Genomic DNA, 56,118 nt, shown 5'->3' with positions numbered 1-56,118 from the left:
CCATCCGGCGCGCCCTGACCAGGGCTCCCAGTCCGCTGGAGTCGATGAACTCGACCAGGTTGAGATCGACCACGACGTGCGGGGAGAGCTGAGCGATGGCGTACTCGAACTCCGTGACCAGGTCGGGCACCACGGCCAGGTCGATCTCGCCGGTCAGCGCGACCAGTGCCTGGCCCGAGGCCAGCAGCTCCAAGCGCGTCCCTGCGCCCTCGGGGGTCGTGGTCATCCGTTCCTGCTCCTGTGCTCGCCGGGTGGTGCTCATGCTGCCGCCTGCGTGAAACGCCGACCCCCTAGCCGGTGGACCCGATTCTAGAGGTACGGCGACCGCGGCGGGCACCGGTCCTGACGACGGGGTTTGGCCGTCGGAGAAGTGGGCACCCCTGCGCTAGCAGATCCCGCACGACATGATGATCGACACCGAGAACCGCCGAACCGAGGCCACCCCGACCTACCCTGAGTCCAGCGATGAGCGAAAGCACACGATGACTGCCGCACGGTTTCCCGACACCGCTCCGGGACGGGTCCTGCTCGCCACGGCCCTGCGCTGGCACGTCGACAGCCTCGCGGCCAGCCGCGCACACACGAGGGCGGCCGCGACCGAGCTCGGGCTCGAGCCGCGGACCCAGCGGGCGTGTGCGCTGGCTGCCAGCGAGCTGGTGTCCAACGCCCTCGAGCACGGCAGCCCACCTCTGGAGCTGCGGCTGCTCGAGATCGCGAGCGGTCTCCGGCTCGAGGTCGAGGACGCCTCGCCCAAGCCCCCGACCGAGCTGCACGTGCCCGCCACGGCGGCGAGCGGTCGCGGCCTGTCCATCGTGGGTGCGGTGTCGACGCGGTGGGGGCACTACTCGACCGGCTCCGGCAAGTGCGTCTGGTGCGACATCGTGGCCTCCGACTGACCCGAGGTCTCGCCCGGCACGGTGACGACGAGGAGGGCGATGTCGTCGCCGATGTGCTCCGGGGCGAGGGCCATGAGTGCGTCGGCCGTCGCCTCCGCCCCGCCGTGCGGCGTCGCCAAGGCATCGCGCAGGGCGGTGAGGCCGCGCGCGAGGGGTTGGTCACGGCGCTCGACCAGCCCGTCGGTGAACAGCGCGATGACCGAGCCGGCCGGGAGCGGCAGGACGCTCTGGGAGCGTGCCGGAACGCCGAGCCCGATGGGCGGTGACCCGCCCTCCTCCACGAGCGCGACCTCTCCCGAGGCCTCGGCGAGCGCCAGCGGCAGGTGACCCGCCCGGGCCAGGGTCAGGCAGCAGGTCGCCGTGTCGACGACGGCGTAGAGGACGGTCGCGACCATCCCCGGCCCGGCCTCCGCCTCGATCTCGTCCAGGCGCCGCAGCACCACGGCCGGCGTCGGGTCGACCGCCGCCAGGGCGCGGATGCCGGCCCGCAGCCGCCCCATGGTCGCCGCGGCGCCGAGGCCCTTGCCGACCACGTCGCCCACGACCAGCGCCACCCGTCCGTCGGGCAGCTGCCAGCAGTCCGCCCAGTCGCCCCCCACCTGTGTCCCCACGGTGGCCGGCACGTAGCGGAACGCGATCCCCAGACCGCCCAGATCCGTCGGGACCGCGGGCGTCAGCGCCGCCTGGAGCGTCAGCGCCGCATCCCGGTCTCGCTCGGCCATCTGCGCGCGGACCAAGGCCTGGCCCACCTGCTCGGCCACACCGGTCATCAGCTCCCGGTCGGCCGGGCCCCACGGGCGGTCGCCGGCGGCCACCACGACCAGCGAGCCGACCGGCTCGCCGGACACGTGCAGCGGCAGCCCGGCCGCCGCGCCACCCCCGACCAGTCCCCGCGCCGCGGCCTCCTCGCCGGTCTCGGCCCACCAGGCGGCAGGCTCGTCCGCGATCCGCCGGTGCACGTCTGCCCAGTCGACTGCCCCGGTCGGCGCGCTCACGACCTGGACCGACCCGTCGACGACACCGGCCAGCGAGGCCTGGTCCACGCCCGCCAGGGAGACCAGGGTCGCCTCGGCCTCGCGCACCACGTCGGCGACCCGCCGACAGCGCCCCAGCCGCTGGGCGTTCGCGAGCAGCAGGTCCGTGACCGCGACCATGCCCTGGATCTCGCGGTCCCGGAACCCCAGCTCCACCTCGGAGTAGCGCTCCACCCGGCCCAGCTCGCGCACCACGGTGACGATGCAGCCGATCGCCAGCAGGCCGAACGTCGTCAGCCGCATCGACAGGCTCGACCACCACATCGCGTCGTAGCGCTCCGCCGCCACCGCGTTGAGCACCAGCTCGAGCACGCTGACCAGGAGGGCGACGCCGATCCAGGCCCGCAGCGGGGTCGTGGGGCTGCCCGTCGCCCGGCTCCAGGCCAGCAGCGCCGCCAGGCCGACCACGGCGAGGCCCAGCTCGGCTCCGACCAGCAGGTCGGTGTAGCCCTCACGCGCCGGCGTCAGCAGCTGCGGTAGCGGCACCAGGTTGGTGGCCACCAGCGCGGCCAGGACCACGCCGGCGAGCGACACCGGCCAGGCGGCCCACGACGGCAGCCGTGCCGCGGCGGCCAGGGCGGCGCCGTAGAGCGCGAGATGGAAGAGCAGGTAGAGCGCGGCGTTCCCGTTGGAGCTGGTGCCGAGGGCTCCCCCGCCGGGTGACACCGTGGGCAGCGAGAGCACCTGGAGCACCATGGCCACCAGGCTGACCGCGAGCCCACCCGCGAACCAGCCGAGCATCGGGTCGTGGTCGCGGTGCGCGCGGGCGGCGAGGATGGGCAGCGCGGCGGCGGCGCCGGTCGGCGACCAGGAGAAGAAGACCACCGAGAACGACGGGGACGGCACGTCGGTGGCGAGCAGCCCGAGCAGCACCAGACCGGCCGCCAGCACGGCCACGCCGAGGCCGGCGACCAGGTTGAACGAGGCCGCCGCCAGAGGCTGTCGTTGGCGCACCTCGCGCACGCTCAACAGACCTCGGCTCGCCATAGAGGCAGTGTGGTCAGACCCCGCACCAGGCTCGCCACACCCCTGGGGGTGGGACGTCGGCCCCTGGGGAGGGCTACTCACGCCCGACCGGCGCCGGCACCGGCGGGTCCTCGGCCCGGGCCTCGTTGACCCAGCCCTCGGGATCGAAGAGCCGGCGGTAGATCTGCGCGGCCCAGCGGCGCTGCACCTCCCCGAGCTCGGGTGGCGCGAGCCGACGCAGCCGGCCGGGCGGGCGCCCGTCGCGGGTGTCCGCGCCGGCCCGTCCGGACGCGCGTCGCCGAGCCCGCGCCTTGCCGGGCAGGTGGAGCCGGGGAGAGACCAGGCCCCGGACACCGTGCCGGTCGTCGCGCGCGCCGGCGTACCAGTCGTCGAGCGCGTCGGCACACGCGACCATGGCGTCGAACAGCTCGACCGGGTCCTCCGGCACCTCGTCGGGCCGGCACCCGAGGTGCTCGGACACCAGCGACCGCAGCAGCACCCGGGCGAAGGCGTCCTCCGGGGCCGGGCGGTCGTCGTCACCCCGGTCGTCGACGGCGACGCAGGCGATCTCGCTGTCGTTGGTCCAGGATCGGCGGTTGAGGTTGTCCGAGCCGATGCTGGCCCAGCGGTGGTCGATGATGCAGGTCTTGGAGTGGACGTAGACCGGCATGCCCTGCTCGTTGGTCAGCCCGAACACGGCCACCCGGTCACCGCCGGCCTCGATCATCGGCGCCATCGCCAGGCTGCGGCCGTAGAGCTGCGGGGGCTCCCCCACCGGGCCACCCTCGTCGGGCACCAGGGGGAGGATGACCACCACCCGGAGCTCGGGGTTGGCACGCAGCGCGGAGGCGAAGTGCTCCCCCACCTCCGACGACCAGAGGTACTGGTCCTCCACATAGACCAGGCGGTCGGCCTGGGTGATGGCCTTGAGGTTGCCCATCATCACCGAGCGCTCGCCTTCGGGCGCGAAGTCGTAGCCGTGGGGCAGGATCTCGGGGAAGGTGCGCAGGATCTGCACGGTGTCGTGGCCATCGGTCCGCGGGGGTGGTGGCCACTGCTCACCGAGCGGGCCGGGCACCAGCTGCTCGGACTGCAGCAGGCTGGACAGCAGCCGCCCGGGGTTCAGCGTCAGCGGGGTGCTGTCCTCCCAGCGCTCGCGGAAGGTGGTCTCGACGTCGTGCACGGCGGGCCCCTGGATGGCCACCTGGACGTCGTGCCAGGCCGGTCGGGGACCGTAGGCCGGGGCCATCGGCAGCGGCTGCGGGTCGCCGAGGTGCTGCTCGTCGTCGCGGCGGCTGTAGCACAGGTCGATGCCGCCGAGGAACGCGATGTCTCGCGTCGGGTCGTCGGCGTGCCGCAGGACCACGAACTTCTGGTGGTGGGCACCGAACGTGCGGACGCGCATGTCGCGGAGGCACTCGCCGCCGGCCTCGTCGATCTCCTCGCCCAGGAACCGGTGGCCACGGCTGCTGAAGCCCAACCGCTGCCAGTGTGAGCGCCACAGCAGGCCGCGGACGTCGACCCCGCGCCGGGACGCCGCCGTGAGGGTGGCCGTGAGCGTGGACCCGGGGTCGTCGGTCAGCTGCTCGTCGGGGTCGCCCCGCCAGTCGGCGAAGTAGAGGCGGTCGCCCGGGCCCAGCGCGCCGATGCGCTCGTGGAGCTCCGCGAAGTAGCCTCGCCCGTGGATCAGGGCGCGCAGCCTGTTGCCCTCGCTCCAGGCCTCCCCGTCGGGGTGCCGCTGGTCGATGCGGGTGTGGGGGTTGCCGCGCTCACTCGCGGTGAGGAACCAGTCGGAGACCGCCACGGGTCCGTATCCTGCCACGGGCATGATCACCCGAGAATGGGGAACTCCAGGACCATGCAACCGGCCCAGACCGCGCGCCTGCGCAGGCTCTCCGCGGCGGCCGCCTACGCCGTGGTCGTGGGCCTGGTCGTGACGGTGCTGGCCTACCTGGTGCGGTCGAAGTTCGACCCCTTGGTGCGCTTCGACGAGGCGCGCATCCTGAGCGCGACGTCCTTCACCCGCGACCACCCGCGCTTCCTCGACGCGCTGTTGTTCTGGCAGGCGATCAGCCAGCCGTTGGCGGCCTACCTGGTGGTGGCCGTCCCCGCATGCCTCTGGGTCTGGCTGCGCAAACACCTCACCACCCGCGCCTGGTGGGCGTTCCTGACCATGATGGTCGGCTGGATGCTGGCGCTCGGCCTGAAGGCGCTGGTCCAGCGTGCGCGACCGGTGGTCGACGACCCGGTGTCCCAGTCCGCCGGCTACTCCTTCCCGTCGGGGCACGCCACCAACGCCGCCATCATCGCCACCGCGCTGACGCTGCTGTTCTGGCCGCTCCTGTCCCGCGCGGGGCGCCGGGCCGCCATCGCGGCAAGCGTGCTCTGGGTGACCATCACGTGCCTCGACCGGGTGTTCCTCGGCGTGCACTACCCCACCGACGTGATCGGCGGGGTGCTGCTCGGCTGCGGCCTGGTGCTGGCGTCGTACGCCGGCTACGTGGGGTGGACACCGCGCTCGCCGGAGCCGTCCGGGGACCACCCCGACCCCACCGTCGACCGGAGGGCCGACCCCAGTCCCACCGAGACCCCCCCGAGAGGCACTGACATGGGCTTCCTCACCCGCTATGACGACGACCCGACCGCCCCTCGCGTGCGCGATGCCGCGCGCGACGCGCTGGTGCGCGCCATCCTCCCCGCGGTCGGGCTCTGGCTGGTCATCGTCGCCTTCGGCTGGATGCTCGTCGACGGCCCGCTCCAGGGCCTCGCCAAGGCCGAGGAGAAGGTCAACGACCGGGTCGCGGCCGGCCGCACGCCGACCTGGAACACCCTCACGGAGTACTTCTCGCTGATCGGCAGCACCATGGTGATCATCGCCGTCGCCGTGATCGTGTCCGCGGCCGTCTGGTGGGCGACCAAGCGCTGGTGGATGGCCGTCGTGCCGCTGCTGGCGATCTTCATGCAGTCGATCGTGTTCGGCACCGCCTCGGTGGTGGTCGGCCGCGACCGTCCCACCGTCAAGATGCTGGACAGCTCACCGCCGACGACGAGCTATCCCAGTGGGCACGAGAGCGCCTCGACCGCGCTGTACGTCTCGTTCCTCCTGCTCTCGCTACGCGTCCGCAACCCGGCGCTGCGCTGGACGCTCGTCGGGCTCTGCTCGCTGATGCCGATCCTGGTGTTCTACGGGCGGCTCTACCGCGGCATGCACCATCTGACCGACCTGGCCGCCGGGATCACCAACGGCGTCGTCTGTGCCCTGCTGGCGTGGAACTACCTGCGCCGCGAGCCCCGCTCCGCGTCGCAGACCGACGCCGACGCCGCGGTCCACACCCGCGCGTAGCGGCCGGACAGCCGGCCCGCCGCGCGCGGCGGTTGGCCACTCGTTCGACCAAAGGACACCCCGCCACACACCACCTCAGACCCGGGCGTAGCGGGCCCGGGCGAAGCTGTAGACGCCGAACGCCGCGATGCCGAGCGCGACCAGCAGCAGCAGGACGGTGCCCGCGGGGGCGTCGCGCAGGGTCCGCAGGGCTCCGTCGAGGCCGGTGGCCTTGCCCGACCTGTGCTGGACGGCGGCCACGACGAACAGGAAGCCGACGACGCCGAGTGCGACGCCCTTCGCGATGTAGCCGACCCGGCCGGCGACCGTGGCGAAGCGACCGGGGTGCTCCTTCAGGTCCTCCATGAACTTCTTCGTCCACCCCTTGTAGACGTGGTAGCCACCGATGGCGACGATGCCGGCGCCGACCGCTCCGACCAGGAGCTGCCCGCCGGGCGCGTTCATCAGCGTCGCGGTGAAGTCCTTGGTGGTCTTGCTGGAGCTCGAGTGCCCCCCGGAGGCGAAGGTGAACGCGGTCCAGCCGAGGGCACCGTAGGCCACTGCCTTCGCGGCCGCCTTGACCCGGTCACCGGTCTCGTGGCGCAGGACGGCCTCGGTGATCTCCCAGACGACCAGCAGCGTGAACGCCGCGACGGCGACCCACAGCAGCACCTGTCCGTACGACTCCTTGGCCAGGGTGGCCAGGGCGCCGGACTGGTCGGCGTTCTGGCCGCCACCACTGCCCAGGGCGACCTGCGCGGCGATCCAGGCGATCAGCAGATGGATCAGGCCGTTGGCGGCGTAGCCGAGCCGAGCCCCCCACTCGACGACGGCGGAGTCGTTGGCGCGGTCCGCGGCCCGGCGGACGTCAGGGTTCATGGTCATGAGGATGGGGTACCCCATCCCCGTCGTTCCACCCCTTCGACCGGACCCACGGAGACCCCATGCGCACCGTCGTGATCGTGAACCCCACCAAGGTCGAGGACCTCGACGCGGTGCGCCGCACCCTGGCGGCGAGCGCGGCGGCCTGTGGTCACGAGGAGCCCACCATGGTGGAGACCACCGAGGACGACCCCGGCTTCGGGCAGACCCGCCAGGCGCTGCGGGCCGGAGCCACCCTGGTGTGCCCCCTGGGCGGGGACGGCACGGTGCGCGCGGTCGCCCAGGAGCTCGTGGGCGCCGAGGCCGCGCTCGGGCTGCTGCCCGGGGGCACCGGCAACCTGCTCGCCCGGAACGTGGGCGCCCCGGTGTCGGACCTGGGCGAGGCGTTCGAGGTCGCGCTCACGGGATCGGAGCGCAGGATCGACGTGGGCTGGCTGGTGGTGGACCCCGACGAGGGCCAGCGCGGCCCCGGGGTGCCGGAGCCGGCCGCCAACGTGCACTGCTTCACCGTGATGGCCGGGCTCGGGTTCGACGCGCAGATCATGGACGACGCACCGGAGGGCGTGAAGGACAAGGTCGGGTGGGCGGCGTACGTCGCCAGCGGCGGACGCCATCTGCTCGACGACGGGTTCGACCTCGAGCTGGTTCTCGACGGGGCGACGCACGAGCACGAGGCGGCGCGGACGGTCGTGGTCGGCAACTGCGGCGAGCTGACCGGTGGCATGGTGCTGCTGCCCGACGCGGCGATCGACGACGGCGTGCTCGACGTCGCGGTGCTGACCCCGACCGGCATCACCGACTGGCTCGGCGTCGCGGCCCGGGTGCTGACCCGTCGAGACGGCGACGGCCCCAGCCTCGAGCGACACCGCGCCCGCGAGCTGAGCCTGCGTGTCTCACCCCCGCAGCAGACGGAGGTCGACGGCGACGTGCTGACGAGGGCCGCGGAGCTCCGGCTGGTGGTCCAGCCCGACTGCCTCATCGTGCGGGTCCCTGCGGAGTCCTGACGCCGACCTCAGTCCACCACCACGAGGTCGGGCCGTCGCCCGAGGAACGCGGCGTAGCGACCGGCGGCGTCCTCGAGGAGATCCAGCTCGCCCGGGTGCGGCGTGCGCCATGGCCGCACCTCGAACCGGGCCGTCGCCGCGGTCACCGAGCGCCTCATCTCACCGAGGATCTGGGAACCGACGATCGCCATCCCGACGAAGCGTTCGGGGCCCCGAGCCTGCAGATCTGCCAGGTCCAGGAGGTCGCGAGAGTCCTGGTAGCCGCGGTAGTACTCCTCGAGGATCTGCAGCAGGTGGGCGCGCGGCTGGCCGGCCGGCGGTGGTCCGTCGCCGGCGAGGTGCCAGTAGGTCCGGCCGGCGACCTCGACGGTGGCCAGCGCGCCGCCGGCCGACGCCAGCGCCTGGCGGGCGACGGTGAGCGACTGATGGGACCAGTAGGCCAGGTCGCGGTCGGTCGCCGGCCCGTGTCCGGTGAGGTAGCGCACGGCCAGCTCGGCGAGCGCCTCGTCGCCGGCCAGGTCGCGGCCAGCCACGACCCGGTCGGCGTACGCCGCATAGGTGTGCTCGCCGGCCGCCCGCGGGCCGCTGCACACCAGAGCCTCCACCTCCGCGGCGGCCGCGAGGACCATCAGCCCGAAGCCGGTGAGTCGCTCCCCCTGCTCCGCGAGCCGCTCGCCGAGCTCGGTGCGGGTGAGCGGGCCGCCGGCCACCGCGGCGGCGACCTGGTCGAGCAGCCGGGTGCGTCGTCGGCCCTCGATACCGGCCGTCCGCAGCTGGCGGTCATAGCTCGGCAGCACCCGCGGACGGGTCAGGTCGAGCAGCCAGCCCAGGTCGGCCGGACACACGTAGTGCCAGGTGAGCCGGAGGGCATGGGTGCGCAGGAACTCGCCGGCGTCCAGCGCTCCGAGGACGGCCTCCTCGTCGGCCGCACCGCAGCGGGTGCCGACCGCCCAGGCGACCTGCGAGGGGTTCTCGGCCTGGAAGGCCAGCATCCTGCCGACCACCGCCGTGGCATCGGCCTCCGGGGCCCCCTCGAGCCGCTGGGCGGCCAGCCGCCACCGGGACAGGTCGGCCGGGCTCACGGGCGGGTGAGCCCGCGCTCGACGACCTCGAGCATGCCCTGGAGCGCCGCGTCCCGCAGCTCGGGAGGGAGTCCTGTGAGCGGACCGGTGAGACAGAGCACCGAGAAGCCGTGGACGGCGGCCCAGCAGCCCAGGTCAGCGCCGAGCCGGCGCTCCGGCGGCATCGCGCCCACCTCGACCAGGTCGTCGAGGCACTGGCCGAGCAGCTGGTAGGGGCCGACCTCGGCCATCTCGGCGCTGGGGTCGGGCCGGTGGTCGTCGTCGCCGGCAGGGAGCTCGGCGAACGCGACGGCGAACAGGCCCGGCTCGGCGAGGGCGAACTCGACGTAGGCGCGACCGACCTCGTGCAGCCGGCGTACGGCCAGCCGGGCGGTGTCGGGCTCGTCGAGCTCGTCAAGGCGCCGGCGCATGTGCTCCTCGAGCTTCTCGGCGGCCACCGAGGCGATCTCCCCGAGCAGCTCGTCGCGGTCGGCGAAGTGGCGATAGGCCGCGTTGTGGGAGACCCCCGCGCGCCGGGCGACCTCGCGCAGCACCACGCCCTCGGGACCCTGGGCACGGGCCAGCTCGACGCCGGTCTCGATCAGCGTCGACCGCAGGTTGCCGTGGTGGTAGGGCCGCACGCAGGGAAGTATAGAGACCGGATGTTGACAGCGGTCACATTCCGTGTCACGGTATGTGGACAGTGTCCACATAGGCGCCGCCACCGCGGCCCACCGCCATCTTGGGAGACTCCATGAACCGCAAGCTGCCGATCCTGCTGACGGTCTGTGCGGCCGTGCTCGCGATCAACCTCGACACCACCATCGTCAACGTCGCGCTGCCGAGCATCGCGCGCGACCTGGACGCCGGCACCCGCGCCCTGCAGTGGATCGTCGACGGCTACAACCTCGCCTTCGCCGCCCTCGTGCTGGCCGCGGGCAGCCTCTCCGACCGCTTCGGTCGCCGGCCCGCCCTGATCCTCGGCCTGCTCGGCTTCGCCGCCGCCAGCGCCGTGGGTGCCCTGGTGACCTCCCCCGAGGCACTGGTGGCTGCCCGCGTGGCGATGGGGACGTTCGCAGCGGTGATCTTCCCGACCACGCTGTCGATCATCAGCAACACCTACCGCGATCGTCGGGAGCGCGCGGCGGCCCTGGGCGTGTGGGGCGCGGTGGTCGGCATCGGCGTCGCGGCCGGACCGGTGACGGGAGGCTTCCTGCTCGAGCACTTCGCCTGGGGAAGCGTCTTCTGGGCGCTGGTGCCGCTGGCCCTCCTCACCGCCGCGGCCGCCTACGTCGTCGTCCCGGAGTCGCGCGACCCCTCGGTGCCGGCCCTCGACCGGCGGGGGCTGACGCTCTCGGTCCTGGCGCTGGCCACGCTGACCTACACCATCATCGAGGCCCCGGCCCACGGCTGGTCCTCGGCCCACACCCTCGGCGGCTTCGCCGTCGCGGCCACGCTGCTGGTCGCCTTCGTGGTCACCGAGCGCACGGTCGCCCACCCGATGCTCGACGTGTCGCTGTTCCGCGACCGCCGGTTCAGCGCGGCCAGCGGCGCGGTGACGGTGACCTTCTTCGCGCTGTTCGGGTTCATCTTCGTGATCACCCAGTACATGCAGTTCGTCCGCGGGTGGGGCGCGCTGTCGACGGGCATGCGCATCCTCCCGGTGGCCGTGAGCATCGCGGTGGCGTCGGTCGTCGGCGCGTTGCTGGCCCCCCGGATCGGCACCAAGCTCGTGGTCACGACCGGTCTGCTGCTGTTCGGCGCGGCCTTCCTCTGGATGTCGACCGACGCCGTGGACTCGTCGTACGCCGCCGTGATCGTGCCCCAGATGGTGCTCATGGGACTGGGCATGGGGCTGATCAGCACACCGGCGACCGAGTCGATCCTGCTGGTCCTTCCCCCCTCGCGCGCCGGCGTGGGGTCGGCGGTCAACGATGCCACCCGCGAGCTCGGCGGCACGCTGGGCGTGGCCGTCGTCGGGTCGGTCTTCTCCAGCGTCTTCGCCGACCGTCTCGCGTCGTCGTCGTACGCCGGCCTGCCGGGCGACCTGCTGGGCCGAGCGCAGGACTCCGTGGCCGTGGCGACCGGCGTGGCGACCGTCGACCCGCGGCTCGCACCCGACTTCCACGACGCGTTCATGGCCGGCCTGCAGGCCACCACCACCATGGTCGGGCTGCTCTGCCTCGTGGGCGCGGTCGTCGCGGCCATCGCCCTGCCCGGGCGCCGGCACGTGGCCCCGGTGGAGGTCGACCGAGGAACACCGCCCTGCTGCGCTACGTGGTGCCGCGGTGCCGGGCTGAGCTCGTGTGGGCGGTGCGAGCCGCGGCTGGTCGCCGTGGGGGTCGCGGCAAGTCATGGTGGCGCGCCTTCCGCTCCACCGCGCGGTCGACAGCGGTGGCGACTCGTGGCCGCGAGGCAGGAGCTGTCGCCGCAAGCCTGTCCTCCGACGCGCCGCTCATGCCAGAGGTGAGCCGCCGGCGACGGCGCGCGGTCGTAGGCCGCCTGGGTGAGCGCCTGGGTGAGCGGCCGGCCACGGCCTCGACGAGCAGCAGGTGCGACGCCGCGGGGTCGTGCCAGCCGCTGACCAGCCCGGTCACGACGCGAGGCGGATCGGCCGGAGTGACCACCCGGTCGGTCCACCCGCGACCGGCCACGAGTCGCCCGTCCGGGGCCACCGCCGACTCGAGGGCCCGGGTCACCGTGGTCCCCACCGCCACGACGCGCCCCCCGCCGGCCCGCACCGCGTTGACCAGCCGAGCGGTGCTCGCGGGGACGGCGTACCGCTCCGGCTGCGGTCCCTCCCCCGCCTCCTGCGAGGAGACGCCGGTGTGCAGCGTGACCGGAGCGACCGCGACGCCGCGAGAGACCAGCCGGGTCACCAGCTCGGCGGTGAACGGGCGACCGGCCGACGGCATCTCGGCGCTGCCGGGCCGAGTCGCGAACACCGTCTGGTAGGCAGCCAGCGGGAGCGCGCCGTCGAGGTAGCCATAGGCGATCGGACGGCCGTGGCGCCGCAGGTGTGAGTCCAGCGGACCGTCGACCTCGGCGCGCCACAGCCGGTTGCCGCGGCCGGAAGGCGACGACCGCCAGGGGTAGGGCTCGAGCAGGGTGAGCGTGACGGCCCCCGTCACGACCCGATCCTCCGGACTCGCGTCGAGCACTGCTCGGGTCGCCTCGGGCGCGGTGCGGATCTCGACCACCCAGTCGCCGTCGTCCAGCGGGGTGGCCAGGTGCACGACGACCGGGCCGCGCCCGACGAGCTCCGCGTCCGCCTGCCGGGCCACCGTGGCCGAGTCGTTGACCACCAACAGGTCACCGGCGCGGAGGTGATCGGCCAGACCGGCGAAGCGCTCGTGCGCGATCCCGTCCGGTGTGGCCACCAGCAGGCGCACCTGGTCGCGTGGCACGCCTCGCCGCTCGGGCGGAGCGTCCGCCGTGCTGGTGTCGGGCAGCACGAACCGGGTGGTGGGTCGTTCGGTCAGCACGCTCATCGCGCGCCGCCCGCCGGCTCGGGGAGGGACACCTCAGCGGCCCGGTATCGGCCCGAGGGCGGTCGCCGATCGACGAGGGCGAGGAGGTGCGGCACCACCGTCTCCGGCAGCGGTCGGTCCGAGATGTCCTCACCGGGGAAGGCCGCCTGGTGCATCTCGGTGCGCAGGTCGCCGGGGTCGACGGCGTACGCCGTCAGCTCGGGGTTCTCCGCGGCATAGGTCAGCACCAGGTGCTCCAGTGCGGCCTTCGAGGCGCCGTACAGCCCCCATCCGGGGTAGTGCTCGACGGCGGCGTCCGAGGTGATCGCCACGACCGTCCCCCGCGAGGCCACGAGCAGGTCGAGCAGCTCGCCGGTCAGCACCAGGGGCGCACCGACGTTGGGCCGCCAGGTCTGCTGGAGCTGGTCGGGTGTGATGGTCTCGAGCCGGGGCAGCGGGGACGGGCCCAACGTGCCCGCGTTGTGCACGAGCAGGTCGAGGCGCCCCAAGCCGGTCAGCTCGGCCCGCAGCGCGGTCCGGTGGTCCGCGTCGGTGAGGTCGCCGGGGACCGTGACGATGCCCGGGTCGGCGAGCTCCGCCAGCCGGTCGGCACGCCGACCGTCGGTGACGACGGTCCAGCCACGCGCGGCCAGGCTGAGGACGAGCTCGCGGCCGAGACCGGAGGAGCCCCCGGTGACGAGGGCGACGAGGTTCTTGTCTGAAGAGGTCATGCCTGCCAGTATTTAAGTTAAAGTTAACTTGAGTTCAAGGCCCGGAGGGGACGACATGGATGCACGGGACGTGCTGAGCATCTCCCAGGTCGCCGAGCGCAGCGGCTTCGCGGCGTCGGCGCTGCGCTACTACGAGGCCCAGGGGTTGATCGAGGCGAGCCGCTCCCCCGGCGGCCGACGGTGCTACGAGCGCAACGTGCTGCGCCGGCTGGCCTTCATCCGCGCGGCGAGCAACGTGGGACTGACCCTCGACGAGATCCGGGCCGAGCTCGACGAGCTGCCGTCGGGTCGGACCCCGACCAAGGCCGACTGGGAGCGGATCTCGCGGCACTGGCGGGTCCGGCTGGACGAGCAGCTCGCCGCACTCCAGCGACTGCGCGACGGGCTCGACTCCTGCATCGGGTGCGGGTGCCTGTCGCTCCGCAGGTGCGGCATGTCGAACCCCGGCGACATCGCCGCGACCAGCGACGGCGCTCCCGGGGCGGCGTACCTCCCGGCGGTGCTGCGCCGCCCCCACCGCCTGCGGTAGCCCGTCTGCGACGCCTCGCGGTCAGTCCAGCGGGCCGCCGGCGACGTAGATCACCTGGCCGGACACGAAGCCCGCGCCCTCGCTGACGAGGAACGAGATCGTGTGCGCGATGTCGTCGGGCTGGCCCACCCGGGCGACCGGCGTGGCGCTGGCAGCCGCCTTGAGGAACTCCTCGAACGGCATCCCGATGCGCTCCGCGGTCGCTGCGGTCATGTCGGTCTGGATGAAACCGGGAGCCACCGCGTTGACGGTCACGCCGTAGCGGCCGAGCTCGATCGCGAGCGTCTTGGTGAAGCCCTGCAGCCCCGCCTTGGCTGCCGAGTAGTTCGCCTGGCCGCGGTTCCCCTGGGCCGAGGAGCTGGACAGGTTGACGATCCGCCCGAAGCCCTCCTTGGTCATGTGGGCCTGGGCGGCGCGGCTCATCAGGAACGCGCCACGGAGGTGGACACCCATCACGGCGTCCCAGTCGTCCGTGGTCATCTTGAACAGCAGGTTGTCGCGGATGATGCCGGCGTTGTTGACCAGGATCGTCGGCGCGCCCAGCCCGGTGGCGACGGCCTCGACGGCCACGGCCACCGACTCCTCGTCGCTGACATCGGCACCCACCGCGAGTGCCCGGCCGCCGGCCTCGGTGATCGCGTCGACGGTGCTCGCGCACGCGCCCTCATCGAGGTCGACGACGGCGACCGCGTGGCCGTCGGCGGCGAGTCGGAGCGCGGTGGCGGCGCCGATGCCGCGGGCTGCTCCGGTGACGATCGCGACGCGAGGGGTGTCGGGCATGGTGGTCCTTCCGGGCTGGGTCTGGGCTCGGGGCGAGCCTAGTGTCCGGCCCGTGAGGCCAGCTGCCCGGCCAGCCCCACCAGCGAGTCGGCGGTCACCGTCGGCGGCAGGAAGTACGACGGGTAGCCGCCGTCGCCCCGGTCGATCCAGGCGGACGAGAGCCCCGCCCGCCGCGCGCCATCGGTGTCCCAGGGATGGACGGCCACCAGCATCGCCTCGCCCGGCGGCACGCCACACTCCGCCACGGCGTAGTGGTAGGCCCGCGGGTCGGGCTTGAAGTAGCCGGCCTGCTCGACCGACAGCATGCGCTCGAAGTGCTCGCCGAGGCCGGCCCCGCCGAGCAGACGCTCCGCCACCGCCACCGCGCCGTTGCTCATCGTCACCAGCCGGATGCCCAGGCCCGCGAGCTCGCGGACCCCCTCGACCACGTCGGGATGCACGGGCAGCGCCAGGAACCCGGCCAGCACCTGCTCCACCGCCTCCCGCGGATCGCGATCCGGCGCCGCGGAGCGCAGCAGCGCCTCCAGCGACGCCCTCGCGAGCTCGGCGAACGGGGCCCGCTCCCCGTGCACGGCCAGTGCCATCCCGTCGCGCAGCAGGCTCGCGAACCACCCCCGCACGAGCAGCGGGTCCAACCCGACCGCGGCGAACCTCCCCGCCATCGGAGCGAGGTCGGACAGCGTCTCGTTGACCTCGCAGACCAGCAGGTCCGGTCGCGGCAGGGACTCCATCACCTCAGTCTGGCCCCGGACACCCGTTCTCGACAGCCGTCACCAGCCGCGGGAGCCCGGCGCACCCTTGAACGGCCCGGTCACCTTCGAGGTGATCCACCCGCCGTAGAAGCCGCCCTCCTGCGGCCGCACCCGCTCACCGTCGACGACGCAGGCATCCACCAGCCCGGGCATCACCGCGACGTGGTCGCGGAGGGCGGCGTAGGCGGGCACAGGGTCGGGATAGCACCAGGCCGCGCGGGCGGCGACCCGCTCTCCCACCACCAGGTCGAAGTAGGTCGCCTCCCCCTTCCACTCACACCAGGTCGACCCGGCGACGGGCACCAGGGCTCCGGCGAGGAAGTCGCCGGCCGGCAGGTAGTAGGTGGGCGGATGACTGGTCTCGAGGACCTGGAGCGAGCGCCGTGTCCGAGCCACCACGACGCCGCCCAGCTCGACCTCGACCCGCTCCTGCGAGGCGCGCAGCGCCGGGGGCCGCGGGTAGTCCCACACCGACTCCGGTTCCATGCGCCCAGTGTGGCCGACGTTCCCAGGAACTGCTCAGGTCGTTTTCTTGACTTGTTCAAGAAGAGACGGCAGGGTCGGAGACGTGACACGCGACCAGGCCGCCGACGACGCCGAGCAGCGGCTGCGGGCGGCCGGGCTGCGGGTGACCCGTCCGCGCACGGCGGTGCTCACCGCCCTGCGCGAGCACCCGCACGCCGACACCGACGCCATCATCGGCGCGGTGCGGACGGCCTACGGTCCGGTCTCCCACCAGGCCGTCTACGACGTCCTCCGGGTGCTGACCGACACGGGCCTGGTGAGGCGCATCCAGCCCACCGGCTCCGTGGCCCGCTACGAGGTGCGGGTGGGCGACAACCACCACCACGTCGTCTGCCGCCGGTGCGGCACCATCGCCGACGTCGACTGCGCCGTCGGCGACACCCCCTGCCTTACGGCCTCCGACGACCAGGGCTTCGAGATCGACGAGGCCGAGGTCGTTCTACTGGGGCCTGTGCTCCAGCTGCAGCACCACCTGACCCACCACCCACCCCGAAAGGAAAGCCATGCCTGGTGAGAACCACGACGCTGCCATCGGCGACGTTCAGGACGAGTCGAGGGAAGGCGGCCGCCCGGTCATGCACGGGACGCCCCACCCCACCACGGGCTCGGCCAACAGCGAGTGGTGGCCCGAGCGGCTCAACCTCTCGATCCTGCGCAAGCACGCGCCCGCCTCCAACCCGATGGGCGAGGACTTCGACTACGCCGAGGCCTTCGGCTCCTCGACCTGGCCGCGCTCAAGAGCGACCTCACCGCCCTGATGACGGACCGCAGGACTGGTGGCCGGCCGACTACGGCCACCACGGCCCGTTCTTCATCCGGATGGCCTGGCACAGCGCGGGCACCTACCGCATCAACGACGGCCGCGGCGGAGCCGGGGCGGGCATGCAGCGGTTCGCGCCGCTCAACAGCTGGCCCGACAACGTCAACCTCGACAAGGCCCGGCGGCTGCTCTGGCCGGATCAAGAAGAAGTACGGCAACAAGATCTCCTGGGCCGACCCGATGGTGCTGACCGGCAACGTCGCGCTCGAGTCGATGGGGCTGCAGACCTTCGGCTTCGCCGGCGGCGGGCGCGGACGTCTGGGAGCCCGACGAGGACGTCTACTGGGGCTCGGAGGACACCTGGCTGGGCGACGAGGCTACACCGGTGACCGCGACCTGGAGAACCCGCTTGCCGCCGTCCAGATGGGGCTGATCTACGTCAACCCCGAGGGACCCAACGGCAACCCCGACCCGGTGGCGTCGGGTCGCGACATCCGCGAGATGTTCCGGCGGATGGCGATGAACGACGCCGAGACCGTCGGCGCTCACCGCGGGCGGCCACAACCTTCGGCAAGACCCACGGCGCGGGCGACCCCGAGCAGTACGTCGGCCCCGAGCCGGAGGCGGCCGGCCTGGCCGAGCAGGGCCTGGGCTGGATCAGCACGTACGGCAGCGGCAACAGCACCGACACCATCTCCAGCGGGCTGGAGGGTGCCTGGACACCGACCCTGATCACCTGGGACAACAGCTACTTCGAGACGCTGTTCGGCTTCGAGTGGAGCTCCACAAGAGCCCGGCCGGCGCGCAGCAGTGGCGGCCCGGACGGCGCCGGCTCCGACGCCGTACCCGACGCGGTCGACCCAGCCAAGCGGCACGCCCCGATGATGTCGACGGCCGACATGGCGATGCGGATGGACCCGGTCTACGAGCCGATCTCACGTCGGTTCATGGAGAACTTCGACCGAGCCTCCGACGCCTTCGCGCGGGCCTGGTCTGCTGACCCACCGCGACATGGGCCCGATCCAGCGCTACCTCGGGCCGGAGGTGCCGGAGGAGACGCTGATCTGGCAGGACCCGATCCCCGCGGTGGACCACGAGCTCGTGGACGACGCGGACGTGCCTCCTGAGCAGCAGATCCTCGACTCCGGCCTGACGGTCGTCGCTGGTCCTCCGCCGCGGGCGTCGGCCTCGACGTTCCGCGGCAAGCGACAAGCGCGGCGGTGCCAACGGCGCGCGGTTTCGCCTGCAGCCGCAGAGCGGCTGGGAGGTCAACGAGCCGGACCAGCTGGCCGGTGGTCCTCCGCACCCTCGAGGGCGTCCAGGAGTCGTTCAACGGCCCGCGGGCGCGGGCAAGAAGGTCTCGCTCGCCGACCTGATCGTGCTGGGCGGCGCCGCAGCGGTCGAGAAGGCCGCCCGCGACGCCGGCCACGAGGTGACGGTCCCGTTCTACGCCCGGGCGGATGGACGCCTCGCAGGAGGACGGACGTCGAGTCCTTCGAGCCTGGAGCCGCTGGCCGACGGGTTCCGCAACTTCCTCGGCAAGGGTCACCAGATGAAGGCGGAGACTCCCTCCTCGACCGTGCCAACCTGCTCACCCTCACGGCTCCGGAGATGACGGTGCTGGTGGGCGGACTGCGGGTGCTCGGCGCCAAACCACGGTGGCTCGACACACGGTGTGCTCACCGACCGGGTGGGCGTGCTGAGCAACGACTTCGCCAACCTGCTCGACATGGGCACCGCCTGGTCGCCCGTCGACGACTCGGAGGAGACGTCGAGGGACGCGACCGGGCCAGCGGCGAGGTGCGGACCGGCACCCGCAACGACCTGGTCTTCGGCTCCAACCCGAGCTCCGGGCCGTGGCGGAGGTCTACGCCAGCGACGACGCGGGCGAGAAGTTCGCGCGCGACTTCGCCGCGGCGTTCGCCAAGGTGATGGACCTCGACCGCTACGACGTGCGCTGAGGACCGTCGTCACGCAGTGGCGTCGAGGGCCTGGAGATCCTCCCGGGGCCCTCAGTGCCGCCCGGGCCGCCACGGCCACCACCTGCTCCAGCGGCCCCTGTCGGTCGGCCCACCGGAAGGCCGCACCGATCGCCGACAGCAGCAGCACGTGGGTCCAGAAGATGCCGGGGCTGTCGGCGTCGAGCCAGCCGGGTGACCGCAGCGCCACGCAGGAGTAAGAGCGTCACCGCCCGGCCCCGAACAGCACGGAGAGCGGTCGCGGGCGCCAGCTGGGCGGACCAGCAGGCTGAGCCCGATCACGACGGCCGCGCAGCCACCGGTGTGGACCAGGTCGAACGGCGTCCCCGGAGTGCGGGGTCAGCACCGCGAGCCACCAGGTGCTCCCCGTCGGGGTGACGCCGAGCATCCCCCACGCGAGTGTCAGGTCGAGTCCGCCGCGGTTCATCCCGGGCGGCAGCGTCGCGGCCAGCTCGGCGCGGACCCCCGGCGCGGCCAGCAGCGCCCGCGAGGCGGCGTACGACGTCACCGCGGCCACGGTTCCCCAGCCGACCAGCGCCACCGCGACACGGCGCCGGTCCAGCGAGGTCCGGCCGATCGCGAGTCCCAACAGCAGGTAGGCCAGCCACGAGAAGGCGGGGTAGACGCCGGTGAACAGCAGCTGGCCGGCCAGCAGCGCCGGATGTCCGAGGTCGGCGAGCACCGGGCTGGCGTCGAGACGGTCCGGCAGGTGCGGGCGCAGCCAGAACGACAGCAGCGGCGCCAGCACCGCCCACCCCAGTGCGAGCGGCACCAGGCTGCGGGTGCGGAGCCCGAGGAACGGCAGGCCGAGCACGAACAGCGCACCGTAGTAGGTCAGGATCACCGCGATCGAGGTCCCGAGCTGGCCGAGGATCAGACCCCACCCCGCGATCAGCGCGGCCCGCACCAGCAGCCCCCGCCTCGCCCCGCGCCGGGCGTCGCCGCTCACCGGCCGCACTCCCCCGCTGAGCAGCGCCATCGAGACTCCGGCGAGCACCGCGAACAGCGCCGAGGCACGACCGCCGGCCACCGCCTGGACCGTGGTGATCCCGCCTCCTCCGGGTCGGACCGCGACGAGCACGTGGGTCGCGACCATCCCCATCAGCGCCCACCAGCGGGCGATGTCGATGCCGACGATCCGGCCCCCGGACCAGGCGCGCTCGTCACCCGCGGGTGCGGGTCGGGTGGAGGAGGGCACGGCCCATCGTGACAGGGCCGGCCCGAAACCCGGTGGCGGCGCCGGGGTGCGCACGAGAGACTGGTCGACTGTGCCCACGTCCCGACCAGACCCGAAAGGTGGTGCCCGATGACCCAGCTCGACCCGTTCGACCCGACCCTGACCGACCGATGCTCGGCCGACCTGCTGCAGCCCGCGCTGCGGCTGCTCGGCGAGACCGTCGACCGCGAGTTCGCCCGCCGCGAACCCCGCCAGCAGACCCACCTCGAGTGGGCGGCCCACCGCCTCGGGACGCACGCCGCCGACCTGGCGGTCTCGGCCGAGGTCGTCGCGCCACCGGTGGCCGACGCCGTGGGCGTGTGGCTGCTGCGCGCGCAGCTGGAGCACGGCGCCGACCCCGGCGGCGCCGACCCGCACCTGCCGGCCACGACCGAGCGGGTGCCCGGCGCGCACGGCGACGTGCGCACGTTCCGGTCGGCCCTGGTGCACCTGCCCGCGGGCGTGCTGCACGAGACCTCCGTGGCGCTGCGCCTGGCCCCCTTCCGCTACGGCCTCGAGGTCCAGCTGCTGGGCCTTCGCGAGTACGCCGGCCAGCTGAGCGACGCCCTCGCCGCCTTCCTGCGCGAGCGCCGCACCAGCGGGTCGCCGTACCGCCTGGGGCGCTACCGGGTCCGCGCGACCAACCAGGGGCTGGTGCTGCGCCCGGCCACGATGGCCACCGCGACCCGCGCCACCCTCCAGCTCGACGAGGCCGTGTGGCGGACCGTGGACCGCGGCGTCCACCGGATCCTGGCGCTGTCCGATCGGCTCGCCGCGCGGGGTCTCGGGACCAGCGCCGGCCTCCTCCTCGTCGGTCCTCCGGGCACCGGCAAGACCCAGCTCGGGACCGTGGTCGCGGGCGAGCTCGCGGGCACCGCCACCGTGCTGGTGCCCGGCTCGGAGGTGACCGAGATGTGGCTGACCGAGCTCTTCGACCTCGCTGCCGACCTCGCTCCCACGCTGATCCTGATGGACGACCTCGACCTGATCGCGGGCGAGCGGGGCAGCACCCAGCCGCACCGGCTGCGCGAGTTCCTCAACGTGATGGACGGCGGCCTGGCCGACCGCAGCGGCGTGGTGGTCATCGCCTCGACCAACGACCCTCGCAAAATCGACAAGGCCGCCCGGCGGTCGTCCCGGTTCGACACGGTGATCACCATGGAAGCGCCCGGCTTCGACGGTCGGGTCGCGATCCTCGAGCGCTACCTCGCGTGGTCGGACGCGACGCTCGACCTCGCCGCCGTCGCCCGCGCCACCGACGGCGCCACCGGGGCCGACCTCAAGGAGCTGGTGCGCGCCACCGTGCTGGCGACCGACGACCAGGTCACCACCGGAGCGCTGCTGGGCCAGGCCGCCACCCAGGGGAAGGGCCGCTGGGCGAGCGAGCCGGCGCCGGCGGGCGTGTACCTCTGACGCCCGCCCCGGCCACCGCGGTCAGCGGTGGCCGGATAAGCAGTGGCCACGCGTCCCCCGGCCGACGTACCGTCGCCGTCCCTCGGGAGGCGGGAACAGGGGCACATCGGCGCGTCCGGTGAGCCACGTCGAGGCCGCTCGGGGCACCATGGACCCACGAGCACCGGAGAGGACCAGCCGCCATGACCGCCGTCGCGCTGCTGAACGCCTCCTACGAGCCGCTGGGCACGGTGACGTTCCAGCACGCCGTGCGGATGCTCGTCCGCCAGGTCGCCACGGTCGAGGAGGCGCACGACGACAGGATGATCGGCCCGCACCCGTGGCCACGGGTGATCCGGCTGGTGCGCTACGTCGCCGCGACCTGGATGTACCGCCCGGCGCCCTACTCCCGCCGCGGGGTGCTGCTGCGCGACGGGCACCGCTGCGCCTACTGCGGGAGCCGGGCCAGCACCATCGACCACGTGCTGCCGCGCAGCCGCGGTGGCGCGTGGACCTGGGCCAACACGGTGGCGGCGTGCGAGCGCTGCAACCACCGCAAGGGCAACCGGACGCCGACCGAGGCCGGGCTCCGGCTCCGTCGCGCGCCGTTCGTGCCCACCCGGGCACAGCTGGTGACTGCGCGAGGCTGAGGCCGGGCCGACGGTGCCGGATCCGCGTGACGACTGCGTAGGCCGCCAGAAACTCATCGGTCCCGATCTGATCCGATCGGCACCCGAGCCGCGACAGTAGGGATGTGCAGCACCTCACCGACACCGAGCTCCTGGACCTGGTGACCCAGGGCGACGAGCCTGCGCTGCGCGAGCTCGTGGAGCGGCACACCGGATGGCTGCTGCTGCGCCTTCGCCGGCGCACCGGGGACGAGGCCCTGGCCCAGGAGGCGCTCCACGACGCCTTCCTGACGGTCTGGCGCAGGGCCGGGACCTTCCGGGGGGACGGTGACGTCGGCGCCTGGCTCTGGGGGATCGCCATCCGCCAGCTGGTCAGCCGACTGCGCAAGAGGGCGGCGCCGGTGCCGGTCTCGGCCAGGGTCGTCTCGGCGCTCTCGCCGACCGTGCGCAGCGCCGAGGACGAGCTGCTGGTCGCCGTCGAGCACGGATCCGTCGGAGACGCGCTGCGGGCGCTGTCGCCCGAGCTGCGCCAGGTCCTCCAGGCGACGGTCATCGACGGCGCTCTCGACCCGAGAGGCGGCCGCACTGCTGGGGATCCCCCAGGGAACGGTGAAGAGTCGGATGCGGATCGCCCGGTCGAGGTTGAGGGAGCAGCTGCTGCTCGGAGAGGGGTGGTGACGGTGGGTGCGACGAACCAGGGATGGCACGTCGACCAGCCGCTGTGGTCGGCGTACGCCGGGGGTCGGCTCGACGCCGCCGCCGAGGTGTCGGTGGAGGCCCATGTGGCGTCGTGCGCCGACTGCCGGCGGGCGGCCGGAGCAACGGTCTCCCCCGCGACCGTCGAGGCGGTGTGGCGGTCGGTGCAGGCCGAGATCACGCGCCCGGAGCCCCCACGCGCGCTGCGCTGGCTGCGGCGAGCCGGCGTCGGCGAGTCCGAGCTGGTGCTGCTGGGGGCGGCGGACGCGGTCACCCTGCCGTGGCTGACCGCGATCGGTGGGGCCGTGGCGTGCGCCCTGGTCAGCGGGTTGATCGGGTGGCGCCAGGAGGCGGTGTTCCTGGGGCTCGCCCCTCTGGTCCCGATGCTCGCGGTGGTGGCGGCGTTCGACGCGACCGACTCGCTGCGCGAGGTCGGTGCGGCCACGCCCTACTCCAAGCTGCGACTGGCCCTGCTGCGCACCACGGCCGCCCTGGCCGTCGCGCTCCCGGTGACCCTGCTCCTCGGCCTGACCGTCCCGGGACTCCATGCGGTCGCGTTCTCCTGGCTGGTGCCGGGGCTGGCCCTCAGCAGCGGCGCGCTCCTCCTGCTGGGCTGGCTGTCGCCCTGGGCGTCAGGAGGGGTGCTCACGCTCGGATGGCTCACGACCGTGTCGGTCGCGGTGGGAGCGGGCGGGACCGGCGTGGTGACCGGTGGGGTGACCCAGGCACTGCTTGCCGTCGCCTGCCTGCCGCTCGCCGGCCTCGTCGCCGTCCGCGCCACCACCCGCACCCTGAGAGGAGCCGAGGGCTGATGTCCACCGCGATCCTGGACGGCGTCTCCAAGACCTACGGCGGCACCACGGCGCTGCACCCCACGAGCCTGACCCTCGAGTCGGCCGTCGTGGGCCTGCTCGGCCCCAACGGTGCCGGCAAGACCACGATGCAGCGGCTGCTCGCCACGGCGATGCCGCCGACCACTGGCCGGATCGTCGTGGCCGGGCACGAGGTGACCGGGAGCCACGCCGACCGGGTCCAGGCCCGCCGCCGGATCGGCTACCTCCCCCAGGAGGTGGTGTTCCCGCGCGGGATGACGGCGTTCGGCTTCCTCGACTACATCGCCGTCCTCAAGGAGTGGAAGGACAGCGGGCGCCGTCACCGGGAGGTCCGCCGGGTGCTCGAGCTCGTGCAGCTCGATGACAGTGGCTCGATGAAGGTGACCAAGCTCTCCGGTGGTCAGCGCCGACGCCTCTCGATCGCCCAGGCCCTCCTCGGAGCGCCCGAGCTGCTGATCCTCGACGAGCCGACGACCGGGCTCGATCCCGAGCAGCGGGCGGCCCTGCGCGGGCTGCTCTCGGGGTTGCCGGGGACCGTGCTCATCTCCACCCACCAGACCGAGGACGTCTCCGCCCTGTGCGACAGGGTGATCGTCCTGGACGGCGGCCGGGTCCGTTTCGACGGCTCCGTCCCCGACCTGCTCGCCACGGCAGCCGGCCGTGTGCACCTCGGAGCGACCCCGACCCCCGGGGCCGTCCACACCTGGAAGACCGGGAACGGGCTGATCCGGTCCGTCGGGGGGCAGCCCGCCCCCGACTCCTCGAGCGTCGATCCCTCCGTGGAGGACGCCTACCTGCTGCTCCGTGCGGAGCCGCAGCCGACCGAAGGAGTCAACCGATGACAGTCACCACCGAGACCGGGTCCGCACTGCGGGTGCTCGCCCGGCAGGAGATCCGCCACTACCTGCGCCACCGGCTGTTCTGGTTCAGCGCCGTGCTGATGGTGGTGAGCACGACCTACTCCAGCTCCCACGTCGAGCCCAGCTCGGGCGCACTCAACGGGCTCGCGGCCGGCGCGCTGCTCGGCGTCCTGGGCCTGGTCACGATGTACAGCCTCACCCGGCGCTCGGACCGCGCCGCCGAGGCAGCCGGCGCCGTCGCCGTCCCGGAACGGGTGCGCTCCCTCGCACTCGCCAGTGCCGTCGTCGTGCCGTTCACCCTGGCGATGATCGACTGGGTCGTCGAGGTCGTGGTCTACCAGACGCACCCGCCGACCGCCGACACCATCCCGCCCGGCGTCAGCGACGCGTTCGTCCTCGCGGTGCAGTTCGGCCAGGGCGTGATGGCCGCGGTCGGTGGGCCGCTGCTCGGACTCGTGCTGGCACGCTGGGTTCCGCGACGCGGGACGGCCGCCCTGGCCGCGATCGTCCTGGTCATCCTCACGATCCTGCTGCAGGGCAACTTCTCGGGCGGTCAGCCCTACCGGGTGTTCTGGGTCTGGACGCACTTCTTCGGTCCGATGGGGTGGAACGGTGACCGCTGGACGACCGTCCCGGGCAACCCGTTCCTGTGGGTGCTCTACCTCGCGGCCCTGTGCGTGCTCGGGGTCATCGCGGCGGTCTACCACGATCCGGAGTCCGACCGCCGCAGGCTGCGAGGGGTCGCGGCCGCGGTGGGACTGGCCGCGCTGGCGCTCGGCGTTCTCACCCTCACCGTCGGGTACACCGAGCCGATCTCCAACCCGCTCCTGCCCAGCGCTCCGTTCGGCGAATAACCGAGCATGCTGCTCTACCTCCGGTGGTCGGTCCCCTGGGTCAGGGTCGCGGTGGCGGCGCTCCTGGTCGCCACGCTGATCGAGTTGGTGCACCGGGACGCCTGGCTGCTGTGGCCCCTCGAGGGCACCGCCGTCGCTCTCCTCGCGGGGGCCGCCGCCTGGTGCCTCGACGAGCAGGCCGGCGCGGTCGTGGACGTGACGCCGCGTGGCCTCGCGTGGCGGACCGCCGCGCGAGCGCCCGCGCCGGCGCTGCTCGCCGGCGTCTGGCTGGTGACGGTCTGGCACGCGCGGGACTCCCTGTTCGGCCACGCCGGAGCGGTGCTCGTCCAGGGTCTGGCCGCGCTCGCGGCCGGGACCGCGTGGGCGACCAGCCGCCGGGCAGCCGGGAACCCGATGCCCGGCCTCGCTCTGGCCGCCACCGTGATCCCGGCCGGCGCCGGATGGGCGTTGGTGCGTCCGCTCCCCGATCAGCTCCCCGTCTTCCCCTATGGCACGGCGACACCGGGCCAGTGGGCGACCAGCCTGGTGGCCTGGTCAGCAGTGGCGGCCGCCTCCCTCGTGGTCCTCGCCCTCGAGCTGGCGGAGGCACGCTGGTGGCTCCGCCGCCGACGTCCGGTCACCGCCGGTGGCCCGGGCCGACCGGATGGCGGGACCACGGGCGTCGGTCACGCGGGGCGGTCGACCTGGGCGGCCAGCCGGTCCGGGGCCACCAGGCAGTAGGAGTCGGTGAGCAGCTCGGCGAGCTCGGCCCAGTCGGAGTCGTCGTCGATCACCAGCCCGATCACGTTGGCACCCCACTCGGCCCTGAAGTAGGGAGCACCGAGGTGCTGGAAGGCCATCACCTCGTCGGTCTCGCCGCGGAAGGTGACCCGGAACAGCTGGTCCTCACCGCCGAAGACGTGCGCGACCGTGGCCCCCTGCACCCGCCAGCGGGTGCCCACCCACGCGGGCTCGCAGTGCACCTGGGGCAGGCCGCGCAGGATCTCGTCGATGCGGTCGACCCAGGCGTCGGGCACCGGCGGACGCTCCTTCTTGGCCACGGACCCAGCCTGCCACGAGCCCCGGACACCCACGGACCGGACCGGCATCGGGTCGGCGGGCCGACACCGGACCAGGATCAGTCCGCCGGGCGCTCGACCAGCCTGGCCAGCAGCGCGGCGAGCTGGTCGCGCTCGGCGGCGCTCAGTGCGGCCAGCCGCTGGTCGGAGGCCGCCCGACGCGCCCCCTCGAGCCGGTCGCGCAGGCCCTCCCCCGCCGCAGTGAGCGCCACCTTGGTCGCCCGCCGGTCGTCGGGGTCGGGACCCCGGGCGACGAGGCCACGCGCCTCGAGGTCGTCGACCACCTCGGTCGCGGAGCGAGGCGCGATCCGCAGGCGCTCGGCCAGGACCGAGAGCCGCACGGGTCCGAGATCGGCGACCGTCCGGAGCGCACGGGCCTGGCTCGGCGTGACGTCGTAGTCGGCCATCGCGTCGGCATAGGCCCTGCGCATCGAGCGCGCCGCCAGCATCAGCAGGTCACTGGCCGCGTCGTGGCCTTGGTCGGTCGGAGGCACGGGAACAGACTAGCAAATAGCGTTGTTGCCTCATCATGAGGTAACCTCATTAAAACACTCCCGCACACCGAAGGACGAGTGATCGGATGGATGACTCCATGAACCGCGGCCGTGGCGGCCGCCATCCCGAAGCCCGCGACGCCGACCGGCGCCAGCTCGCGGACGCGCCGGTGTCCCTGCGCCGGGTGCTCCGGCTCTTCGCGCCGCACCGCGCCCGCCTCGCGCTGGTGATGGCCCTCATCGTGGCGAGCTCCTCGGTCGGGCTCGCCCAGCCCTTCCTCGTCAAGCGGGTGATCGACGAGGCGATCCCCCGGCAGGACGTCGCGCTCCTGACGTGGTGCGTGCTGGCGATGGTCGGCATCGCGGCGGTCTCGGCGGCGATCGGGGTGCTGCAGACCTGGCAGGCGACCACGGTCGGCCAGCGGGTCATGCACCGGCTCCGGTCCGACCTCTTCGGCCATCTCCAACGACAGTCCGTCGGCTTCTTCACCCGCACCCGTGGCGGGGAGATCCAGTCCCGGGTGGTCAACGACATCGGCAGCATGCAGTCGGTGGTCACCTCCACGGCGACGTCGATCGCCGCCAACCTGACCACCGTGGTCGGGACGCTGGTGGCGATGCTGGCGCTCAGCTGGCAGCTCGCCCTGGTGACCCTGGTGGTGCTTCCTCCCGCGGTGCTCCTCACCCGGCAGGTCGCCCACCTGCGCTACGCGGTGACCGCGCAGCGCCAGCGCCGGCTGGCCGACCTGCACGCCCAGGTCGAGGAGGGACTCTCGATCAGCGGCATCCAGCTCACCAAGACCCTCGGCGCGGCGCCCACGCTGGCGCGGCGCTTCGAGGACACCTCGGCCGACCTGGTCGACCTCGAGGTCCGGTCGCAGCTGGCCGGCCGGTGGCGGATGGCGACCATGAACGTCGTCTTCGCCGCCGTACCCGCCGTCCTCTACCTCGCCGCCGGGCTCCCGGCCACGTCCGCGGGCATGACCATCGGCACCCTGGTGGCCTTCATCGCCCTGCAGGGGACGCTGTTCCGCCCGATGATGATGCTGCTCAACGTGCAGGCCGACGTCACCGCGTCGCTGGCGCTGTTCAGCCGGATCTTCGAGTACCAGGACCTGCCCGTCGAGATCGACGACCCGACCGACCCGGTGGCTCTCGACACCGTCCACGGCGAGATCCGCCTCGACCACGTGTCCTTCTCGTACGGCGACGTCCCGACGCTCCACGACATCGACCTGACGGTGCCCGCCGGCACCTCCCTCGCCCTGGTCGGCGAGACCGGCAGCGGCAAGTCCACCCTGGCCTCGCTGGTCGCCCGCCTCCACGACCCCGCCGCCGGGGCGGTGCGCCTCGACGGGGTCGACGTCCGCGACCTCACCCTGCAGGACCTGGCCGCCGCTGTCGGCGTGGTGACGCAGGAGACCTACCTGCTGCACGCGTCGGTCCGCGACAACCTGCTCCACGCCCGCCCCGGCGCGACACAGGCGGAGATCGAGGAGGCCTGCCGGGCCGCGCACATCCACGACCTGGTGGAGGGGCTCCCCGAGGGCTACGACACCGTCGTCGGGTCCCGTGGCCACCGGTTCTCGGGTGGCGAGAAGCAGCGGCTGGCGATCGCCCGCACCCTGCTGCGCGACCCGCGGGTGCTGGTGCTCGACGAGGCGACCAGCGCGCTGGACAACCAGACCGAGCGCGAGGTCCAGGCCGCCCTCGACGGCCTCGCCGAGGGACGCACCACGATCACCGTCGCGCACCGGCTCTCCACCGTCCGCGACGCCGACCAGATCGCCGTCCTCGAGGCGGGCCGCGTCGTCGAGCTGGGCACCCACGAGGAGCTGCTGCTGCGCGGTGGTACCTACGCCGACCTGGTCCGCATCGGGCTGGCCGACGCCGCCTGAGGGGCCGCCCGGTCGGGCGGCCCCCGAGATCGGTCAGCCGAGGCCGACGAACATCAGGCAGGCGTTGACGGCGAGGCCGAGCGCGAGGCCCAGGCCCACGTTGCCGGTGCGCCGGACGACCGCGAACGCGGCGACCACGGCGGCGACCGAGGCGACGGCCGGCGTCGTCGCGTGGCCGTGCCCGAGCAGCAGGGCCGAGGCGATCATCGCCGCCAACACCGCAGGGGTCACCAGCGCGGTCAGCTCCGCGAAGCGCTCGGACTCCACCAGCCGCCCTCCGGCAACCGTCATCCAGGCGCGCAGCGCGAAGGTGACGACCGCGGCGAGCGTGAAGGTCAGCAGCACCATCATCGTGTCCACCTCCGGGAGCCGACGAGGACGCCGAGCGCGATCGCGGCCGGCAGGGTCGCCGGGCCGGTCAGCCCGCCGAGCAGGGGGACGGCCAGCGCGGCGCCGACCGCCGCGGCCCGCGCCGTGGGGGTCTGCAGGTGCTTGGCCAGCATGCCGGCGAACACCAGCGGTGCCGCCAGGTGCAGCCCGAGGGCGGGCGGCAGGCCCGCTCCGAGCCGGTAGCCGACGACCTGGCTGATCACGAAGGAGCTCGCCAACAGGGCGGTGACGGTGAGGTAGTAGCGGCGCCGCCAGACCAGGTCGACGCTGTCGTCGAAGCGCTGCTGGCCGAGCAGGAAGCTCTGGTCCACCAGCGGGAAGACCAGCAGCAGCCGCATCGGCAGCCGCGCGGAGGCGAACCAGCGGGCGGCGCCGGCGCCGTAGTAGACGAAGCGCAGGTTGATCAGCAGCGTCACCACGACCGCCGCGACGATCCCGTCGGCGCGACCGAGGGACTCGACGACGGCGAGCTGAGCCGCGCCCGCCAGCATCACCAGGGCGCCGTACATCGCCTGCACGAAGCTCAGACCGGCGGCGACGCTGGCGCTGCCGACGGCCAGGCCGAACGGCACCAGGGCCGCCATGAAGGGCGCCGTGTCCTGCGCGGCGAGCCGCACCGGACCGGCGGCCGGGGCCACGGGCAGCGGCACGCCGCACTCGCCGACCACGGCGGTCATGACAGGGCTCCGGCCAGCGCGGGCAGGCGGAACGTCTCCTGCCGGATCCACCGTCGGTACGTCGGCTCGCCCATCGCCGCGGCGACGAGGTCGCTCTGGCTGCCGTGGGCGGCCAGCGCGGCGCGCTTGCGCCGCAGCTCGCGGGGGGTGAGGTCGACCAGCATCGCGATCTCCTCGTCCTCCACCCCGGTGGGCTCCTCGGTCATCCAGACGCCGAGCCGGTCGTGCAGCTCGCGCCACTCCTCGAGCCAGCCGTGCGTCTTGGCGGCGTACCACAGCTCGCCGCAGCCCTCGGCCCGCCAGGCCTCGGTGGCGAGCCGGGACGCCACCACGTGGTCGTCGTGGCCGGTGATCCCGTCGGGCCCGAAGGTCACGGTGACGTCGGGACGCACGTCGGCCAGTGCGGCACGGAACGCCGCGAGCGGCTCGTCCTCGCCGAGGTCGGCGAGACCGCCGTCGGGCAGCCCGACGAACCGCACGTCGTGCACACCGAGGGCCGCCATCGCGGCCCGCAGCTCGGAACGCCGCAGCGCGCGACGCTCCTCGACCGGGCGGGGGTCGTCGGCCGGGAAGCCGGCCTCCCCGTCGGTCAGGGTGACGACGGTGACCCGCCCGCCGGCCCGCAGGACGCGGTCCATCAGGCCGGCGGACAGGTACGACTCGTCGTCGGGGTGCGCCCACAGCCCCAGCAGGCTCCGGGGTGGGGCTGCCGGAGTGTGGTTGCTCGTCATGATCGTCCCTCTCAGGCCTCGGTGCGGCCCACGGTGACCTGGGTCGGCCCGGTGAGCATGTCGAACACGGCGGAGTACTTCGTCGCGGAGGCGATCAGCGCGTCGATCTGGTCCTCGTCGGCGTCGGCGTCGACGTCGAAGGAGACCTCGATGCCGCTGAAGCCCTTGCGCACGTCCTGGTCCACGCCGAGCACGCCGCGGACGTCGATGTTGCCGGTGACCGTCGAGGTCGCCCGGTTCAGCTTGATGCCACGGGCGGCGGCGCCGGTGGCGATGCCCGCGGTGATGCAGGAGGCCAGGGCGTGCAGGACGTACTCCTGCGGCGTGGGGCCGTAGCCGTGGCCCAGCGTCGGGTGGTCGCTGGAGAACTGGAACTCCTGCACGTGGAGCTGGTCGGCGCCGATGCCGTACCACTCGTGGATGGTGGAGGTGCTCGCGGTGCCGTCGACCCAGCTGTTCTTGGCCGAAAAGCGGAACTGCGCCAGCTCGGCGTTGTCCGTGAACTTCGCGATCGCGCCGAACATCTTGGCGGTCGGCACCCCGTTGGTCTCGCCCGGACGCTCGGTGGTCGTGGGGTGGGTGGTGGTGGTCATGAGTGTGATCTCCTCTCGGGTGGCTCCCCGGGCGGGGTGCCGGTGTGACCACTACCTTCCGGCCGGAGGGCACCGCACGGCTTGGAGAGGACCTGGAGACGACCTGGAGGGGTCCTGAAGGGGTTCTGGAGGCCCGCGAACGGGCTCGGCCGGGAGCTCAGCCGAGCTCGGCGGCGGCCACCCGGGCCAGCCGGTGCAGCCCGTGGGCCTGCGCCTCGGCGAGCACCACCCGGGCCATGGCGTCGGCCTCGGCGTCGTAGCCCTGCGCGCGGCGTACGCGGGAGAGCCAGAGGCGGCTGTCGTTGGCCCACAGCACCGACCCGCCGGCGTCGTCGCCCTCGAGCGCTGCGCCCAGCTGCTGCTCGGCCAGCTCCAGCTCGCCCAGGGTGAGCGACAGCATGCCGAGGTAGCGATCGGCACGTCCGAAGCAGAACTGGCCGGCGCCGGTGGTGACGTTGGTCCCCTCCAGATGGGCGAAGCGCTCACGCAGCAGGGCGCAGGAGGTGCGGTCCCCAGCCCGCACCATGGTCTCGATGAGGAAGACCATCACCGTGCTCCACATGCTGTCCAGCGGCAGCAGGAACTGGGCAGCGCGCAGGTCGCCGAGCACCTCCTCGGCCTCCTCGACGCTGCCGGTCTCCGCCAGCAGCCACGCGAGACCGGGGGTCCACAGGTCACCGCCGCCGGCGGCGGCGACCACGGTGCGGATCATCGGGGCGACGGCGGCGAGGCGGTCCTGCTCACGCCGGACCAGGAACATGCGGAGGCCGTAGGTGCCGGTGGCGTCCTCGTCCGGAAGCCGCTTGGCGAGCGTGAGGCACCGGTTGGCCAGCCGCTCGCTGCCGTCGAGGTCGCCCCGGTAGTAGGCCTCCATCGCCTCCTGGTTGGTGCGGATGAACTCCCAGAAGCTCGACCGCCAGCGCTCCTGCTGGCGTGCCATCACCTGCACCAGGCGCCGGGACTCCGGCCAGTCGCCGGTGAGGGTGGCGAACATGATCCGGTCGTGGAGGGCGTGCAGGGCCACGTCGCCGTTGTCGATCTCGGGTTCGAGCTCGGCGAGCCGCGCGATCATCGGACCGGCGTCCCGGACGCCGCGGTGCAGCACGACGTGGCCGAGGTAGACGCTCAGGACGTTGGCCTCCATCGTCGGGGACCCCATGGCCGTGGAGAGCCCGATGGCCTCGGTGAACGCGTCGTCGGCCTCGCCCTGACGCTCCGACATCGCGAGCGCCCGCAGGCGGGCGACGGCGAGGCGGGCCCGGAGATCGGCCTCGCCCTCCACCTCGCGGCCGGCCTCGGCCTCGGCGTCCAGCAGCGCCGCCGCCTCCTCGAGGTGGACCATCGACTGGGCCCCGTCGAGCCCCGGTCGCCACCGGGCGTCCTCGTAGCCGAGCGCCGCCTCGACGCGCAGCACCACGTCCTCGGCCTCGCGGGCCAGCACGATGGCCTCCTCGAAGATCCGGGCCGCCGGCACGTTGCGTCCGGTGCGGCTCTCGGCGCTGCCGTGGGACAACGCCAGCAGGGTCCGGGTCGTGGCGTCGCCGTCGACGGCCAGCGCGCGGGCCTGGGCCAGCAGGTCGGCGGCCTCGTCGAAGGAGAAGCGGTCGATGGCGGCCTCGGCGGCCCGCTGCAGCCGGTCGACGGCCACCGGGCGCAGGTCGGCGTCGCCCCGGGCGGCCTCGGCGGTGTGGAAGGCCAGCTCGGGCAGGTGCGCCAGGTCGTCGGGGAAGGTCCGCTCCAGGGCATCGGCGATCCGACGGTGCATGCGGGTGCGCCGCGCCGAGCTGATCTGGTCGCGCCGCGAGGACCGCACCAGCGCATGGGCGAACCGGAAGCGGTCGACGCCGATGTCCTCCAGCAGCCGGGCGGCGACGGCGGCCTCCAGGTCGTCGAGCAGCTCGAGCTCGTCGCGACCTTGCGCGGCCGCGGCGACGGTGAGCTCGAACTCGAGACCGAGCACCGACAGCATCCGGAGGTTGTCCTGGATCTCGGCGGGAAGCGTCGCCAGCCGCCGGCGTACGGCGCCCTCGATGTGGACCGCGCCGGCGACCGGGTCGACGGCCTGGAGGAAGAGGGGGTTCCCCGCGGTCTGCCGCATCACCTCGGCCATGTCGACGCCCTCGTCGCCCACCAGCTGGGCGGCCTCGGCCACGCGCAGACCGACGAGGTGCACGAGCACGGTGCGGGGCCGCCCCTGGGCCGTGGCCATCAGGTCGGCGATCCGCTCGCTGGCGTCGGGAGCGGTGTCACGAGCCGTGAGCACCAGCGTCACCGCCGCCTGGCCGGGCCGCTGCTGGAGGTGCGCGAGCAGCTGCAGCGTCGACTCCGCGGCCCAGTGGACGTCGTCGACGACGATCGTCACCGGCCGACTCGCGGCACACCGCTCGAGCCACCCCGCGAGCGCCTCGAAGAGATGGAACCGCCGGCCCTCGTCGTCCACGCTGGCGCGCGCCGCGCGGCCGGCGCCCGCCGGGTGCCCGGCCACCACGGAGGTCGGCAGCAGCGGGAGCAGCTCCTCGGGGAGCTCGGGGATCTCCGGGTCGGCTCGGCCGGGCCCGGCCAGCTGCCCGATCACCTCGACGAACGGCTGGTAGGGCACCCGCAGGTCCTCGCTGTTGCGACCGAACACCACCCGGTGGCCCTGGGCGTGGGCATCGGCGGCGAGCTCGGCGGCCAGCCGGCTCTTGCCGATGCCCGGCTCACCCAGGACCCACACCCATCCCAAGGGGCCGTCGACGGCCGCCTCGCGGACCACCTCCGCACCCTGCCGGAGCTCCTCCACCCGGCCGCAGAACGGCCGGCGACCGCCCATCCGTAGCTCGTCGGGGAGCGTCGTGGCCTGGCGCGTCTCGACGGCGGGCGCCGCGGTCACCTGCTCGACCGGCGGGACGAACCGGTAGCCGCGCCCGTGCACGGTCTTGATGGCCCACTGGCGCGCACCGTCGTCGTCGAGAGCGCGGCGGGCCTGCTTGATCCGGGTGGTCAGCGCGGACTCGGAGACGAACTTGTTGCCCCAGACGTTCTCGAGCAGCTCGTCCTTGGTGACCAGCCGGTCGCCCTGCTCGACGAAGTACTGCAGCACGCCGAAGACCTGCGGCTCCACGTCGCGGATCCCGTCGGGTCCCCACACCTCCACGGTGTCGGTGTCGACCCGGAAGTCGCCGAAGCGGTACTGCGGCACGGTCAGCGACCCCTCGCCACGCGGCCCGTCAGAACACGGACCCCCTGGCCAGGGAGCTCATCTCGGAGACCTCGACGACCGAGTCGAACGGCAGCCCCAGGTCGGCGGCGTGCCGGCGCAGCACGTCGACGTCGTCGGCCTCGTAGAGGCAGTAGGTCTTCTTCTTGTCGGCCGACAGGAACGACGTGAGCCAGGTCAGCTCGTGCTCCAGGTTGTAGGCCTCGATCAGGCGCTTGGTCTCGTCGTCGAGATCCAGTTCCTCGGCGAACTCTCGCTCGACCAGATAGAGCGGCATGGCGGTCCTCCTGCGTCCGTTGCACCCCCGCAACGCCGTCCAGTCTGACATAGGACCGGGAGCGCGCGCGCCCTCATTGAACGGCGGGTCACCTCGGCTTGGCGGCGACGACGTACTCCTGGTCGTTGCGGAAGCGGAAGACGCCGAGCTCGTCGACGGTCCGCTCGAGCACCTCCATCACCAGCGGGCGCAGGACGTCGGCACCGGTGTGCTCCAGCGCGGGCACCGCCGGGCCGACGCTCGAGACCGCCCGCCAGGCGGTCTCGGCGTCCGGCCACTCGACGGTCGACATCCGGCTCCCCCGCTCGAGCACCTCGAAGCCGGCGTCGGCCAGCATCGTCTCGGCGACCCCGTCTCGGGCGATGTTGTTGGTACGCCGCATGCCCTGCTGGTGCGCCTCGGGCGAGTGCGCCGCGAAGACCTTGAAGCAGGGCCGCAGGTCGAGGTGGCCGCGGCCCCAGAAGCTCAGCAGGATGCGCCCACCCGGACGGAGCACGCGGAAGGCCTCGGCGAGGGCGGCCTCGCAGTCGCCCCAGATGCCGTTGATCGAGGTGACGGCGTCGAAGGTCTCGTCTGCCCACGGGAGGTCGAACATGGTGCCGAGGCGCAGGTCGGACTCCGGGCAGCGGGCCCGGGCAACGGCCATCAGCTGCTCGGAGGCGTCGATGCCGGCAGTCTCGGCGCCGGCGGCCTCGGCGAGCCGCAGCGCCAGTCCCGAGCCGCAGGCGATGTCGAGCAGTCGTGAGCCGGGGCGGACGTCGAGCCGGTCGAGGGCGACCTGGATGACGTTGACCGCGTAGTGCTCGAAGAGGCAGGACCAGTCGACGGCCGCGTGGCCCCAGGCGTCGCCGGCGGTCTTCCACCGGTGTCCGGTGGGGAGGGCGGTGGGTGCAGTGGAGGTTGTCATGGCACCACCGTGCCGCCCCCACGGGCCCGCGGTCTTGGAGGCGACGTGGAGATCGGCTCCAGGACTTCTCCACACCCTCTCCAAGCCTCTGCGCCACCGCTGCGGGGAGCGTAGGGGTCACCGGGACCGACCACGGCCCCGAGACCACCGACCGAAGCCCGGAGAGGGAACCCGATGACCAGCCCCGCAGCCCGCCGACCAGCACCGGGTCGAGCCCGCACCATCGACGTCGTGATCGTCGGCGGTGGCCAGGCCGGCCTGGCCATGAGCCGCTGCCTGAGCGAGGCGGGGGTGGACCACGTCGTGCTCGAGCGCGGCCGCACCGCGGAGTCGTGGCGCAGCGAGCGATGGGACTCGCTGCGACTGCTCTCACCCAACTGGATGACGCGGCTGCCGGGCTGGAGCTATCAGGGCGACGACCCCGACGGCTACCTCACCGCGGGCGAGGTCGCGGCCTTCCTGGACGGCTACCGGAGCTCGTTCGGCGCTCCGGTGCTGACCGACACGACGGTGTCGAGGGTGACATCCGTCGAGAACGGCTACCTCGTCGAGACCGACCAGGGACGCTGGCGTGCCCGGGCCGTGGTGGTCGCCAGCGGCGCCTGCAGCCACCCCCACGTGCCGGCGTACGCCGAGGAGCTGCCGGGCCACCTGGTGCAGCTCACCCCCGTCGACTACCGCAACCCGGGCCAGCTGCCCGACCGCCCGGTGCTGGTGGTGGGCGGCTCGGCCTCGGGCCTGCAGATCGCCGACGAGCTGAGCCGGGCCGGCCGCGAGGTCACCCTGGCGACCGGCGAGCACGTCCGGCTGCCCCGGACCTACCGGGGCATGGACATCCACTGGTGGATGGACACCCTCGGGATCCTGGACGAGCGCTACGACGAGGTCGAGGACCTCGCCAAGGCGCGCCGCCTGCCCTCGCTCCAGCTGGTCGGCACCCCCGAGCGACGCACCCTGGATCTGAACGGCCTCACCGAGCGCGGTGTCTCCGTGGTCGGCCGGCTCGGCGGTGTCCACGGGTCCCGAGCGCTGTTCTCGGGCTCCCTGGGCAACATCTGCCGGCTGGCCGACCTCAAGGAGCGGCGGCTGCTGGACCGGATCGACGAGTTCGCCGCCGAGCGCGGGCTGGAGGCCGAGATCGGCGAACCGACCCGTCCCGACCCGACGGTCGTCGACGGCTCTCGGCTGGACGCCGACCTGACGGCCTACGGCTCCGTCGTGTGGGCGACCGGCTTCCGGCCTCGCTACCCCTGGCTCGACCCCACCCTGCTCGACGGGTCGGGGCGGCTCCGGCACGACGGTGGCGTGGCCGCCGCGGCGGGGCTCTACGCGCTCGGCCTGCCGTTCCTGCGGCGCCGCAAGTCGAACTTCCTCGACGGCGTCGGCCCGGACGCCGTGGAGCTGACCACGCACCTGGTCGGCCACCTGGAGCGGGTGGCGTCCTCGGTCAGGTCGTGACGCGTGTCGCAGCGATGCTCAGGGATGGGACGGCGCCGCGGGCGCGTCCGCCAGCTCGAAGTCGACGTTGTCGGCATAGCAGAAGTACCACCCCTCGCCCGGCTCGAAGGACCGGATCAGGGGATGGTCGGTGCCGCGCGCATGGGCGGTCGCGTGTCGGTGCGGCGAGGAGTCGCAGCAGCCGACGTGGCCGCACGCCTGACACACCCGGAGGTGCACCCACGACGCGTCGATGGCCTCGCAGTCGACGCACCCCGCCGATCCGGGGGCCGCGGGCCGGTAGGCCTGGTCGAGGTGGGCGCAGCTGCGCTCGGGTGGCCAGGTGCTCATCCGGTTCCTCCCTCTCGCGCCGGGTGGCGGCACCACCACGGTAGCGACGGGGACCTGACCGGGCACCGCCCCGACCGGGCCGCCGCCGACGCGTGGTGGCGGCGGCCCGGCGCGCTGGGCTACTGCTCCTCGCGGTCCTCGTCCGGCAGTGGCTCCAGCGGGTCGGGCTGGGTGGTCGGCTCGCCATCGGGCGTGACATCGGGGTCGCCGACGGGCTCGCCGCTGGGGACGAGGTCGGGGTTCTCGGCAGGGTCTGGAGGGGTCATGGTCATGACGCGGGCCTTCCGTGGGTCGGTGGACGCTGGCTCACGCCGACGTGCGGCGCGTGACGCGGCCCGAGGCCTCGGAACCGGGTCGGCCGAGGTGGAGGGACCACCGCTGGTCGACGCCTCGAACCTAGGCCCGGACGACCGGGCCGTCTTCACCCCGGAAGGTGGGTTCTCCCGTCGCCACGGCGATACCGTCCCGAGCAGGAGGCTCCGATGAGCGTGATCGAGACCGACTACCTCGTCGTGGGTGCCGGCATGGCCGGGATGGGCTTCGTCGACTCGCTGCTCGACGTCTCGGACGCCGAGGTGGTGCTCGTCGACCGGCGGGCGGCACCGGGCGGGCACTGGCTGGAGTCCTACCCCTTCGTCCGGCTGCACCAGCCGTCGCCGTGGTACGGCGTCGCCTCGACGCCGCTGGGCGACGGAGGGCTGGAGTCCGACGGGCCCGAGCAGGGCCACTACACGCGCGCCTCGGGCGCGGAGATCCGCGACTACTTCTCGACGCTGCTGCGCGACCGCTTCCTCGGGTCCGGGCGGGTGCGCTTCCTCCCGGCGACCGAGCACCTCGGTGAGGGGCGGGTTCGCAGCCCCGAGACCGGCGCGGAGAGCATCGTGCGGGCGCGTCGCGGCGTGGTGGACGCGACCTACACCGCTTCGCGGACCCCGGAGTCCTCTCCCCCGCCGTTCGAGGTGGCCGAGGGCGTCCGGCTGGTCACCCCGGCCGGCCTGACCCGGCTCGACGGGCCACCCGAGAGCGTGGTCGTGATCGGCACCGGCAAGACGGCGATGGACACCTGCGGGTGGCTGCTCGAGCAGGGGTGCCCACCCGAGAGGATCACCTGGGTCCGCACCCGCGACGCCTGGCTCAACAACCGGCGCTTCCTCCAGCCGGACCGGCTGGCCGCGCTCACCGTGGAGGGCACCGTCGGCTTCCTCGAGGCCCTCGCCGGCGCCACGACCGAGGATCAGGTGTTCGAGCATCTCGAGCGGGTCGGCGTGCTGCTCCGGGTCGACCCGGAGGTGTGGCCGACGGTGTTCCGCGGCCCGACGATCAGCGAGCACGAGATCCACCAGCTGCGCCGCATCACCGACGTCGTGCGGCTGGGCCGGGTGCTGCGGGTCGAGCCCGACCGGATCGTGCTCGAGCAAGGTGAGGTGCCCACCACGCCGGGCCGGGTGCACGTGCACTGCGCGGCTCCCGGGCTGCCGGACGCACCGCCCGTCCCTGTCTTCGCGGCGGACCGGATCACCGTGCAGTACCTCTCCCGGCTGAACATGCCGTTGAGCAGCGCGGTCATCGCGCGGGTCGAGGCGCTCGACCTGCCGCTGGAGGAGAAGAACCGGCTCTGCCCCGCCAACTTCGTCGACGGCGGGCCGCTGGGCTACCTGCAGATGCTCCTTCAGGGGCTCGCCACCGAAGGGCTCTGGCGCGGGCACCCCGACCTCGGCCCCTGGTTCGCGACCACCCGTGTCAACGCCACCCGTGACCTCCCCGGCGCTCCACCCGACCCCGCCCGCGACGTGCTCTACGGACGGCTCCTGGAGGCGATCGAGCCGGCGTACGCCTCGATGGCGCGGCTCACCGCGGGCGCCTCCGGCTGACCCCGGGTCCGGCGTCGCTCAGCGTCGCACCACCGCGCCGGCATGCGCGGGCAGCACCAGGGCCGGGCCGTCGGAGCGGGCCGCGCTCGGCGTGGTGAACAGCAGCTCGTGCTCGCCGACCTCGACGGACGCCGCGTCGTCGCCGAGGTTGACCACCACCGAGAGCGAGCCCCGGTCCAGGCGGAAGGTGCGGGCCCGCTCGTCGACGGCGCACCGGACGGAGCGCAGGTCGGGGTCGGTGAGCTCCTCGTGGGCGCGCCGCAGCGCGACCAGCCGGCGATAGGCGTCGAGGACGACGGCATGGTCCCCGCCGAGCGGCTCGGTCCAGTCGAGGACGGCCGCCTCGCGGGTGCGCGGGTCCTGCGGGTCGAGCACCTCCGCCGGGTCCCAGCCCATCCGCTCGAACTCCGCGAGCCGGCCCTCGGCGACCGCCCGGCCGAGGTCGGGCTCCGGGTGGGCGGTGAAGAACGGGAACGGGCGGCTGGTCGCCCACTCCTCGCCCTGGAAGAGCATCGGCGTGAACGGCGAGAGCAGGGTCAGCATCGCGGCGCAGACGAGCTGGTCGGTGTCGAGATGCTCGGTCGGCCGGTCGCCGCGGGCCCGGTTGCCCACCTGGTCGTGGTTCTGGCTGCACACCACGAGCCGCCACCCGGGCACCCGGTCGGTGTCGAGGGGGGTGCCGTGCGGGCGCCCGCGGAACGACGACCAGCTGCCGTCGTGGAAGAAGCCGCGCTCGCACACCTTGGCCAGTGCCGACAGCGGCGCGAAGTCGGCGTAGTAGCCCCCGACCTCGCCGGTGAGCGCGACGTGGACCGCGTGGTGGAAGTCGTCGCTCCACTGCGCGTCGAGCCCGTAGCCGCCGGCCTCGCGCGGCGTGATCAGCGTCGGGTCGTTGAGGTCGGACTCGGCGATCAGCGTGAGCGGCCGTCGCAGGTGCGCCGACAGGGCCGCGGTCTCGACCGCCGCCTCCTCCAGCAGATGCGGGCTCGAGGTGTCGGACAAGGCGTGCACGGCGTCGAGGCGGAGCCCGTCGACGTGCAGGTCGGTGAACCACATCCGCAGGTTGTCCAGGATCAGTCGGCGCACCTCGGCGCTGCCGGGGCCGTCCAGGTTGACCATCTCGCCCCACGTGTTGGCGTCGTCGGCCTTGAGGTAGGGACCGAACAGCGGCAGGTAGTTGCCCGACGGGCCCAGGTGGTTGAACACCACGTCCTGGAACACTCCGAGGCCGGCGGCATGGCAGGCGTCGACGAAGCGTTGGTACGCCGACGGGCCGCCGTACCCGTCGTGGACGGCCGACCACAGCACGCCGTCGTAGCCCCAGTTGTGCTCGCCGTTGAACGCGTTGACCGGCATCAGCTCGACCAGGTCGACACCGAGCTCGACCAGGTGGTCGAGCCGTCCGATCGCCGCATCGAGCGTGCCCTCGGGGGTGAAGGTGCCGACATGGAGCTCGTAGACGACCGAGCCGGCGAGCTGCCGCCCGGTCCAGGAGCCGTCGGTCCACGAGAAGGCCGCGGGGTCGAAGGTGCGCGACAGCCCGTGCACCCCGTGGGGCTGCCACCGTGATCGCGGGTCGGGCCGCGGCGCCGGGTCGTCGTCGAGGAGGTAGCCGTAGTCGGTCTCACCGGCGGGCACCGGCTCGGTGGCACGCCACCAGTCCCCCGCCCCGCGCTCCATCGGGATCGTCCGGTCACCGACCCGCAGCGAGACCCGGCCCGGCCGCGGCGCCCACACGTCGAACCTCTCGCGGCTGGCCGCCGTCGGCTCCTCGACGTCCGGGCGGACCAGCAGCGCGACGGCGCGGTCGCCTACCAGCTCCGCCAGCGGTACGCCGCCTCCGGTGACGCCGCCGCCGGAGACCAGGTCGACCCACTCCCCCGGCGGCAGCTCCAGCACGGTGTCGCCCCAGCCGCCGCGGGCCCGCAGCCCCAGCGGCAGCCGGGTCGCCACGGTGACCGCACCACCGCGGTCGAAGGCGAGCACGTGTCCGGCGGCCGGGCCGGTGGCGGTCACCGGCGCATAGGTGGTGAACAGCTCGGGGCGGTCGCGCCGCAGCCGCAGTGCCTCGCGCGTCAGCCAGAGCTTGGCCGTGCCGTCGTCGTCCAGGCCGCCCGCGGCGGCCGGCGCTCCGGTCTCGTCGAGCGCCGACAGCCGGGCCGCGAGGTCGTCGAAGTCGACCGGCCGTCGGTTGTCGGGGTCGACCAGGCTCTGCTGCCACCGTTCGCTGCCTTGGTAGACGTCGGGCACGCCCGGCATGGTCAGCGAGACCAGGGTGGCCGACAGGGCGTTGACCCAGCCGGCGTCCACCACCTCGGCGAGTGCGGCGTCGAGCAGCTCGCGGGTGCCGGGGTCGTCGAAGCAGGCGTCGACGGCAGCGTGCACGGCTGCCTCGTAGCCGGCGTCGGGGTCGGTCCAGGTGGTGCGGTCGCCGGCCTCCCGCATCGCCTTCTCGGCATAGCCGTGCAGCCGTCCACGCAGGTCGGTGTCACCGGCCGCGGGCCAGGCGCCCAGCACGGCCTGCCAGAGCAGGTTGCCGAACCCCGCGTCGGGCAGCGGGTGCCGGGCCAACAGCGCGTCGAGGGTCCGTTGCCACAGCTCGGGCGTCTCGGCCAGCGCGGTGAGCCGCGCCCGCACGTCGGCGCCGCGCTTGGTGTCGTGGGTGGTCTGGGTGGTCATCGCCGCCGGCCACGCGCGCTGCCGTTCGAGCATCTCGGCGTGGAAGTCGTCGACGCCGACCGCGAACGTCGCGGGGTCGCCGCCCACCTCGGTGAGCGAGGTGAGCGCGGACCAGCGGTAGAACGAGCGGTCCTCGACCCCCTTGGCCATCACCATCCCGCTGGTCTGCTGGAAGCGCAGCGCCGGGTCGGCGTGCTCGTCGGCGAGCACCGGCGCGATCACGTCGAGGGTCGGAGCCAGGTCGGGGCGACGACGGCGCGCCTCGGCGATCGCGTGGTCGAGGTGCTCGCGGCCCTCGGGCAGGTAGGAGCGATAGACGGGGAAGCAGGCCAGCACCTCGGCCAGGGCGTCGTCGACGTCGCTCGGAGCGTCGGCGAGCAGCACCCGCATCTCACGCCCCAGCCGCAGCACCTCCGCGCGCAGCGTCACGTCGGCGACCGCTCGCTTGTTGTCGTGCACCAGGTCGGGCCAGGCCGGCGGGTCGCCGCGCAGCGTCCGGTCGTACGCCGTCAGCGGGGCCTCGCCCGCCGGGTCGGTCAGGACCCGGTCGACCAGGCCGAGGACGTCGTAGCCGGTGGTGCCGGCGGTCGCCCAGTCGGTGGGCAGCCGCTCGCCGGTCTCGAGGATCTTCTCGACCAGCACGTAGGCGCCGCCGGTGAGCTCCGCGAGGTCGTCGAGGTAGCCCGCGGGGTCGCGGAGCCCGTCGGGGTGGTCGACCCGCAGGCCGTCGACCAGCCCGTCGTCGAACCACTGCCCGATCACCGCGTGCGTCTTCGTGAACCACTCGGGGTCCTCCACGCGCACCGCGGCGAGGGAGTTGACCGAGAAGAAGCGCCGGTAGTTGAGCCCGGCGTCGGCGAGTCGCCAGCTGACCAGCTCGTAGTGCTGTCGGGCGTGGACGATGTCGGCGTCGACCCCCGGCTCGCCCCAGTCGTCGGCGGTGCCGGGCGCCAGCGGGTAGGCCTGGTCGTGGTAGTGCAGCTGGCCGGCCTCGACGCGCAGATGGTCGACCGGACCGCCCAGCCCGTGCGCGTCGTCGTCACCCACGACCGGGATCCGCAGCCGCCCACCCCCGGCCGCCCAGTCGATGTCGAAGGCGCCGGCGTAGGGGGAGGCCGGGCCGAGGGTGAGCACGCTCCACCACCAGGCGTTGCCCTGCGGCGACGCGACGCCGACGTGGTTGGGGACGATGTCGACCAGCACACCCATGCCCAGCCGGCGGGCCTCCGCCGAGACGGCCGCGAGCCCGGCCACGCCCCCGCGGTCGGGGTCGATCCGCGAGTGGTCGGCGACGTCGTAGCCGTGCTGGCTGTCGGCCTCGGCCGCCAGGATCGGCGAGAGATAGACCCAGTCGACGCCCAGGTCGTGCAGGTAGGGCAGCACCCGGGCCGCGGCGAGCAGGTCGAACTCGTCGGTGATCTGCAGCCGGTAGGTGCTGCGGGGCACGCGGTCGGGTGCGGGCACGGTCAGCCGTCCGCCGTTGCCGCCTGCGGCGCGGCCGGCTGCTCGTCGCGGGCCTCCTGCGCGGCCACCGAGGCGGCCACGCTGAGGTCGGGCTCCGGGTCGGGCGCCACGTGCTCCCGCAGCACCACGACGCTGCGGCCGGCCACGGTCAGCGCCGAGCCCGCCTCGCGTCGCGACCGGTCGCGACGGGCCGCCGCGGTGTCGACCACGACGTCCCATCCCGCGGCGTACTCCTCCTGCGGCAGACGTACGTCGACCGCGTCGGCCGCGCCGTTGAAGTAGAGCAGGAAGTGGTTGTCGACGATCGGGTTGCCCAGGGCGTCGGGCGCCGAGATGCCGTGGCCGTTGAGGTACATCCCCAGCTGCGCGCCGCCCGCCTGCCAGTCGCCGTCGGCCATCGGGCGGCCGTCCGGGTGCAGCCAGACGATGTCGTTGAGCCGGCCGTCCTCGTCTCCCCCGGTGCGCACCGAGGTCCCGGTGAAGAACCGCTTGCGACGGAAGGTCGGGTGCTCGGCCCGCAGCTTGGAGACGGCCGCGGTGAACTCCACCAGCGGCCGGTCGGCCTCGTCCCAGTGCACCCAGCTGAGCTCGGAGTCCTGGGCGTAGGTGTTGTTGTTGCCGTCCTGGGTGCGGCCGAGCTCGTCGCCGTGGGCGATCATCGGCACGCCCTGGCTGAGCAGCAGCGTGGTCAGGAAGTTGCGCTGCGCCTGGGCGCGGGAGGCCCAGATCTCGGGGTCGTCGGTCGGCCCCTCCACCCCGTGGTTCCAGGACCGGTTGTGGCTCTCGCCGTCGCGGCCGTCCTCACCGTTGGCGTCGTTGTGCTTCTCGTTGTAGGACACCAGGTCGCGCAGCGTGAACCCGTCGTGCGCGGTGACGAAGTTGATGCTCGCGAACGGCCGCCGGCCGGAGTGCTCGTAGAGGTCGGAGGAGCCGGAGAGCCGACTCGCGAACTCACCCAGCGACGGCTCGCCGCGCCAGAAGTCGCGGACCGAGTCGCGGTACTTGCCGTTCCACTCGGTCCACTGGGCCGGGAAGTTCCCGACCTGGTAGCCACCGGGGCCGATGTCCCAGGGTTCGGCGATCAGCTTCACCTGGCTGACCACCGGGTCCTGCTGCACGAGCTCGAAGAAGGTGGCCAGCCGGTCGACGTCGTAGAACTCGCGCGCCAGCGCCGCCGCCAGGTCGAACCGGAAGCCGTCGACGTGCATCTCCGTCACCCAGTAGCGCAGGGAGTCCATGATCAGCTGCAGCGAGTGGGGGTGGCGGACGTTGAGGGAGTTCCCGGTGCCGGTGTAGTCCATGTAGTACTGCGGGTCGTCGTCGACCAGCCGGTAGTAGGCGGCGTTGTCGATGCCCTTGAGGCTGAGGATCGGGCCGAGGTGGTTGCCCTCGGCGGTGTGGTTGTAGACCACGTCGAGGATGACCTCGATGCCGGCGGCGTGCAGCGCCTTGACCATCGCCTTGAACTCCTGGACCTGGTGGCCGCGCGGGGTCCGGCCGTTGGTCCGGGAGGCATAGTCGGCGTGCGGGGCGAAGAAGCCGATCGTGTTGTAGCCCCAGTAGTTGCGCAGCCCCTTCTCGCGCAGCGTGTTGTCGTGCACGAACTGGTGCACCGGCATCAGCTCGATCGCGGTGACCCCGAGATCGGTGAGGTGCTTGGTCACCGCGGGGTGGGCGACCCCGGCGTAGGTCCCCCGGAGCTCGGGCGGCACGTCGGGGTGCAGCGCGGTGAGGCCCTTGACGTGGGCCTCGTAGATCACCGTCTCGTTGTAGGGCCGGGCCAGGCGCCGGTCGCCCTCCCAGTCGAAGAACGGGGTGGTGACCACGCCGAGCATCATGTGCCGGGCGGAGTCCTTGTCGTTGCGGGAGCCGGGGTCGCCGAAGGTGTAGCCGAACAGCGACTGGTCCCAGTCGATGGTGCCCCAGGTCGCCTTGGCGTAGGCGTCGAGCAGCACCTTGTGGGGGTTGCAGCGCAGGCCCCGGCCGGGGTCGTGCGGGCCGTGCACGCGGTAGCCGTAGCGCTGGCCGGGCTGGATCTGGGGCAGGTAGCAGTGCCAGACATAGGCGTCGACCTCGGTCAGCTCGACCCGGGTCTCGATCAGGGTCTTGCGCCGCGGGTGCCCCTCGTCGAACAGGCACAGCTCGACGCGCTCGGCGACCTCGCTGAACAGCGCGAAGTTGGTGCCGCTGCCGTCGAAGGTGGCGCCGAGAGGGTACGGCGACCCGGGCCAGACCTGCACGGGGTCTCCTCAGGGGGTGGCGGTGTGGTCGAGCGCCGTCCCGCGCCGTTGCGGTCCGCGACACCCATCGCTGGTTGCTCCCGTGACGATATCCCGTCCCGGCCGGCCACCGTGCTTCGGCGCAGGGGCGGTCGGGGCGACGAACCCTTCGGATGGTTCTTCGACCGGTCAGGCCGGCTCGAGACCCAGGAACCCGGAGAGCGCGGCGCCGACGGTGTCGGCACCGTGCAACCAGGGTGCGTGCCCGCCCGGCACCACCGCGAGGTGCGCGTCGGGCAGCAGCTCCGCGCAGCGCCTCCCGATCCCGGGTGGGCCGAACGGGTCCTGGCGACCCCAGACCAGCTGGACCGGGTGCGCAACGTCGCGCAGCTCGGCGGGGCCGGTCACCATCTCCGGCCGCACCCGGGTCCACGACATCACCGAGCGCATCATGCCGGCGACCTGGCCGGCGTACCCGGGAAGCCACTCGCAGGCCAGCAGCACGTCGCGGATCTCGGCGAGCCCGGCCGGGTCCTCGCCCACCATCCGGATCACCTGCTCGACCTGGGCCGCCGAGGGAGGTCTCGCCGCGACCAGCCGCGGACCCAGCCGGGGCACCGAGGCGAGCCGCATCGGCCAGGGTGCTGCGCTGCCGAGCACCAGCGCCGGGCACCCCACCATCGTCTGACGCTGGACGGCGCCCGGCCGCTCGTGCGCCAGCCAGAGCGTCCACAGCGAGCCCATCGAGTGGGTGACGAACGCGCAGGACGCGAGGCCCAGCGCGTCGAGGAGGTCACCGAGGAAGCCGACCGCGGTCTCACGGTAGGTCTCTGGTCGGAAGTCGGCGGAGGTGGTCAGCCCGAAGCCGGGCAGGTCCATGGCATAGAGGGTGCGCCCCGGCAGCCGGGCCATCAGCGGCCCCCACAACGCGGCCGGTGTGGTGCCGCCGATCACCAGCACCAGCGGCGGCCCCTCCCCGGCGACCAGCACCTGGGCCCGGCCGCCGATCGCGGTGACGTCGACGAAGCGGGGCCGGGCCTCGACGCCGTACCGGGCGAGCACCCGGGCCTGCGCCTCCTCGAAGGCGGTGCGGTCGGCGAGGGTCTCCATGGGCTCGACGCTAGGAGCCCTCGGTGTCGCGTCGCATCGGCGAGATCACCCATCGCCGACCGGTCTCAGAGCAGGCCGTGCTCGTGGGCGTAGGTGCTGGCGGCGGTGCGGGTCGGGACGTCCAGCTTGGTCAGGATGCTCGTGACGTGGCGGTCCACGGTGCGAACGGCGATCGTCAGCCGCTCGGCGATCTCCCGGTTCGTGAGCCCGGTCGCCACCAGCGCGAGCACCTCCAGCTCGCGGCCGCTCAGCCCGCGTCGGTCCGGGCCGGCCTCGGGGAGACCGGCGAGATCGGCCGCGGCGCCGATCCGGGTGAAGGTACGCCGGGCGGCGGCGAGCTCCGCCTCGCCGGCGTCGCGGTCTCCGAGGGCCCGGCACGCCGCGGCCACCCGGACCCGGGTCCGCGCGATCTCGTAGTCGGCGCCCACCTCGCCCCACGCCGCCATCGCCGCCCGGAGCTGCGGGACCGCGCCGGACGGGTCACCGGACGCGAGCCGCACCACGCCGGCGGCGTAGGCCGCACTGGCGCGCAGCGCCGTGGTGTCCAGCCGGGCGGCGCGGGCGGTCAGCTCGGCGGCCGCCGCCTCGGCACCGGCCCGGTCCCCGACCGCCAGCAGCACCTCGACCGCGGCCGCCAGCAGCCGGATCCGGTCCTCCGGCGTCCGGTCCTCGGTCAGGGCCCGGCGGAGCGCCGCCGCCGCCGGCTCGCGCCGCCCCTGGGCCAGCCTCAGCAGGGCCAGCCCCGGCTGCGGGTCCCGCCCCCACTCGCCGGCCTCCCGATAGCTCCGGTCGGCGGGCCCCACCCGGCCACCGAGCCGGTGGAGCTCGCCCAGCAGATAGAGCGCGTCTCCCCGCGAGGCCTCGTCGGCGGCGCCCGCGAACCGCTCGCAGGCGCGCTCCGCCTCCGCCACGGCCGCCTCCCACTCGCCGCGCAGCAGCAGCACCTCACCTCGGTGGGTGAGGCAGCGGCCGGTGAAGGTCACCAGCCCCGACTGCCGCTCGCACCAGGCGGTCAGCGCGTCGGTCCACTCCGCCGCGCGTGGGAGCTCACCGACCTCCCAGCAGGCCTCGATCACCGAGCAGTAGACGGTGCCCGCAGCCACCGGCCGCACCTCACCGCGCACCACACCCACCATCGCCTCGTCGAGCATGCCCAGACCCTCCGCGGCGGCCTCCGCGCGGATGCGACCGCGGCCGGCGACCATCAGCGCCAGGGCGACCAGGTCCGGGTCCGGACCCCGTCGAGCCGCGACCACCACCCGCTCGGCGAGCGCCGAGCCGGCGGCGTACTGCCGCTCGGCGACCACCAGCCGCTGCGCCTGGAGCAGGTCGAGATAGCCACGAGCGACGCTCTCCGCGGCCAGGCCCTCGGCGACGTGGGAGCACCGGGCCAGCCAGCCGCCGGCCTGGGCCTGGTCGCCTCGGCCGAGCAACATGAAGGCCACCCAGAAGCCGGCCCGCACCGCCTCGGTGTGCTCGGCGGCGGCCAGGTGCGCGTCATGGGCCCCCGCCATCGCGTCGACGGCCTCGTCGACGTGCCCCAGCAGGTAGGCCGCGGTCGAGCGGACCGCGAGGTCCTCGGCCGTGCAGCTCCCGGCCGGGGCCGCGGCGAACGCCGCGAGCGCCTCCTCCCAGCGCCCGGCGTCGGCGGCCTCGTGCGCCCGGGCACGGGCATCCGCCCCGAGGCTGGACCCTCCGGGGCTCGGCTCCGCCGTGTTCGTGCCGGCCATGGTCCGATCGAAAATAGCGTGTTCCGAGGCCGGCGACCGGCCCGCGACCGGCTCCCCCGGCTCCGTCTAGGGTGTCGGCATGGGGTTGTTCGACGAGGTCGGCAGGTCCGACGTCCTCAGCGCGATCGAGGAGTACGACAAGCTCGGCGGCGAGGAGTTCCTGGGCCGCTACGGCTTCGGCCCGGCGCGCGACTACGTGCTGTGGCACGACGGCCGCACCTACGACGCCAAGGCGGTGCTCGGCGTCGCGCGCAAGTTCACCACCGGCGCGCCGGCGAGCAGTGAGGAGTTCCGCGGGGGTGTGGGCGGCGCCGCCTCGTTGCTCACCGAGCTCGGGTTCCACGTCACCGCCACCGACGTCTACGCCGGCTTCGGCACGCCGGTGACCGGCAGCTGGCGCGAGGCCGACGACCTCGGAGGGGAGGCCGCCGGGGCCGCATGGGCGGCGGCCGCCCGCGACGTGCTGCTTCAGGCGGCCAAGCGCTATCGCGCGACCGTCGGCGGCGAGGAGCTGCGCATGCAGGCGATGTACCGCACCGGCATCCGCAGCGACGAGCCCGACGTCTCGTGGCTGACCGACGTGCTCGGCCGGGTGACCGCGGAGGGCGACGCCCGCGAGGAGCCGGTCCTCGCCTCGCTCTGCGTGGGCAGCGACGGGCGCGTCGTGTCGGCGTACGCGCAGGCGGTGGCCGCGAGCCGCGGCCCGGCGCCGGCCGACCCCTCCGACCACGCCCTGCGCGAACGGCTCTCGTGCTACCGCCACTTCCGCGCCGCCGGCCTGCCGGCCGACGGTGGCAGCCTGGGCTCCGGCCCCGGCGGCCGGAAGCCCGCAGCCGCGCGGCCGCGCACCCGGACGCCGCGAACCCCTCGGGCGCCGCGCTCGACCGAGCCACGGCAGGCGCCGGCCCGGCGCCCCACGCCCCCACCGACGGCGACCTGCCCGACCTGTTTCATGGCCCTGCCGGTGACCGGAGTCTGCGACAACTGCGGCTGAGCTCTGCCGAGTTGGCTATTGCTTATAGCCTATTGGCTAGGTATTCTAGCCACATGACAGAGACCCAGTACCTCTCGCGGCCCCAGGGCCGCATCGCCTACGACCTCTCCGGCGACGGCCCGCTGGTCGTCTGCGTCCCCGGCATGGGCGACCTGCGCTCGACGTACCGACACCTCGCTCCCGGGCTGGTCGCCGCGGGCTACACCGCGGTCACCGTCGACCTGCGGGGCCACGGCGACAGCGACACCGGCTTCGACTCCTACGGCGACGTGGAGACCGCCGAGGATCTCGCCGCCCTGCTCGACTCACTCGGCCGTCCGGCGGTCATCGTCGGCAACTCGATGGGGGCTGGGGCCGGCGCCTACCTCGCCGCGATCCGTCCCGAGCTGGTGACCGGGCTGGTGCTGCTCGGCCCGTTCGTCCGCGACGCGGAGACCTCGGTGCTCCAGCGGCTGCTGCTCCGGGTGGCGATGGCGGCACCGTGGGCGGCGATGAGCTGGAAGGCCTATCTCCCCAAGCTCTACGCCGGGCGCCGACCCGAGGACCTCGACGAGCACCTCGCTCTGGTCTCGGCGGCGCTCCGTCGGCCCGGCTATGCCCGAGCGTTCTCGCAGACGACCCGGCTGTCGCACGCGCCGGCGGCCGAGCGCCTCCACGAGGTCTCCACGCCGACCCTGGTCGTGATGGGCGAACTGGACCCCGACTTCCCCGACCCGGCCGCGGAGGCCGCCTGGATCGCGGACCAGCTCGACGGGGAGGTGCTCATGGTGCCCGAGGCCGGGCACTACCCCCAGGCGCAGCGGGCGGACCTCGTCACGCCCGCGGTGGTGGCGTTCTTGGAGTCCGTGGGCAGCGATGCCTAGGGCGGGACTGACTCCCGAAGGGGTGGTCGACGAAGCGGGCCGGATGGCCGACGAGCGAGGACTGTCCTCGCTGACACTCTCTGCCCTGGCGACCCGGCTCGGCGTGCGCCAGCCCTCCCTCTACAAGCACATCGAGTCCCTCGACGGGTTGCAGCGCAGCATCTCCATCCAGGCCCGGCGCGAGCTCGGCCAGGTGCTGGCCGGCGCCGCCGTCGGCCGCTCCGGCCCCGAGGCAGTGCGCTCCCTCGCCGTGGCCTACCGACACTGGGTGCTCGAGCATCCGGGCCGCTACGCCGCCACCGTCCGTGCGCCGGACCCGGATGACGAGGAGGACCTCCGGGCCAGCGACGACGTCGTCGCCACCGTCGTGGCGGTGCTGGCCGCCTTCGAGCTCGCGGGCGAGGCGGCGATCGACGCGGCCCGAGCGCTGCGCTCGGCCATCCACGGTTTCGTCAGTCTCGAGACCGGGGGTGGCTTCGGGCTCCCCCGCGACCTGACCACCAGCTTCGACTTCCTGGTCGAGACGCTGGTCCGCGGACTGGGCGAGGACGCGCCTGCAGGCTGACCGACGGCGGGGCGAGGGTCAGCTGTGCGGCAGCAACAGGAACTTCTGCCCCGTCGCCTGTTGCGCATAGCGGCCGATGACCGCGGGGTCGAGCGCCTCGGTGAGCGAGATCCGGTCGGTGTATCCGCTGGCGAAGGTGGTCGTCAGCTCCGCCGCGACCCGCCCGCGCAACCGGATCAGGTCCTCGAGCGGCAGGGTCCCGAGGAAGGTCGTCAGCAGCCACCCTCCGACCCCCCAGGCGAACCCGAAGCGCCGCGACAGCTCGATCGGGCGCGGGTCGAGCGCACCGTAGACGTAGACCTGCTTGGGCACGTCGCTGCCGTAGCGGCTGTAGGGCGCGTCGGCCGGCACCACCGCCACCTCCATGGCGTTGAGGATCTCGCCGGCCAGCCGGCCGCCGCCGACCGCGTCGAAGGCCAGCGTTGCCCCGGTGGCCTTGACCGCCGCGACCAGGTCGGCGAAGAAGGTCGGCTGGCTGGAGTCGCAGACGTGCTCGGCGCCCAGCTCCCGCAGCAGCGCGACCTGCTCGGGACGGCGTACGACGTTGACGAGGGGAACGCCGTCGGCCAGACAGATCCGCAGCAGCATCTGGCCCAGGTTGGAGGCAGCGGCGGTGTGCACCAGGCCGGTGTGGCCCTCGCGGCGCATCGTCTCGACCATGCCGAGGGCGGTGAGCGGGTTGACGAACGACGAGGCGCCGTCCACCGGCGTGGCCCCGCCGGGCAGCGGCAGGCACATCCGCGGTGAGGCGAGGGCGTACTCGCCGTACGCCGCCGTGCCGCTGAACCCGACCGTGGCGCCCAGCAGCGCCTGCGCCTCGGGCGACTCGCCGGCCGCGACCACCACCCCGGCACCCTCGTTGCCGACCGTCATCGACTGGCCGACCCGGGCGGCGAGCGCCCGCATCACCGGCTCGGCGATCGGTGCGGTGACCGTCGGCTCGGCGGCGCCCTCGTCGGCCGGCGCCCGGCCCACGTCGGCCATCGCCAGCAGCAGCGCCAGGTCGGAGGGGTTGAGCGGCGCGGCCTCGACCCGCACCAGCACCTGCTCGGGTCGCGGGCTCGGTGTGTCGACCGTGGCGACCGACAGCCGCAGCTCGCCCTCCGGCGTGACCAGGCTACGCAGCTGACGCATGGTGGCGGGGGTCTCGGGCATGGCGCTCCTTCGGCAGGGTTCGGGCGTCTCGAGCCTATGACCCCGGTCGTTCCCTCGCCCATCCGCTCAGTCGGCGAGCGCGATCTCCTCGCACCGCTCGATCGCGCGCTCGACGGACGGCCGGTCCAGGCCCAGCAGCGCGGTCACCCACAGCCCGTTCTGGACCACGTTGATGTCCGCGGCACGCCTGCGGCACTCGGTCGCGGAGAGGTCGGGACGCGCCGCGCGGATCAGGGCCGCGAGCGCCTGACGGTAGCGCCGATGGGCCTCGGCGTTGATCCGGTCGAACTGCGTGTCGGCGTTCGCCAGCGACCACAGCTGCAGGCGGCGGCTGAGGTAGTCGGTGGTCAGGAACTCGGGGTCGGCCACCTTCCGGAGGGCAAGGCGCAGCCGATCCATCGGCTCCAGCGTCGGATCCACCTCGATGAGCTCGACGTCCTCCTCGCCGATCCGGCGGAGAGCGGCGGCGATGAGCCCGACCTTGTCGTCGTAGTAGTAGCCCACCAGCCCGTGGGCGACCCCGGCCTCCCGGGCCACCGACCGGTGACTGATCCCCGCGACGCCCTGGTCGGCCAGCAGATGCAGCACCGCGTCGAGGATCTGCTCCTGCCGGTCGCCGGCAGCGTTGGAGCCTGATCCGGAAGCCACACCGGTCACCCTATGACGACGCGGACGTCGAGCCAGACGGCGTCCCACCGCAGGTGGCATAGATCACCCGCACGTCGATGGCCGATAGTTTGGACAGACGTCCAAACACGTCCTAGAATCGTCTCGTCGGACCGTCGTCATGGGGCTGGTGGAAGCCCCTCGGTCGAGGCAGGAGAAGGAAGCACAGAGATGGCTGGTCTGAAGGGTCTCAGGAGACTGTCGGCTCGCGTCGCGATGGCGCACCAGGAGCGCGACCGGCAGCGACACGATCGGGACGTCGCCCGGTCGCGGGTCCTGCTCGGTGCCTACGGCCTGGACCACCTGGACGCGCACGGCCGTTCCTCCCGGATCGGCGCGGGCGACCGCTGACGGCCACCCGTGGCACCGCCGGCCTTTCGCCCGGGAGGCGCCACCCCACCGACGGCGCTAGCGTGTCGGAACCAGCCGTATCCCGCTCCGCCCGCCACCCGGAGGTCGTCGCGTGCGCATCCTCGTCGCTGACAAGCTGTCCGAGCAGACGCTGCGAGACCTCGGGGCCCGCGGGCACGAGTGCATCTCAGAGCCCGGCCTCGGCGCGGAGGACCTGCCCGCACACATCCGGGGTCACGACGCGCTCGTCGTCCGCAGCACGAAGGTGCCACGGGCGGTCTTCGAGGCGGCCGACCGCCTGGTCCTGGTGATCCGCGCCGGCGCGGGCACCAACACGATCGACACCGACGCCGCCGCCGAGCGCGGGGTGTTCGTGTGCAACGTCCCCGGCCGCAACGCCGCGGCGGTGGCCGAGCTGACCCTGGGGCTGCTGCTGGCCATCGACCGCCGGATCCCCGACAACGTCAGCGATCTCAGGGCCGGCAGGTGGGACAAGACCGGCTATGCCCGCGCCGACGGGTTGCTCGGCAAGACCATGGGAATCGTGGGTCTCGGGTCGATCGGCCTGCTGGTGGCCGAGCGCGCCGCCGCCTTCGGGATCCGGGTCCGGTCCGTCGCCAAGGACGGGCGCCCGCGCGAGGTCGCCGCCCGGGCCGAGGAGCTGGGCATCGAGATGTGTGACTCCCTGGAGGAGCTCGTGGCCGGCGCCGACATCGTCTCCCTGCACGTGCCGGCGAGTCCCACCACCCACCATCTCGTCGACGAGACCCTGCTGGCCCGGATGCGGCCGGGAGCGATCCTGCTCAACACCTCGCGCGGCGACGTGGTCGACGAGGCCGCGCTGCTGCGGGCGCTGGACGAGGGACGGGTCCGTGCCGGGCTGGACGTCTACGACGGCGAGCCCGGGTCCGGCCGCGCCGACTGGGACTCTCCCCTGGCGCGGCACCCGGCCGTCGTGGCGACCCATCACATCGGCGCGTCGACCGACCAGGCCCAGCGCGCCATCGCCCAGGGCGTGACCGAGCTCGTGGACGCGTTCGTGGCCGGCGAGGCCCGCGACTGCGTCAACCTCGACCCCGACCGGCTCGGGACGATCGCGCTGACCGTGCGGCACCTCGACCGGGTCGGCGTGCTGGCCCAGGTGCTCGACCGGCTCAGCGCGGCGGGACTCAACGTCCAGCACATGGTCAACCGGGTCTTCCGCGGCGGGCTTGCGGCCGTCGCGTTCATCGACGTCGACGGTGACGCCTCCGACGAGCTCCTCGCGTCGCTGCGCGAGATCCCCGACGTGCTCGGGGTGTCTGTTGTCACCCTGCACCCCGACGGCGAGGCCGCACCGTGAGCCAGGACGGGCCGGTCCGTCCCCTCGACGGACGGGTGGTCCGCCAGGACCACGCCACCCGGACGGTGCGCGCGATGACGGAGTCGCAGGACGACTCCGGCGTCGACCTCTACCAGGTGGCCGTCGACCTCGCGGCCTACGACGACCCGCCGCCGGCGCTGTACGTCTATCGGCAGACGCTCGGGGACGCGACCTACACCGGGGTCGTGTGCGACGTCGCGGTGCGTGCCATCGCCGAGGGCCAGGTGCGGGGCCACGAGGCCGTGGAACGGCTGCGGGTGGAGGCGCTGATCTGGCACCACTCCCGGACCCATGGCCCTCCGGCGCTGGTCAAGCTGCTGCACGTCGCCGGGCCGGCGTACTCGCGCTGCCTCGCCGAGGCCCAGCAGGCCGAGCCGCTGCTCGACTTCGACGGTCCGAACGGACTGCGCCAGACCGTGTGGCGGCTCCCCGACGGGCCCGAGGCCCGCGCGGTGGCCGAGGAGATGGGCCGGGCCACGCTGTACATCGCCGACGGCCACCACCGCGCGGCCGCCGCGCTGGAGACGTGGCGGAGCGAGGGCGAGCCGGCCGAGGCGGGGTTGTGGTGCCTCATCTACCCGCTCGACGCGCTGAGCCTGTCCGCCTTCCACCGCCGCGCGTCAGGCCCCCTCGAGCCCGGTCGCCTGGTCGCGCTGCTCGGCGAGCACTTCGACCTGACCAAGGCCGAGGCTCCCCCGACCCCGGCCCTCGGTCGGGTCGGGGTCTACCTCGACGGCCAGTGGTACGACGCCCGGCTGACCAGCGAGCGCCCCGCGGGCGTCGCCGGCCTCGACGTCACGCTGCTGCAGCGACTCGTGCTCGACCGCCTCGACCCCGCACCGCCCGGCCGGGTGCGCACCGTCGAGACCCACCCGGAGGCCACCCCGCTCGCGGAGCTCCTCGCGCGCTGCGACAACGACCACGGAGCCCTGTTCACCCTGGCCGCCCCCAGCGCCGCCACGGTGATCGAGGTCGCCGACGCCGGCGAGGTGATGCCGCCGAAGGCGACGTACTTCCAACCGAAGCCCGCCGCCGGGATCTTCCTGCGGCGCTAGCGATCCGTGGTCAGTACTCCCCCTTGACCACGAAGTAGGACCCGCGGATCGTGCCGGCGAGCTTGGACTTCTGCCGGGCGAACTTGAACGCGCCGAGCTCGTCGGGCACGTCCATGCCCTCGGACAGCTTGAACCCCACGGCGCGCTTGCCGCCGTCGGCCAGCGTGTAGAGGACGTTGACGGCCAGACCCGACTCGTAGAACACGTGCGTCCACCGGACGCCGTCGACCTCGACCTCGCTGGCCTCCAACGCCGGGGACGACACGACGATGCCGCGCTCCTCCTCGAGCACCCGGGCCACGTAGTCCACCAGGTCCTTGGCGTCGTCGGCGGCCTCGACGGTGAAGTCCACGTCGTACTTGTTCTTGAAGTAGCGCGCCTCGTTGGCGCGCAGGCCCGCCAGCGCGTCGGCGACCGGTGAGGACTCCAGCCCCGTGGTCGAGACGTCCTTGAAGTCGACGGTGTAGGTCATGGCTGCTCCTCGGGACCGGATGTGTGGTGGGGCCGATCGGCCGGCCCACCCTGATGACGTCGGCCCGCGTCGAAGTGTGACATGGGAGCGCAGCGAGCAGGGGGCTAGAGGCGAGGGTCGACCGGCTCGGACTCCAGCGCCAGGACGGCGAACACCGCCTGGTGGACCTTCCACAAGGGCTCGCGGTCGACGAAGGCCGTCAACGCCTCGACGCCCAGGCCGTGCTCACGCTGGGCCAGGTGGCGCTTCCTGCCGAGGTGGCGCTGGCGGAGCACGTCGAGCGAGTCGGTGTAGTCGGGGCAGTAGATGATCCGGAGATACTCGGGCGCGGGTGCAGTGCGACAGCGCTGGGGGTCCACCCGGCGATAGCTATGAGAC

General features: G+C 73.5%; 53 protein-coding genes and 2 pseudogenes (1 of these 55 only partly in view). 24 read left to right on the top strand and 31 right to left on the bottom strand.

The window, feature by feature from the left end; all coding sequences use genetic code 11:
- A protein-coding gene (locus R2740_RS09165) for an STAS domain-containing protein (protein WP_371302381.1) crosses the window boundary here: on the bottom strand, window positions 1-226 show its 5' portion. The gene continues 155 nt to the left of window position 1, outside the view; 226 of the gene's 381 nt are visible here — the first part of the coding sequence; its start codon is at window positions 224-226; its stop codon lies beyond the left edge, outside the window.
- A gap of 256 nt (window positions 227-482) precedes the next feature.
- Between R2740_RS09165 and R2740_RS09160 the strand changes: the two genes are divergently transcribed.
- Window positions 483-896 (top strand): ATP-binding protein, encoded by a 414-nt coding sequence (locus tag R2740_RS09160; RefSeq protein WP_371302380.1) that lies wholly within the window; start codon window positions 483-485, stop codon window positions 894-896.
- On the opposite strand, the gene R2740_RS09155 is transcribed toward R2740_RS09160, so the two are convergent.
- Both R2740_RS09155 and R2740_RS09150 read right to left on the bottom strand, forming a co-directional pair.
- The gene (locus R2740_RS09155) at window positions 842-2,917 is read right to left on the bottom strand and encodes a PP2C family protein-serine/threonine phosphatase (RefSeq protein WP_371302379.1); all 2,076 of its coding nucleotides are present in this window, start codon (window positions 2,915-2,917) and stop codon (window positions 842-844) included. The two genes, R2740_RS09160 and R2740_RS09155, sit on opposite strands and share 55 nt — an antisense overlap.
- Before the next feature lie 73 nt (window positions 2,918-2,990).
- Complete coding sequence (locus tag R2740_RS09150; protein ID WP_371302378.1) at window positions 2,991-4,700, bottom strand: phospholipase D family protein; 1,710 nt, start codon at window positions 4,698-4,700, stop codon at window positions 2,991-2,993.
- 54 nt (window positions 4,701-4,754) lie between these two features.
- On the opposite strand from R2740_RS09150, the gene R2740_RS09145 reads away from it, so the two are divergent.
- Window positions 4,755-6,239, top strand: coding sequence for a phosphatase PAP2 family protein (locus R2740_RS09145; protein WP_371302377.1), 1,485 nt, complete (start codon window positions 4,755-4,757; stop codon window positions 6,237-6,239).
- A 75-nt stretch (window positions 6,240-6,314) separates the two neighbouring features.
- Here R2740_RS09145 and R2740_RS09140 read toward each other — a convergent pair whose 3' ends face one another.
- Complete coding sequence (locus tag R2740_RS09140; RefSeq protein ID WP_371302376.1) at window positions 6,315-7,097, bottom strand: DUF1206 domain-containing protein; 783 nt, start codon at window positions 7,095-7,097, stop codon at window positions 6,315-6,317.
- 65 nt (window positions 7,098-7,162) lie between these two features.
- Here R2740_RS09140 and R2740_RS09135 point away from each other — a divergent pair, with 65 nt between their 5' ends.
- On the top strand, window positions 7,163-8,104 hold the full coding sequence (locus R2740_RS09135; RefSeq protein WP_371302375.1) for a diacylglycerol kinase family protein: 942 nt from the start codon (window positions 7,163-7,165) through the stop codon (window positions 8,102-8,104).
- An 8-nt stretch (window positions 8,105-8,112) separates the two neighbouring features.
- Here the strand turns inward: R2740_RS09135 and R2740_RS09130 are convergent, their stop codons facing one another.
- Window positions 8,113-9,186, bottom strand: coding sequence for a winged helix DNA-binding domain-containing protein (locus R2740_RS09130; protein WP_371302374.1), 1,074 nt, complete (start codon window positions 9,184-9,186; stop codon window positions 8,113-8,115).
- The gene (locus R2740_RS09125) at window positions 9,183-9,806 is read right to left on the bottom strand and encodes a TetR/AcrR family transcriptional regulator (protein ID WP_371302373.1); all 624 of its coding nucleotides are present in this window, start codon (window positions 9,804-9,806) and stop codon (window positions 9,183-9,185) included. Before R2740_RS09125 ends, R2740_RS09130 begins: the two co-directional genes overlap by 4 nt.
- 113 nt (window positions 9,807-9,919) lie before the next feature.
- Between R2740_RS09125 and R2740_RS09120 the strand changes: the two are divergent.
- A pseudogene (locus R2740_RS09120) lies at window positions 9,920-11,353 on the top strand (MFS transporter); the annotation flags it as partial.
- 85 nt (window positions 11,354-11,438) lie between these two features.
- Here R2740_RS09120 and R2740_RS09115 read toward each other — a convergent pair.
- The gene (locus R2740_RS09115) at window positions 11,439-12,656 is read right to left on the bottom strand and encodes an S-adenosylmethionine:tRNA ribosyltransferase-isomerase (protein WP_371302372.1); all 1,218 of its coding nucleotides are present in this window, start codon (window positions 12,654-12,656) and stop codon (window positions 11,439-11,441) included.
- Window positions 12,653-13,366: an SDR family NAD(P)-dependent oxidoreductase gene (locus R2740_RS09110; protein WP_371302371.1), complete on the bottom strand. Its 714-nt coding sequence runs from the start codon at window positions 13,364-13,366 to the stop codon at window positions 12,653-12,655. The genes R2740_RS09115 and R2740_RS09110 overlap by 4 nt, the downstream gene beginning before the upstream one ends.
- A gap of 55 nt (window positions 13,367-13,421) precedes the next feature.
- Here R2740_RS09110 and soxR point away from each other — a divergent pair, with 55 nt between their 5' ends.
- Window positions 13,422-13,895, top strand: a complete 474-nt coding sequence (gene soxR, locus R2740_RS09105) for a redox-sensitive transcriptional activator SoxR (RefSeq protein ID WP_371302370.1) — start codon at window positions 13,422-13,424, stop codon at window positions 13,893-13,895.
- A 21-nt stretch (window positions 13,896-13,916) separates the two neighbouring features.
- On the opposite strand, the gene fabG is transcribed toward soxR, so the two are convergent.
- From fabG to R2740_RS09090, 3 genes are read right to left on the bottom strand one after another with little or no spacing between them, the layout of a single operon-like run.
- Window positions 13,917-14,675: a 3-oxoacyl-ACP reductase FabG gene (gene fabG, locus R2740_RS09100; RefSeq protein WP_371302369.1), complete on the bottom strand. Its 759-nt coding sequence runs from the start codon at window positions 14,673-14,675 to the stop codon at window positions 13,917-13,919.
- 38 nt (window positions 14,676-14,713) lie between these two features.
- A complete protein-coding gene (locus R2740_RS09095) occupies window positions 14,714-15,406 on the bottom strand; it encodes a haloacid dehalogenase type II (protein WP_371302368.1) in 693 nt (230 codons plus the stop codon).
- A gap of 39 nt (window positions 15,407-15,445) precedes the next feature.
- Window positions 15,446-15,913, bottom strand: a complete 468-nt coding sequence (locus tag R2740_RS09090; protein ID WP_371302367.1) for a DUF427 domain-containing protein — start codon at window positions 15,911-15,913, stop codon at window positions 15,446-15,448.
- An 82-nt stretch (window positions 15,914-15,995) separates the two neighbouring features.
- On the opposite strand from R2740_RS09090, the pseudogene R2740_RS09085 reads away from it, so the two are divergent.
- The 4 genes and pseudogenes from R2740_RS09085 to R2740_RS09070 all read left to right on the top strand — a co-directional run bounded on the left by R2740_RS09085 (window position 15,996) and on the right by R2740_RS09070 (window position 17,444).
- Window positions 15,996-16,428 (top strand): annotated as a pseudogene (locus tag R2740_RS09085) (Fur family transcriptional regulator).
- 27 nt (window positions 16,429-16,455) lie between these two features.
- On the top strand, window positions 16,456-16,710 hold the full coding sequence (locus R2740_RS09080) for a hypothetical protein (protein ID WP_371302366.1): 255 nt from the start codon (window positions 16,456-16,458) through the stop codon (window positions 16,708-16,710).
- 61 nt (window positions 16,711-16,771) lie between these two features.
- Window positions 16,772-17,101, top strand: a complete 330-nt coding sequence (locus R2740_RS09075; RefSeq protein ID WP_371302365.1) for a hypothetical protein — start codon at window positions 16,772-16,774, stop codon at window positions 17,099-17,101.
- A complete protein-coding gene (locus R2740_RS09070; protein ID WP_371302364.1) occupies window positions 16,986-17,444 on the top strand; it encodes a hypothetical protein in 459 nt (152 codons plus the stop codon). The genes R2740_RS09075 and R2740_RS09070 overlap by 116 nt, the downstream gene beginning before the upstream one ends.
- 1,452 nt (window positions 17,445-18,896) lie before the next feature.
- Here R2740_RS09070 and R2740_RS09065 read toward each other — a convergent pair.
- The gene (locus tag R2740_RS09065) at window positions 18,897-19,889 is read right to left on the bottom strand and encodes a heparan-alpha-glucosaminide N-acetyltransferase domain-containing protein (protein WP_371302363.1); all 993 of its coding nucleotides are present in this window, start codon (window positions 19,887-19,889) and stop codon (window positions 18,897-18,899) included.
- Window positions 19,890-19,997: 108 nt separating this feature from the next.
- On the opposite strand from R2740_RS09065, the gene R2740_RS09060 reads away from it, so the two are divergent.
- From R2740_RS09060 to R2740_RS09035, 6 genes are all read left to right on the top strand, one after another.
- Entirely contained in the window at window positions 19,998-21,320 is a 1,323-nt protein-coding gene (locus tag R2740_RS09060) for an AAA family ATPase (RefSeq protein ID WP_371302362.1), read from the top strand.
- A 182-nt stretch (window positions 21,321-21,502) separates the two neighbouring features.
- A complete protein-coding gene (locus R2740_RS09055) occupies window positions 21,503-21,949 on the top strand; it encodes an HNH endonuclease (RefSeq protein ID WP_371302361.1) in 447 nt (148 codons plus the stop codon).
- Window positions 21,950-22,053: 104 nt separating this feature from the next.
- On the top strand, window positions 22,054-23,436 hold the full coding sequence (locus R2740_RS09050) for a sigma factor (RefSeq protein WP_371302360.1): 1,383 nt from the start codon (window positions 22,054-22,056) through the stop codon (window positions 23,434-23,436).
- Window positions 23,436-24,299: an ATP-binding cassette domain-containing protein gene (locus R2740_RS09045; RefSeq protein ID WP_371302359.1), complete on the top strand. Its 864-nt coding sequence runs from the start codon at window positions 23,436-23,438 to the stop codon at window positions 24,297-24,299. Before R2740_RS09050 ends, R2740_RS09045 begins: the two co-directional genes overlap by 1 nt.
- The gene (locus R2740_RS09040) at window positions 24,296-25,171 is read left to right on the top strand and encodes a hypothetical protein (protein WP_371302358.1); all 876 of its coding nucleotides are present in this window, start codon (window positions 24,296-24,298) and stop codon (window positions 25,169-25,171) included. Before R2740_RS09045 ends, R2740_RS09040 begins: the two co-directional genes overlap by 4 nt.
- Window positions 25,172-25,177: 6 nt before the next feature.
- The gene (locus R2740_RS09035) at window positions 25,178-25,891 is read left to right on the top strand and encodes a hypothetical protein (protein WP_371302357.1); all 714 of its coding nucleotides are present in this window, start codon (window positions 25,178-25,180) and stop codon (window positions 25,889-25,891) included.
- Here R2740_RS09035 and R2740_RS09030 read toward each other — a convergent pair.
- A complete protein-coding gene (locus R2740_RS09030; protein WP_371302356.1) occupies window positions 25,837-26,211 on the bottom strand; it encodes an MmcQ/YjbR family DNA-binding protein in 375 nt (124 codons plus the stop codon). The two genes, R2740_RS09035 and R2740_RS09030, sit on opposite strands and share 55 nt — an antisense overlap.
- Window positions 26,212-26,288: 77 nt before the next feature.
- A complete protein-coding gene (locus R2740_RS09025; RefSeq protein ID WP_371302355.1) occupies window positions 26,289-26,723 on the bottom strand; it encodes a MarR family winged helix-turn-helix transcriptional regulator in 435 nt (144 codons plus the stop codon).
- Between the two features lie 98 nt (window positions 26,724-26,821).
- On the opposite strand from R2740_RS09025, the gene R2740_RS09020 reads away from it, so the two are divergent.
- Window positions 26,822-28,621 carry an ABC transporter ATP-binding protein gene (locus tag R2740_RS09020; protein ID WP_371302354.1) on the top strand — a complete coding sequence of 600 codons (1,800 nt, stop codon included), beginning with the start codon at window positions 26,822-26,824 and terminating at the stop codon, window positions 28,619-28,621.
- Between the two features lie 33 nt (window positions 28,622-28,654).
- On the opposite strand, the gene R2740_RS09015 is transcribed toward R2740_RS09020, so the two are convergent.
- The 7 genes from R2740_RS09015 to R2740_RS08985 all read right to left on the bottom strand — a co-directional run bounded on the left by R2740_RS09015 (window position 28,655) and on the right by R2740_RS08985 (window position 35,395).
- Window positions 28,655-28,972, bottom strand: a complete 318-nt coding sequence (locus R2740_RS09015; RefSeq protein ID WP_371302636.1) for an AzlD domain-containing protein — start codon at window positions 28,970-28,972, stop codon at window positions 28,655-28,657.
- A complete protein-coding gene (locus tag R2740_RS09010; protein ID WP_371302353.1) occupies window positions 28,969-29,688 on the bottom strand; it encodes an AzlC family ABC transporter permease in 720 nt (239 codons plus the stop codon). Before R2740_RS09010 ends, R2740_RS09015 begins: the two co-directional genes overlap by 4 nt.
- On the bottom strand, window positions 29,685-30,419 hold the full coding sequence (locus R2740_RS09005) for a PIG-L deacetylase family protein (protein ID WP_371302352.1): 735 nt from the start codon (window positions 30,417-30,419) through the stop codon (window positions 29,685-29,687). The genes R2740_RS09010 and R2740_RS09005 overlap by 4 nt, the downstream gene beginning before the upstream one ends.
- Before the next feature lie 11 nt (window positions 30,420-30,430).
- Complete coding sequence (locus R2740_RS09000) at window positions 30,431-31,012, bottom strand: OsmC family protein (protein WP_371302351.1); 582 nt, start codon at window positions 31,010-31,012, stop codon at window positions 30,431-30,433.
- A 157-nt stretch (window positions 31,013-31,169) separates the two neighbouring features.
- Window positions 31,170-34,193, bottom strand: a complete 3,024-nt coding sequence (locus R2740_RS08995) for an AAA family ATPase (protein ID WP_371302350.1) — start codon at window positions 34,191-34,193, stop codon at window positions 31,170-31,172.
- Window positions 34,194-34,221: 28 nt separating this feature from the next.
- Window positions 34,222-34,488: a DUF4242 domain-containing protein gene (locus tag R2740_RS08990; protein ID WP_371302349.1), complete on the bottom strand. Its 267-nt coding sequence runs from the start codon at window positions 34,486-34,488 to the stop codon at window positions 34,222-34,224.
- Window positions 34,489-34,576: 88 nt separating this feature from the next.
- On the bottom strand, window positions 34,577-35,395 hold the full coding sequence (locus R2740_RS08985) for a class I SAM-dependent methyltransferase (RefSeq protein WP_371302348.1): 819 nt from the start codon (window positions 35,393-35,395) through the stop codon (window positions 34,577-34,579).
- Window positions 35,396-35,569: 174 nt separating this feature from the next.
- On the opposite strand from R2740_RS08985, the gene R2740_RS08980 reads away from it, so the two are divergent.
- On the top strand, window positions 35,570-36,853 hold the full coding sequence (locus R2740_RS08980) for an NAD(P)-binding domain-containing protein (RefSeq protein ID WP_371302347.1): 1,284 nt from the start codon (window positions 35,570-35,572) through the stop codon (window positions 36,851-36,853).
- 18 nt (window positions 36,854-36,871) lie between these two features.
- Here R2740_RS08980 and R2740_RS08975 read toward each other — a convergent pair whose 3' ends face one another.
- Both R2740_RS08975 and R2740_RS08970 read right to left on the bottom strand, forming a co-directional pair.
- Window positions 36,872-37,183: a UBP-type zinc finger domain-containing protein gene (locus R2740_RS08975; protein WP_371302346.1), complete on the bottom strand. Its 312-nt coding sequence runs from the start codon at window positions 37,181-37,183 to the stop codon at window positions 36,872-36,874.
- 119 nt (window positions 37,184-37,302) lie between these two features.
- Window positions 37,303-37,449, bottom strand: a complete 147-nt coding sequence (locus R2740_RS08970) for a hypothetical protein (protein WP_371302345.1) — start codon at window positions 37,447-37,449, stop codon at window positions 37,303-37,305.
- 216 nt (window positions 37,450-37,665) lie between these two features.
- Between R2740_RS08970 and R2740_RS08965 the strand changes: the two genes are divergently transcribed.
- Entirely contained in the window at window positions 37,666-39,054 is a 1,389-nt protein-coding gene (locus tag R2740_RS08965) for a pyridine nucleotide-disulfide oxidoreductase (RefSeq protein WP_371302344.1), read from the top strand.
- Window positions 39,055-39,072: 18 nt separating this feature from the next.
- Here R2740_RS08965 and treY read toward each other — a convergent pair whose 3' ends face one another.
- The 4 genes from treY to R2740_RS08945 form a co-directional block, all read right to left on the bottom strand.
- Window positions 39,073-43,197 carry a malto-oligosyltrehalose synthase gene (gene treY, locus R2740_RS08960; protein WP_371302343.1) on the bottom strand — a complete coding sequence of 1,375 codons (4,125 nt, stop codon included), beginning with the start codon at window positions 43,195-43,197 and terminating at the stop codon, window positions 39,073-39,075.
- A gap of 2 nt (window positions 43,198-43,199) precedes the next feature.
- Entirely contained in the window at window positions 43,200-45,437 is a 2,238-nt protein-coding gene (gene glgX, locus R2740_RS08955; RefSeq protein WP_371302342.1) for a glycogen debranching protein GlgX, read from the bottom strand.
- A gap of 168 nt (window positions 45,438-45,605) precedes the next feature.
- Window positions 45,606-46,526, bottom strand: a complete 921-nt coding sequence (locus tag R2740_RS08950) for an alpha/beta fold hydrolase (RefSeq protein WP_371302341.1) — start codon at window positions 46,524-46,526, stop codon at window positions 45,606-45,608.
- Window positions 46,527-46,591: 65 nt separating this feature from the next.
- A complete protein-coding gene (locus tag R2740_RS08945; RefSeq protein WP_371302340.1) occupies window positions 46,592-48,256 on the bottom strand; it encodes a LuxR C-terminal-related transcriptional regulator in 1,665 nt (554 codons plus the stop codon).
- Window positions 48,257-48,335: 79 nt separating this feature from the next.
- Between R2740_RS08945 and R2740_RS08940 the strand changes: the two genes are divergently transcribed.
- From R2740_RS08940 to R2740_RS08930, 3 genes are read left to right on the top strand one after another with little or no spacing between them, the layout of a single operon-like run.
- Entirely contained in the window at window positions 48,336-49,250 is a 915-nt protein-coding gene (locus R2740_RS08940) for a hypothetical protein (protein ID WP_371302339.1), read from the top strand.
- Window positions 49,251-49,303: 53 nt separating this feature from the next.
- Window positions 49,304-50,113: an alpha/beta fold hydrolase gene (locus R2740_RS08935; RefSeq protein ID WP_371302338.1), complete on the top strand. Its 810-nt coding sequence runs from the start codon at window positions 49,304-49,306 to the stop codon at window positions 50,111-50,113.
- A gap of 43 nt (window positions 50,114-50,156) precedes the next feature.
- Complete coding sequence (locus R2740_RS08930; RefSeq protein WP_371302337.1) at window positions 50,157-50,678, top strand: TetR-like C-terminal domain-containing protein; 522 nt, start codon at window positions 50,157-50,159, stop codon at window positions 50,676-50,678.
- Window positions 50,679-50,696: 18 nt separating this feature from the next.
- On the opposite strand, the gene R2740_RS08925 is transcribed toward R2740_RS08930, so the two are convergent.
- A complete protein-coding gene (locus R2740_RS08925; RefSeq protein ID WP_371302336.1) occupies window positions 50,697-51,833 on the bottom strand; it encodes a zinc-binding dehydrogenase in 1,137 nt (378 codons plus the stop codon).
- A 66-nt stretch (window positions 51,834-51,899) separates the two neighbouring features.
- Window positions 51,900-52,481: a TetR/AcrR family transcriptional regulator gene (locus tag R2740_RS08920; RefSeq protein ID WP_371302335.1), complete on the bottom strand. Its 582-nt coding sequence runs from the start codon at window positions 52,479-52,481 to the stop codon at window positions 51,900-51,902.
- Between the two features lie 189 nt (window positions 52,482-52,670).
- Between R2740_RS08920 and R2740_RS08915 the strand changes: the two genes are divergently transcribed.
- The 3 genes from R2740_RS08915 (at window position 52,671) to R2740_RS08905 (ending at window position 55,268) form a co-directional block, all read left to right on the top strand.
- Window positions 52,671-52,850, top strand: coding sequence for a hypothetical protein (locus R2740_RS08915; protein WP_371302334.1), 180 nt, complete (start codon window positions 52,671-52,673; stop codon window positions 52,848-52,850).
- Window positions 52,851-52,962: 112 nt separating this feature from the next.
- A complete protein-coding gene (locus R2740_RS08910; RefSeq protein WP_371302333.1) occupies window positions 52,963-54,192 on the top strand; it encodes a phosphoglycerate dehydrogenase in 1,230 nt (409 codons plus the stop codon).
- Window positions 54,189-55,268: a DUF1015 family protein gene (locus R2740_RS08905; protein WP_371302332.1), complete on the top strand. Its 1,080-nt coding sequence runs from the start codon at window positions 54,189-54,191 to the stop codon at window positions 55,266-55,268. Before R2740_RS08910 ends, R2740_RS08905 begins: the two co-directional genes overlap by 4 nt.
- A 10-nt stretch (window positions 55,269-55,278) precedes the next feature.
- Here the strand turns inward: R2740_RS08905 and R2740_RS08900 are convergent, their stop codons facing one another.
- Entirely contained in the window at window positions 55,279-55,740 is a 462-nt protein-coding gene (locus R2740_RS08900; protein WP_371302331.1) for a phage tail protein, read from the bottom strand.
- A 104-nt stretch (window positions 55,741-55,844) separates the two neighbouring features.
- Window positions 55,845-56,118: hypothetical protein (locus tag R2740_RS08895; RefSeq protein WP_371302330.1), on the bottom strand; the 274-nt coding region annotated here is incomplete at its 5' end.

This window comes from Nocardioides sp. (genome assembly GCF_041393715.1).
In the GTDB taxonomy this organism is placed as follows: Bacteria; Actinomycetota; Actinomycetes; order Propionibacteriales; family Nocardioidaceae; genus Nocardioides.
This window is presented reverse-complemented; position numbering and strand designations above follow the sequence as displayed.

Coding starts and splice junctions, on each gene's coding strand:
- R2740_RS09115 (WP_371302372.1), bottom strand. CDS start 12,656: ATGAGCGTGCTGACCGAACGACCCACCACCCGGTTCGTGCTGCCCGAC.
- R2740_RS08930 (WP_371302337.1), top strand. CDS start 50,157: ATGGCCGACGAGCGAGGACTGTCCTCGCTGACACTCTCTGCCCTGGCG.
- R2740_RS09010 (WP_371302353.1), bottom strand. CDS start 29,688: ATGACCGCCGTGGTCGGCGAGTGCGGCGTGCCGCTGCCCGTGGCCCCG.
- R2740_RS09110 (WP_371302371.1), bottom strand. CDS start 13,366: ATGACCTCTTCAGACAAGAACCTCGTCGCCCTCGTCACCGGGGGCTCC.
- R2740_RS09095 (WP_371302368.1), bottom strand. CDS start 15,406: ATGGAGTCCCTGCCGCGACCGGACCTGCTGGTCTGCGAGGTCAACGAG.
- R2740_RS08935 (WP_371302338.1), top strand. CDS start 49,304: ATGACAGAGACCCAGTACCTCTCGCGGCCCCAGGGCCGCATCGCCTAC.
- R2740_RS08940 (WP_371302339.1), top strand. CDS start 48,336: ATGGGGTTGTTCGACGAGGTCGGCAGGTCCGACGTCCTCAGCGCGATC.
- R2740_RS09140 (WP_371302376.1), bottom strand. CDS start 7,097: ATGAACCCTGACGTCCGCCGGGCCGCGGACCGCGCCAACGACTCCGCC.
- R2740_RS09040 (WP_371302358.1), top strand. CDS start 24,296: ATGACAGTCACCACCGAGACCGGGTCCGCACTGCGGGTGCTCGCCCGG.
- R2740_RS09000 (WP_371302351.1), bottom strand. CDS start 31,012: ATGACCACCACCACCCACCCCACGACCACCGAGCGTCCGGGCGAGACC.
- R2740_RS08945 (WP_371302340.1), bottom strand. CDS start 48,256: ATGGCCGGCACGAACACGGCGGAGCCGAGCCCCGGAGGGTCCAGCCTC.
- R2740_RS08980 (WP_371302347.1), top strand. CDS start 35,570: ATGACCAGCCCCGCAGCCCGCCGACCAGCACCGGGTCGAGCCCGCACC.
- R2740_RS08975 (WP_371302346.1), bottom strand. CDS start 37,183: ATGAGCACCTGGCCACCCGAGCGCAGCTGCGCCCACCTCGACCAGGCC.
- R2740_RS09145 (WP_371302377.1), top strand. CDS start 4,755: ATGCAACCGGCCCAGACCGCGCGCCTGCGCAGGCTCTCCGCGGCGGCC.
- R2740_RS08900 (WP_371302331.1), bottom strand. CDS start 55,740: ATGACCTACACCGTCGACTTCAAGGACGTCTCGACCACGGGGCTGGAG.
- R2740_RS08970 (WP_371302345.1), bottom strand. CDS start 37,449: ATGACCCCTCCAGACCCTGCCGAGAACCCCGACCTCGTCCCCAGCGGC.
- R2740_RS08950 (WP_371302341.1), bottom strand. CDS start 46,526: ATGGAGACCCTCGCCGACCGCACCGCCTTCGAGGAGGCGCAGGCCCGG.
- R2740_RS09045 (WP_371302359.1), top strand. CDS start 23,436: ATGTCCACCGCGATCCTGGACGGCGTCTCCAAGACCTACGGCGGCACC.
- R2740_RS09160 (WP_371302380.1), top strand. CDS start 483: ATGACTGCCGCACGGTTTCCCGACACCGCTCCGGGACGGGTCCTGCTC.
- R2740_RS09080 (WP_371302366.1), top strand. CDS start 16,456: ATGCCTGGTGAGAACCACGACGCTGCCATCGGCGACGTTCAGGACGAG.
- R2740_RS09090 (WP_371302367.1), bottom strand. CDS start 15,913: ATGGAACCGGAGTCGGTGTGGGACTACCCGCGGCCCCCGGCGCTGCGC.
- R2740_RS09070 (WP_371302364.1), top strand. CDS start 16,986: ATGGGGCTGCAGACCTTCGGCTTCGCCGGCGGCGGGCGCGGACGTCTG.
- R2740_RS08990 (WP_371302349.1), bottom strand. CDS start 34,488: ATGCCGCTCTATCTGGTCGAGCGAGAGTTCGCCGAGGAACTGGATCTC.
- soxR (WP_371302370.1), top strand. CDS start 13,422: ATGGATGCACGGGACGTGCTGAGCATCTCCCAGGTCGCCGAGCGCAGC.
- R2740_RS09035 (WP_371302357.1), top strand. CDS start 25,178: ATGCTGCTCTACCTCCGGTGGTCGGTCCCCTGGGTCAGGGTCGCGGTG.
- R2740_RS08965 (WP_371302344.1), top strand. CDS start 37,666: ATGAGCGTGATCGAGACCGACTACCTCGTCGTGGGTGCCGGCATGGCC.
- R2740_RS09020 (WP_371302354.1), top strand. CDS start 26,822: ATGAACCGCGGCCGTGGCGGCCGCCATCCCGAAGCCCGCGACGCCGAC.
- R2740_RS09055 (WP_371302361.1), top strand. CDS start 21,503: ATGACCGCCGTCGCGCTGCTGAACGCCTCCTACGAGCCGCTGGGCACG.
- R2740_RS09015 (WP_371302636.1), bottom strand. CDS start 28,972: ATGATGGTGCTGCTGACCTTCACGCTCGCCGCGGTCGTCACCTTCGCG.
- R2740_RS09135 (WP_371302375.1), top strand. CDS start 7,163: ATGCGCACCGTCGTGATCGTGAACCCCACCAAGGTCGAGGACCTCGAC.
- fabG (WP_371302369.1), bottom strand. CDS start 14,675: ATGCCCGACACCCCTCGCGTCGCGATCGTCACCGGAGCAGCCCGCGGC.
- R2740_RS09155 (WP_371302379.1), bottom strand. CDS start 2,917: ATGGCGAGCCGAGGTCTGTTGAGCGTGCGCGAGGTGCGCCAACGACAG.
- R2740_RS08925 (WP_371302336.1), bottom strand. CDS start 51,833: ATGCCCGAGACCCCCGCCACCATGCGTCAGCTGCGTAGCCTGGTCACG.
- R2740_RS08915 (WP_371302334.1), top strand. CDS start 52,671: ATGGCTGGTCTGAAGGGTCTCAGGAGACTGTCGGCTCGCGTCGCGATG.
- R2740_RS09005 (WP_371302352.1), bottom strand. CDS start 30,419: ATGACGAGCAACCACACTCCGGCAGCCCCACCCCGGAGCCTGCTGGGG.
- R2740_RS09075 (WP_371302365.1), top strand. CDS start 16,772: ATGGCCTGGCACAGCGCGGGCACCTACCGCATCAACGACGGCCGCGGC.
- R2740_RS08985 (WP_371302348.1), bottom strand. CDS start 35,395: ATGACAACCTCCACTGCACCCACCGCCCTCCCCACCGGACACCGGTGG.
- R2740_RS09060 (WP_371302362.1), top strand. CDS start 19,998: ATGACCCAGCTCGACCCGTTCGACCCGACCCTGACCGACCGATGCTCG.